Below are 56691 nucleotides of genomic sequence, written 5' to 3'. Positions count from 1 at the left end.
CGAGCACTCCGCTGGCCGTCGCGGTCAGGAAGAGCGCGGCCGCCCAGAAGGCGCTCAGGTCGAGGGCCACGCAGGCGATGACCAGCAGGATCGTCCGCAGCGCCGCCGGCACGACCTTCATCAGGTTGACGCCGCCGATGTCCGCGGCACCGGTGAGGGCGCCGATCGCCAGGTTCGCCAGGATGTGCAGCGGCGCGAGCAGGGCGAGCACCAGGAACTGCTGCCTGTCGACCTCGCCCTGGTCGAAGACGAACAGGCTCAGCACGCCCAGGAGCAGCACGGCGACCAGACCGAGCGGCACGGCGGCCAGCAGGCTGACCCGGGCCGCGTCCCGCCGGGAGAGCCGGCGCTGCCGGACGTGGAAGGTGAGCGCGTCCTGCAGACCGTAGGTGCCCAGCCAGCCGCAGATCACGATCGGCAGGGTGAGCGCGGCGTACAGCCCGCGCCCCTCCGGCCCGAGTTCGCGGGAGAGGAAGGGGCTGACGAGCAGCCCGCTGACCGGGATCAGCAGGTTGGCGGCGGTGGAGGTGACCAGCCGGTTGACGACCATCACCGTGCGGGTTCAGCGCCGGTGGCACCGCGTTCGGCGAGGTAGCCATCGGCGGCGAGCGCCGTGCGGAGGCGCTCCGCGAACCGGTCCTCGGAGAACTCCTGGCCCACCAGCCGCGTCGCCTCGGCGGCCATCGCGTCCAGGGCGGTCGAGGTGGTCGCGAGGAGTTCCGCGGCCATCGCGGTCGGGTCCGCGGCGATCCGGACGGCGGGGCTCGCCGGCACGCCCTCGGCGCCGACAGTCGTGGTGAAGACCGGGACCGCGTGGGCCAGCAGGGTGAGGGTCTTCAGCTTGACGCCGGCGCCGCTCCACAGTGGCACCACACCGGCGCGGGCGTTGGCGAGCGCGCCGCGCAGATCCTCGACGTAACCACGCACCCGTACGCCGGGGTGCTGGTCCAGCTCGGCGCGGACCGGCGCGGTCAGACCCGAGCCGATGAGGGTGAGGGTGTAACCGGACCGGGCCAGCGCCGGCCAGCCCTCGGCCAGGAAGCGCCGCAGGCCGGTCAGGTTCGGCTCGTACGCGAAGCTGCCCAGCCAGGCCAACTCCCGCTCCTGGGGCCGAGGTTGGTGGCCGGACGGGAGCGGGACGCAGCTGGGGAGCACGAAGGTGGCCGCCCGGCCGTGGTGTCGACGCAGCCGCTCGGCCTCGTCGGCGCTGGTCACCGAGACCGTCGCGCAGGATGCCAGCGCCCGCCGCTCGAAGCGGGTCGAGACGGCGGTCAGGTAACGGGCGCGCAGCCGGTACGTGAGGTCGTCCGCCGCCTCGATCTCCTGCCGGACGCTGGCGGCGAGCACGTTCGCCTTGTCCCAGTGCCAGCGCAGCCCGGTCCCGTGGACGTAGGCGCCGGCTGCCTCGCCGAGGGCTATCGCCGCGCCGTCGCGTCGGCGAAGCTCGTCGTGCAGGTCGGCGCTGTAGCGGCTGCGGATCCAGGGCGGCAGACCGGAGGTGAGGGCCTGCGAGTATCGGCCCGCCGGACCCAGACGGTCGTAGCGGAACGGCGTGGCCTCGAAGGTGCGTACCGGCATGGGGTGGAGCATCTGGCGCAACTGCTCCTCCTGGTCGGCGGTGGTGTCCGGGCGGCGGACGACCAGCAGGGTGCAGTCCGGCACCTGAGCCAGCGCCCGCAACATCATCGCCACCCGGACGGGATCGCCCCGGTCGAGCGGGATCGGCAGGTACGACGAGACGACGCTGAGGGTCACCGGTGGCCACCTTCGCAGGGCACGGTCGGTCGGGTCGGGGTCGAGTCGGCAAGCTCCCGCCAGACGGACAGCAACCTGTCGGCCTGCACCGCCGGGGCGAACTCCGATCGGAGCCGGAGCAGCAGCGCCTGCGCGCGCCGCCGAGCCGCGACCGGCTCGGCGACCACCGTCCGGATCGCGGTGGCGAGGGCGACCGGATCGTCCGGGGGGACGAGCCAGCCGCTGTCCGGACCGACGAGTTCGGGGATGCCCGAGACCGCTGTGGTGACCACGGGGACGCCCTGACTTGCCGCCTCCATCAGGAACACCGGGATGCCGTCGAGGTCGCCGTCCGGGGCGGGCCGGCAGGGCAGGGCGGCGACCTGCGCGCCGGCGAGTGCGGCAGTGGCCACCGGATGTGGCACCGCGCCGTGCAGCACCACGCTGTCGGCCAGCCCCGCCGAGTCGACCCGGCGGCGCAGTTCATCCCGCAGTGGACCGTCGCCGTAGATGTCGTACCGGATCGGATGCCCGGCCTGGACGAGCCGGGCCACCGCGTCGATCGTGGTGTCGACCCCCTTCTTCGGGATCAACCGGGCGACGGTGACGATCCTCGTCGGGGCGCCCGGCGTGGGGGTGGGCACGGCCGGTGGGGCGTCCAGGAGCCCGACGTCGAGGCCGGCCCGGACGACCCGGTGGGGAGTCGTCGCGATCGGCACCCCCCGTGCCGCGAGTTGGCCGGCGGTCGCCGCGGAGACGACGAAGAGGTGCCGCAGTCGGGCGATCCGGCGACTCAGCGCCGCCGCGTCCGGGTCGAGCAGGAAGTCGGCGGCGTGCGCGGTCGCCGTCACCGGCCGGTCGAGTCGGCGCCCGACCAGCAGGGCGACAGCGGTGGGCACGTTGACGAAGTGGGCGTGCAGGACGTCCGGGTCGAAGCGCGCGATCTCGTCGGTGAGGGTGGTGGCAGCGCCGCTGGCCAGCAGACCACGAGCCAGTCCCCGCCCTCCGGCAGCCCGCGACGGCAGCCCGAGCAGGCGCAGGTCGGCCGGGAGCCCACCGGGGCGGCGGAGCAGGTGCACGGCGGCCCGACCCGGCTCGGCCCGACGGTTGCCGTCCGGGTTGGCCACGAACACCTCGACCGTCGCCCCGGCCGCCCGCACCGCCTCGATCTCGGCGGGGATGAAGGTCTCGGTGAGCCCGGGTGGGCGGATCTGGACGTACCCGATCCGTAGTGCCTTTGCGCTCACGCGGCGTCCCGCGCTCGGGCCGGCCGGTGGGCGCGGCGGACGGACTCGAAGAAGCCGGCGTGCTGATCGACGCAGTCCGCGTCGGACAGGAGGCCCGGGGTGCGGGCAGCGGCGGTGGCCAGGTCATGCCGTAGCTGCGGCGAGCCCACCAGGTCACGCAGCACGGCGGCGAGCGCGTCGGTGTCTCCGGGCGGGACGAGCATTCCGTTGACCCCGGAGCGGATCCACTCCCCCGGCCCACCGCCCTCGGTGGCCACCACCGGCAGCGCCCGGGCCAGTCCCTGCAACACGGTCTGGCCCAGCGGCTCGGCTCCGAGCGACGAGTGCACCAGGACGTCGATCGAGTCGAGGAAACCGTTGATGTCGTCGACGTGGCCGCGAAAGGTGACCTGGTCGCTGATGCCCAGCGTGGCGGCGAGTTCCCGTAGTTGCGTCTCGTAGGCCTCCTCGCCGAAGAGCGGGGCACCGCAGAGGTACGCGCGCACGTCGGTGCCGCGCAGGCTCGCGGCGAACGCGCGGAGAAAGACGTGCTGGCCCTTCCAGTGCTGGAGCCGGCCGACCATCCCGATGGCCTTGACCTGCGGCCGGAACACGGGGTGCGTACGCCGCTCGGAGATCCCGCTGGGGCTCTGGAGCACCGTGCGCTGGGCCGGGATCCGGGGGCCCGACGGAACGCTGGCGAGGGTGAACCCGGAGTTGGCGATGATCCCGTCGGCGCGCCGCATGGCCAGCCGACGGAACGCGGGCAGACCGATCGGGCCGAGGCTCTCGACGGTCAACGGGCCGCGGAGGTGCACCACGATGGGCCGGCGCCTGGCGCGGTCGGCGAGCGCGCACATGATCGCCGCGGCGGCGGTGTTCGCGTGCACCAGGTCGGCCTGGTGATACAACGGGCTGCGCCGCAGCACCAGGGCGCCGTTGCGCAGCGCGGTCAGGTAGCGGGCCGCCAGCAGGGGCGCCGAACTGCGGGTGCCTCCGGTGGGCAGCGTCGGCAGATCCCGGGCCTGCGCCACCTCCTGCGGGGGGAGTTGGTCGAAGGCGACGCCGGTGGGTGGGCCGTACAGGGACGCCTGCCAGGGGTGCCGCTGACCGAGCAGGCGGGCCAGGGCCAGCTCGGCCCCGCCGGGTTGCGCGGTGTGGGTGACGTGCAGCACCCGCATCGGGTCAGTCACACTCATGATCGACCCACTCGGTCACCCGGCGGGCGAAGGTCTGCGTCGAGAACCGTTCCGCCTGAACGGGCATCCGCGCCTGGTCCAGCTCGTCGAGCCGGCCGATCGCCGCCGCGTGGTCGTGGGGGTCGAGCGAGTCGACCAGGACTCCGGTCTCCGCGTCGACGACCGTTTCCAGCAGACCGCCACGGCGCAGGCCGAGGACCGGGGTGCGGCAGGCCTGCGCCTCGACCGGCACGATGCCGAAGTCCTCGTGGACGGGGAAGAGCAGGGCTCGGGCGCCCCAGTAGAGCTGCCGCAACCGGAAGCGGTCCGGGTGGACCTCGATGGTGACGGGCACGCGCGCCTGGTGTGCCAGGCGTCGCAGTCGGGCCTCCTCGGGCCCGGACCCGGCGAGGACCAGGGGCAGACCGGCCTCCTCGGCGATGGCGATGATCAGGTCGAAGTTCTTGTAGGGCACCCAGCGCCCGACACCCAGCAGGTAGTCGCGCGGTTGTGCCTGGTCGGCGGCCGGGGCCGCGGAGAAGAAGTCCACATCGACCGGAGGGTTGATCACCCAGGCGTCGCGCCCCCAGTGCCGCCGGATCCGGTCACGCACCTCGACGGAGTTGGCCGCGTAACTGTGCACGTGGTGACTGAGCCCCACGTCGAGCGCTCGCATCAGTCGTCGGGGCACGGCAAGCATCGGCCCCGACGCCCGGTCGTCGACACCCGGGTTCCAGAGATAACGGGCGGGAGCGTGGACGTAGCTGAGGTGCCGGGTGCGGTCGGGATTGCCGAGCCGGACCGTGTGCGCGAACGCGTGGCTTGAGGAGATCACCACGTCGAACCGGTCGCGGGTGAGGGTCCGCCAGACCAGCGGCATGAACGGCAGGGCGACCGCCTTGTTGCCCCGCAGCGGTGTCCGGGCCAGCCACGACACCCGCAGCGGCGGCGGGTCGGCGTCGTCGTCACTCCAGAGCGCGAACCGCGCGGCGGTCGGGAAGACCTCGGTGAGCTGCCGGAAGACCTGCTCCGCACCGCCGGTCGCGGTGAACCACTCGTGCACGAGGGCGACCGAACGGCCGGTCGCGACGGGCGGGACCGGACTGCCGGCCTCGACAGGTGGGACCGGACTGCCGGCCTCGACAGGTGGGACCGGACTGCCGGCCTCAACAGGTGGGACCGGACGGGGCCCGGCGGCTTGCCCCGGGATGCCCGGCCAGGTGTCGGTGTCCGCCCCGGCACCCGCGAGCGCGACCGGCGACTGGCCGGGCGGTTGGCACAGGCTGGGTGGAGCCGGCTGATCCATCACCTCGTACCCCCGTAAGAGTGTGGACGATCGGCGATGCGGCCGCCGACGATAGCTAACAGATCGAGCGAAACACTTACCACAGTCGACAGAAGTCAGTAAACGGACATCGGATCACCACCGCGGACAACGATCGTCCATACTCTATGCGGTACGTCCATCAGGGACGTATCGTCGGGGCGCGGCTCGACCCGTCGCCGACGGGCGGAATTCCGGATGATGGTGAAATGCCGCTTCCCGCTGAGGGTTCCACCATGGTGTCGTTATGACCGACGACGTGGCTCTGCTGCTACGCCGAACGGGGTTCGGACCAACCGCCAACGAGCTGGCGGCAGCACGGCGGGCCGGCTACACCGCCACCCTGGCCGCGCTGACCACCCCCACGGGGCCTGACATCGGCGCGACCCGAGCGCCCCTGCCCCCGCTCGGCCCCGACCCGTACGTCGGCACACCCGAGCCGACGCCGGCGCAGCGGGTCGAAGCCGACGGGCGACGTCGAGCACAGGCGAGCAGCCTCACCCAGTGGTGGCTGGACCGGATGACCGTCGCCGACCAGCAGGCCGTGGAGAAGCTGCTCTTCTTCTGGCACGGCCACTGGGCCACCTCGATCGTCAAGGTCAAGAGCCCGCAGCTGATGTTGGCCCAGCACCTCACCCTGCGGGAATCCCGCGACTTTCGGGACATGGCCCACCGGATGATCGTCGATCCAGCCCTGGTCTACTGGCTGGACGGCCAGCTCAACAGCCGAGAAGCCCCCAACGAGAATCTCGCCCGGGAGTTCTTCGAGTTGTTCACCCTCGGCCTCGGGCGGTACACCGAATCCGACGTGCAACAGGCCGGCCTGGCGTTGACCGGTTGGTGGATCGACCTCGCCGGGCAGCGCTCGGTCTTCGACCCTCGACGCCACCACGACGGCGCGTCGAGCATCCTCGGCGTGACCAGGCACTTCACCACCGACAGCCTGGCCGATCTGGTGCTGGACCAGGAGGCCTGCCCCCGGTTCGTGGCCGCCCGGCTCTGGCACCGATACGCCTCCAGCACCCAGCCGATCCCGGAACGCACCAGGGAGCAGATGGCCGCCGCCTTCCCCGAGCCGCTGCCGATGCTGCGGGTGCTGCTGGCCGACGAGACGTTCCCGAGCACCCGTGCCACAATGGTCAAACAGCCGGTCGAGTGGCTGGTCGGCGCGCTGCGGCAACTCGGGTTGCGACCGGCCACCCTCCCGGCGGAGACGGTCACCGGGCTGCTCGACGGGCTCGGCGGTCTCGGGCAACGCCCGTTCGCCCCGCCCAGTGTGGGTGGCTGGCCGGCCGGGGTGGCCTGGCTGACCTCGGCCGCCGCCCGGTTGAAACTGTCCCTGGCCGGCAAGCTCGCCAGCCAGCTCAGCCCGGAGCGGATCACCCCGGAGGAGGTGGCCCACCTGCTCTGCGTGGACACCTGGACCGACCGCACGTACGAGGTGCTGCGCGGCACCACCAACTCCCGACTGATGCTCACCCTCGGGCTGGTCAGCCCGGAATACCAGGTGACCTGAGATGGACCGACTGACCCGACGACGATTCCTGCTCGCCTCCGGTGTGGCCGGCGGCGGCGCCCTCGCCGCCGGAGCCGGCGCGGTCACCCTGTCCCGGCTGCTCGACAGCGCGGACCCGGAACCACGCGTCGCCCGACGTCCGGTGGAGACCGTCGTGCTCGTCACCCTCTACGGCGGTAACGACGGACTGAACACGGTCATCCCGTACGCCGACCCGGCCTACCAGGCCTCCCGGCCCGAGCTGGCGTACCCGGCGGAGCAGGTGCTGCGGTTGGACAACGACCACGGTCTGCACCCGGTAATGCGCGGCCTACAGGGGCTCTGGTCGACCGGTCGGCTCGCCATCGTGCACGGGGTCGGCTACCCGAAACCGGACCGCAGCCACTTCCGGTCGATGGACATCTGGCAGACCGCGGCGCCGAGCGGCCCGGCCGACACCGGCTGGGTGGGGCGCTGGCTGGACGAGACGCAGGCCCCCGTCGAGGCGGCGGTCAGCTTCGAACCGGTCCTGCCGCCACTGCTTGTCGGACGGCGGCGGGTCGGCGCCTGCGTCAGCTACCAGGGGTTGGAGTTGCCCGACTGGGTGGCGCCCGCGATGGTGGCGTCGCTCGGCCGGGTGCAGGCCGGCGAGTCGGCGATGCAGGCGCGGGCCGCCACCGCGTACGCCGATCTGGTCGACATGGGCCGGCTGGTCCAGGCGGCGGTGGCCCCGGCCGCCAGCCCGACCGACGCGACCCCGGTCGCCACCGCGACCGGCACCGGCGGCGGCGGGGCGCTCGGCGCGCAACTGGCCCTGGTCGCCCGCTGCGTCGAGGCCGGGGTACCCACCCGCGTCTACTCGGTGAGCCTCGGTGGCTTCGACACCCACGCCGGCGAACGGGCCGCGCAGGAGGCCCTGCTCGGCCAACTCGACGCGGCGATGACCGGCTTCGTGGACCGAATGGCCGGCAGCGACGCCGGCCGCCGGGTCGCGGTGGTCGTCTACAGCGAATTCGGCAGACGGGTACGCGCCAACGCCTCCGACGGCACCGACCACGGCACCGCCGGACCGGTGCTGGTGGCCGGAGCGCGGGTGGCCGGCGGCTTCCACGGCCAACCACCAAGCCTCACCGACCTCGACCACGGCGACCTGAAGGCGACGACCGACTTCCGCGACGTGTTCGGGGCGGTCCTCGACACGGTGCTCGGGGCGGACCCGGAGCAGTACCTGCTCGGCTACCGAGGCGAACCGCTTCCCCTGTTTCGCGCCGGCTGAGCTGCCGGGTCAGGCTCCGGTACGGATGTGGGACGCCGTGACCTCGGCTGGCTCTGGCCGGCGGTGAGCCCGGCAGGGCCGGTCAGGCCTGGCTGCGCAGCAATTCTCGGATGGCTCTCCAGTAGTTCATGGCCTCCATGCCGGAGTTGGTCCTCAGCTCGTAGACCAACTCTTCGGAAACTTCGGGGCTGCTCGGACTCAGCGCATCGAAAATGGCCGCCTGGCCACGTAACTCGAAGCCGGCCCAGGTGGCCGCGCCCTCGGGAGCAGGAACGCCCAGGAGATCGAATTCCAGTGCGACGCCGAACGCGTGCGCAACGACGAGCTTGAGCCGCTCCCGCTCGTCCATCTCCTCGTCGACAAGTGCCGCGATCGCGTCAAGCGCGGGAAGGACGGCGGTTGCTCCCCGGATCGGGGACGCGGACGCCTGCTGCCGAAACTCGGGCAGGTGGCTCGTCACCGCGCGACGCTGAGATCGGGATCGGCCGTGGCCGCCAAGCTCCCGCCACCGCAGCTCGACGCCCTGCTGAACGTCGAACTGGTCGGTGTTGTAAATGCCCGCAAGGTGTCCGAAGAAGAGGGATACGACGACCGAAACCCTGTTGGCCACGCTGGTCGAGAGGCACAACGACGCAAACTTCGCCGGATTCGTTGATTCGTTCGTGAGGGTCATCTCGAGGCGTCACCATCTAGCCATCGTCGGAGTAATAATCTTGCCCTGCATGGTTTCGATCAGGGGGATGCAGAACTGCTCGCAGAAGGGTCTGCTCGCGATCAGGAGCTGGGGATCGGCGGCAAGGTTGACTGACTCGGTCAGCACTTTACCCTCCGCATGGAGGCGCCCGAGGAGGAGAGGGAACTCCTTCGGCGATGGCAGCCCAGGGTAGGTCCGGAACGCTGCCTGAAGATCGTCCAGCAGGGCAATCTGCTTCCCGCTGATCTCGGAACGGGCACCGACCGCAAAGAGGTCCACCCCCTCTGAGACATACAGACCGGCCGCCGTCTTCTGGTCGAACATTCTCGCCGCCAAGGCATCGACCTTCGCCTGGAGCCTAGCAGGGACGCCGCCCGAACTCCCCAGGTTGTACGGGGCCAGTCCCAATGGGTCGATCTGAGCCAGCGGGTTCGGTACATAGGTGTCCGGGTTGGACGCGGCTTCGAGCCCCAGGGGATCGGTGGAGATGTATCGGGCGACCTCGGGGTCGTAGTACCGATGAAAGTTGTACGAGGCGCCGGTTTCCGGGTCGTGGATCTGGCCGGGAAAGCGCAACGGGCAGTCCGCACCCGCGACACTTACCTGGGTGGGGACTCCCCACACGGTGGTTCGCAGCTGCCAGGCGACCTCGCCGTCCAGGCTCACCAGCTCGGTCGGCATACCGACCAGGTCGGTCACGATCGCGTAGAAGCGGCGGTCCACCTCGGCCTGGTCGGCCAGCGCGTCGGTCTGGCTGATCGGGGTGTACGTGCCGGGGACATATTCCCAGGTGCTGGTCCGATCGGCGGAACCGCCGCGGTGGGTCTGCTCGATCAGCCGCGGACCGTCCCAGGCGAAGGCGACCTGCTCGACCACACCACCGTCGGCGTCGAGCCGCTGCTTGGCGACCCGGCGACCGAGCGCGTCGTACCGGTAGCGCCAACGCGTGCCGTCCGGGACGGTGACCGTGCTCAGCCGGTCCTCGCTGTCCCAGGTGTAGCGCCAGGTCAGCGGCTTGGCCGAACGCTGCTTGAGCTGCCGCAGCACGACCCGCCCGGCGGCGTCGTGCTCATAACGGATGCCCCCGGCCCGCCGGACGCGGGTGCCGGCGTACTCCCGCTCGCCTCGAACATCACCGTCCCCGTCCGAGCCGCCGGGCCAGGTCGCGTCGGCGACGTTGCTGGCGTCGTCATAGGCGTACCGCTCCGTCCACCCGTCGGCCTGCACGCCGGTGACCCTGCCGGCCCGGTCGAGTTCGAGTCGACGCTCACCGCTCAGTTGATCGGTGATGTTGACCAGGCGACCATCGGCCCGATACCGGTAGGCACGGTGGGCGACGAGGTCGGGCACGCCGCCGGCGGGATCACCTGCGCCGGGTGCCGCGGTGAGGATCTGCGACAGCAGCCGGTGGTTGCCGTCCCAGCTCTGGGTCAGCGCGAGGGCGCCCACCGTCCGCCCGGTCTCCCGGCCGGCCGCGTCGTGGGTGAAGCTGATCGCCGCGCCGCCGGTGCGCAGGCCCACCGGCCGGTGGCCCGCGTCGTACTCCCAGGCGCTTTCCACCCCGGAAGGGGTACGTCGGTGTGTCCGCCGGCCGAGCGCATCGTAGGAGGAGGCGACCACCTGACCGTCGCGGACCTCGGCGAGTATCCGGCCCAGCGGGTCCCGGCCGAACTGGAGGTCGGCGTCGGGTGAAGTGGCCTGTAGGAGCTGGCCAGCCGGGTCGTACGCGAAGGTGGTGGTGCCCTCGGCGGTGCGCTTCTCGACGACGTTGCCGAGCGGGTCGCGGACCAGCTCGATCGTCTGCCCCGCACCGTTGGTCCGGGCCACCACCTGGCCGACGGCGTCGTGCGTATAGGTCTGCGTACGGCCGTTGAAGTCGGTCTCGGCGACCAGCCGCCCGGCCGGGTCGTAGTCGTAGCACCAGACGAGCCCCTGGGCGTTGGTGACCGTGGCGAGCCGCAGTTCGGTGTCGTACCCGAAGGTCAACCGCCCGCCGTCCGGCCCGCTACGCGTCACCGGAAGGTCGAAGGGGCCGAACTCGGTCTCTGTTGTCGCCCCGGCCTGGTCGGTGTGGCTGACCAGGTTGCCTTCCGGGTCGTAGGTCCACTCCTCGCTCGCCCCGTCCGGGCTGCGCTGCCAGGCCAGCTGTCCCTCGGCGGTCCAGCCGAGCCGAGTGCTGCCGCCGACCGGGTCGACCACCTCGGTGATCCGACCGGCCCGATCGCGTCGGTAGGTGGTCACCGCTCCGGTGGGCTCGGTGAGCTGGCTGATCAGCCCGGCCGGGTTGGTCGTCACCAGCGAAGAGTTACCGAGCGCGTCGATCACCTCGGTGAGTCGCCCCGCCTCGTCGTAACGATGGCGGGTGACAGCGCCGGTCGGGTTGGTGACCGAGGTCAAGTTGCCGCGTTCGTCGTACTCGCGCCGCCAGACCGCTCCGTCGGCGGCGGTGACGACGACCGGCTGGTGCAGATCGTTGTAGGTGGCGGTCGCCCGCGCCCCGTCCGGGCGGACGAACTCGACCAGATTGCCGTCGTCGTCGTAGGCGTAGCGGCTGGTCCGCCCGAGAGCGTCGGTCTCGGTCAGTTTCCGGTCGTAGCGGTCCCAGGTGAAGGCCGTGACGTTACCCAACGGATCGGTGATCCGTTCGGTCTGGCGCAGCTCGTTGAGCTGGTAGACGGTGGCGTGGCCGAGCGAGTCGACCACCGTGGTGACGCGGGCCTCGGTGTCGTAGCGCAGCAGGCCCGTGAGGTAGCCGTTGGTGCCGGAGGTGGCGACGCAGCGGCCGTCCTCGTCGTAGGTGTAGCGGTACTCGGTGCCGTTACGGTCCGCCCACCGGGTGACCCGTCCGTCGATGTCGTAGTCGAAGCGCAGCGGCGTCCCCGACGAGTTGACGACCTCGGTCAGGTCACCGGACTCGTCGTAGCCGAAGCGGATCAGCTCGGTGTCGGTGTCGTCCCCGGCGAGGTCGAACCCGACGATCCGATTTTCCTCGGTACGCACCCGAACCCGGTAGCCGCCGGAGTGCACCAGCTCGACCGGTGCGCCGCTGTCGTCGTGCCGCACGTCCACCCGCTGACCGTTGCGGTCGGTCAGCGCGACCAGTGGAAGCTGGTTCGCCACGCTGCCGGGAACCGGCCCGAAGTGCCACGTCCAGCCCTGCACCGGATCGGTGACCAGGTGGTTGCCTCCTGCCGGATCCTGCGCCAATGGCCAGCGCGGTCCCTCGGTCGGCAGCCGGTCGGGGCGGCCGTCCGCATCGACCGGATAGATCAGCGTCATCCCGTCGGCGGTGGTGACGTAGACCCCGGTGTCGTCGACCTCGACCCGCTGGTCGAGCGTGGAGGCCCAGGACCGGCCGAACCAGCTCCCCATCCGGTACGACGACAGGTGCGTGCGGGACAGCAGCAGCGGCATCGCCCCGGGCAACTCGACATCGCTCTGGGTGAGCACCATGTCGCCACCGGCGATGTCGATCGGGTCCAGTCGGGCCAGCCGCTTGATCGCCTCGATGCCGTTGGCCCTCGGGTTCGCCAAACCCCAGCGGGCCACCGAGCCCATGTTGCGACCCCGGGCGGCGACCGAGGAGAAGGCCTGCGCGACGCGGGTGCCCTTCAACGCACCGGCCCCGAGCCGGGCCAGTTTGCCGACCCCCGGTAGCAGATTGAGCCCGACGTCGATCAGGATCGTCTTCAGGCTGCCCTTACCGGTGGCGGCGTAGATGGAGAGGTCGATCGCGGAGGCGAGCAGGGCGGTGCCGAGCGCGATCGGCCCCATGATCGGCGCGAGGATCGGGATGAACGACAGCAGACCCGCGACCAGGGAGACGATCTTCAACGCGCCCGACAGCTGCGCCAACAACTCCTGGTTGTCTCGGACGAAGTTGGTGAACTGACCCTTCAGATCCCACCACTTCGGGTTCTCCTTGAACCGCAAACCCTTCGCATCGTTGACCACCCGCACGCAGTCACGCACCGCCGTGGACAACTCACCCCGCAACGCACCCGCCTGCGCCACACACTCGTCCCAGTCCCGCTGCGCCTGCGACAACACCGAACCCGCCGCACCCGCATCCGACCGATACGTATCCGGCGCCGCCGCCGCGGCTTCCTCCGGCGGCCGGTCGGCGACCTCCTGCTCATGACGCTCATCAGCCTGCCTCGCCCGATCAGCCCGCCCCCGGGCGGCCTGCAACGCCGCCCACAAACCCGGCGCACGCTGCGCCAACGGACGCATCCGATCCTGCAACGACGACAACGACCCCGCAAACGTCACCAGCCCGGTCGACACCCTGCCGAACGCATCACCCGTGACCCGCAAATGCCCCGGCATCTGCGCATTCAGGCCCTCCCGGAACAGATCACCCTCCGGACCCACGAACTGCGACGTGTCCAAACCCGTGATCTGCCCCGCAGCCTGCGACGCCGCCGACCCAAAACCCTGCCACCGCGACGCCGACGACCGAACCGCCGACGGATCACCATCCATCTTGAACAGATGCGCCGGAAACTCAGCCATCGCGCCTGGCCGCCCATCGCGGCGACCGAGACGGCCGATCAGAGGCGCGCCGGTTGCCCGCATTGTCGTTGATCAAAGGTCTGGTACTCATCTGAGAGCCCTCCCGTGACTCGACCCTCAGTCATTCGAACATAGAAGCGCAACAACCTGCGAGCACTGCCTCAGTCGCATATCTCGCACAATCTGGACCGCAGCCGGCCTGCACCGGGGTGAGGTGCGCGGTGACCGGGCTGATCGGCAGGCGAGGTGGAGACGACCGCTCGCACGCTCAGGGCCGGTCGGCGAACAGGACGTCGATCGACACTCCCGCTCCCAGCGGCGGTACGGCCGGGTGGTGGTCGCCTACCGGAGGCAACGGCAGCCGCGAACGACAAGCGGCTGGCGAATCCGATGGCCGCGCCTGGTCGACAGCGTGGACAGGGGTGGGGTGAGCAACTGCCGGCACGCTGCGAAGCGACCCTGGATCACACGTAGGGGTCGGGGCTGAACTGGGGACTGCTACTGGGAAAGTCCGGAGGAAAGAACGGGATTTGCAGGGACTTCGTCAGCAGCTCGAAGACCACACTTGGGGTTTCGAGGTGAACGATCGAGAATCTGAGCTGTCGGGCCTCCAATACGAGAGTCGGCCAATCTTCCACCGGCCCCGTCGGGATCCACATGAGGACATCGGCATTATCGGTCCCACCCCACCGCACGAGCTGACTCGGGGCGATGCGAAGGCTCGACAGGTACTCCTCGAGGGGCTCTGGAAGACCGTTACTCAAGAATGATCGGGCCTCCCGGGTGCTCTTCTCGATATTCAGCGCTTCTCGCTCGACACCCTCGCCGTAGATCCACAAGAACTCGTCGAAACAGCCCGCCCCATAGGTCGCAACCATCTGCCGGTGACTGATGGGCAGCTCGACGCCCTCATCGACCGTCGCGCGATGGGATGGCTCCACGGCAGCCGGAGGAGGACACAGGGCGAGAAGGTCCGGCAGCCTACTCACCAGACATCCTATATATTGCGCACCTTTTCATACAGCGACCATCCAAAATCGTCCACGGCTTCGATGATTACATGACTAGGCACGACGCCACCATTTTCGTACACCGGAGTAACGCTCATAACAACGTTATTCTGGCTACTGGTGACGTGCTCGGCTATCCTCTTTTCCACCTCATTGATCGGCCCGTTGTTCAGAGCCTCACTCTGTGTGACTACGTTTCGAATGTCCGTGCCATCTCCGCCAAACCGCCTGCCGATCAAGTGGCCGCGAGAATGACCGCTCGCACCTCCAAGGAAGCCTGCCGGGCGCAACCTACGTGGCGCCTCGCTGCCGATCCTGCCGGCCGCCGCATCAATCAGCGTCTGGGGAGAAACCTGTGCATAGGCAGGGCCCGCCCTACCATTGACGACATTGCTGTAGACGGGGCAGGGCGCAAGACCCAAGGGATCGGTCCACTGCACCGGGTTGGCGACATAACCCTGCGGGTTGAGGCCTCCGCTGATCCCCAGTTTGTCGGTGGAGAGGTATTGAGCCGCCTCGGGGTCGTAGTAGCGGTGGTGGTTGTACGAAGCGCCGGTTTCCGGGTCATGGATCTGCCCGGGGAACCGCAACGGGCAGTCGACTCCGGTGGCGCTGACGTGGGTCGGGATGCCCCAGATGGTGGTCCGCTGCTGCCAGGCGACGTCGCCATCCGGGCTGACCAACTCCATCGGCGTGCCAACCAGGTCGGTCACGATCGCATAGAAGCGACGGTCGACCTCGTCCTGGTCGGCGTGCGCGTCGGTCTGGCTGATCGGGGTGAACGTGCCCGGGGCGTACTCCCAGGTGCTGGTCCGTTCCTCGCCCGCGCCGCGGTGGGTCTGCTCGATCAGACGCGGGCCGTCCCAGGAGAAGTCGACCTGCTCGACCACGCCGTCGTCGGCGTCGAGGCGCTGCTTGGCGACCCGGCGGCCGAGCGCGTCGTACCGGTAGCGCCAGCGGGTGCCATCCGGCGTCGTCACTCCGGTCAGCCGGTCTTCGCTGTTCCAGGTGTAGCGCCAGGTCAAGGGCTTGGTGGAACGCTGCTTGACCTGCCGCAGCGTCACGCGGCCGGCGTCGTCGTGCTCGTACCGCACGTCCCCGGCCCGACGAATCAGGGTGCCGGCGTACTCCCGCTCACCTCCGGCGCTGCCACGTCCGCCGGTGGCGTCGGGCCACTCGGCATCGGCGACGTTGCCGGCCTCGTCGTAGGCGTACCGCTCGGTCCAGTCGGCGGCCTGCACGGCGGTGATCCGGCCGGCCCGGTCCACCTCCAGCCGGCGCTCGCCGGTGAGCTGGTCGGCGATGTCGGTCAGGTAGCCGTCGGCACGGTACCGGTAGGCACGGTGAGCGAGGAGCTCTGGCACGCCCCTCGGACTCCCCGGGCTGGTGACGAGGATCTGGGAGAGCAGCCTGTGGTTGGCGTCCCAACTCTGGGTCAGGGCAAGACCGCCGACCGCCCTGCGGGTCTCCCGGCCGGCGGCATCGTGGGTGAAGCTGACCGTCGCGCCGCCGGTGCGCAGCGCCGCGGGCTGGTGACCGGCGTCGTACTCCCAGGCACTCTCGACCCCCGACGGGGTACGCCGGAGCGTCCGGCGGCCGAGCGCATCGTAGGACGATCTGACCTCTTGACCGTCTCGGATCTCGGCGAGCACCCGACCCAGCGGGTCCCGCTCAAAGCGAAGATCAACCTCGGGTGCGGCGGCGTGCAGCAACCGGCCGACCGGGTCGTACTCGAAGGTGGTGATGCCCTCGGCGGTGCGCTTCTCGACGATGTTGCCCAGCGGATCGCGGATCAACTCGATGCTTCGCCCGGCACCGTTGCTCCGGGTGACGAGTTGGCCGGCGGCATCGTAGGAGTACGTCTGTACGCGGCCGTTGAAGTCGGTCTCGGCGACCAGGCGCCCGGCCGGATCGTAGTCGTAGCGCCAGGTGAGCCCCTGCGGATTCGTGACAGTGGTCAGGCGCAACTCGGTGTCGTAGTCGAAGGTCAACCGGCCCCCGTCCGGCCCGACACGCGCCACCGGCAGGTCGAAGTGGCCGACCTCGAACTCGGTGGTCGCCCCGGCCTGGTCGGTGTACGTGACCAGGTTGCCTTCCGGGTCGTACGTCCACTCCTCGCTCGCCCCGTCCGGGCTCCGCCGCCAGGCGAGCTGCCCCTCGACGGTCCAGCCGAGGTGGGTGACGCCACCGACCGGGTCGATCACCTGGGTAATCTGGCCCGCCATGTCACGGCGATAGGTGGTCACCGCGCCGTTGGGTTCGCTGAGCTGGCTGATCAGCCCGGCCGGATCGGTGGTCACTGCCAGGGTGTTGCCGAGCGCATCGGTCACCTCGGCGAGGTGGCCCGCCTCGTCGTGGCGATAGCGGGTGGAAGCGCCGCTCGGGTCGGTGACCATGGTCAGGTTGCCGCGCTCGTCGTACTCACGTCGCGAGACCGCACCGTCGACACCGGTGACGACCACCGGTTGACGCAGTTCGTCGTAGATGGCGGTCGCCCGCGCGCCGTCCGGGCGGGTGACCTCGACCAGGTTGCCATCGTCATCGTAGGAATAACGAGTCGTCCGCTCCAGGGCGTCGGTCTCGGTCAGCTTCCGATCGAACCGATCCCAGGTGAAGGCCGTGACGTTGCCCAGCGGGTCGCTGATTCGTCGGGTCTGGCCGCGGTCGGTCAGCTCGTAGATGGTCGTGTGGCCCAGTGAGTCACTCACCGCGGTCTGTCGACCAACCGGGTCGTAGTGCAGCCGCGCCGAGAGGAAACCACCCGAGCCAGTCGCGGCCACGCAGCGTCCCTGCTCGTCGTAGGCGTAGTGGTACTCCAGCTCGTTGCGGTCCTGCCAGCGGGCCAACCGGCCGTCGTCGTCATAGCCGAACCGCAGCGGGATCCCCGACGCATTGATGACCTCCGCGAGGTGACCGGCCTCGTCGTAACCGAACCGCACGAGAGTCCGGGCCTCACCGGAGGACTCCGCGTCGAGCAGGCTCAGCGCTGCGACCTGACCGTGCAGGGTGTCGACAGCGATCCGGTACCCACCGCTGTGCCGAACGTCGGTGATCGCCCCGTCGCGCCAGTCCAGGTCGATCCGATGACCGTTGCGGTCGCTGACGGCAACCAGCGGCAGCACCCGAACGGGACGATCCTCGCCCTCGCCTTCCGGCTCTGGGTGGTCCGGCACCGCGTGGAAATGCAGCGCTCGGCCGATCTCCGGCTGGTCGACGCGGTAGCCGTCGGCAGTCGGGGTGAGCGGCCAGCGCGGCCCGGTCTCGGGCATGCTCTGCGCCCCGACACCGGCCGGAGTCGGGTAGGACAGGACCATGCCGTCCTCGGTGACAAAGCAGATGCCCTCGTCGTCGACCTCGACCCGCTGATCAAGCGTCGACGCCCAGGACGGCCCGAACCACCTACCAATCCGGTACGACGACAGGTGGGTGCGCGACAGTAGCAGCGGGAGTAGGCCGGGCAGCTCGACATCGGTCTGGGCGAGCACCACCTCGCCGCTGGCCACGTCGATCGGATCACCCGCGCACCGGCGCAACCCCAGCGGAATGCTCGGACGAGGCATGCTCGGCAACGCCGCCCGCGCCTTGGTCAAACCCTTGGCGAGCGTCGGCAGTCCTTTCTTGGCCAGGGCCAGGACCGGTCTGCCGAGCATCGCGAGCCGACCGATGGGCACGACCGTCAACACCGTATCGATCAACAGACTGGTGAGACTGCCCTTACCCGTCGCCGCATACAGCGACGCGTCGATCAGCAGAGCCGCAGCACCAGCAGCGATCGCGATCGGCCCCATGATCGGGGCGAGAATCGGAATGAAAGCGAGCAGACCCGCGACCAGGGAGACGATCTTCAACGCGCCCGACAGCTGCGCCAACAACTCCTGGTTGTCTCGGACGAAGTTGGTGAACTGACCCTTCAGGTCCCACCACTTCGGGTTCTCCTTGAACCGCAAACCCTTCGCGTCATTGACCACCCGCACGCAATCCCGCACCGCAGTCGACAACTCACCCCGCAACGCACCCGCCTGCGCCACACACTCGTCCCAGTCCCGCTGCGCCTGCGACAACGCCGAACCCGCCGCCCCCGCATCCGACCGATACGCATCCGGCGCCGCCGCCGCGGCTTCCTCCGGCGGCCGGTCGGCGACCTCCCGCTCATGATGCTCATCAGCCTGCCTCGCCCGATCAGCCCGCCCCCGGGCGGCCTGCAACGCCGCCCACAAACCCGGCGCACGCTGCGCCAACGGACGCATCCGATCCTGCAACGACGACAACGACCCCGCAAACACCGTCAACCCCGACGACACCCTGCCGAACGCATCACCAGTCACCCGCAAATGCCCCGGCATCTGCGCATTCAGCCCCTCCCGGAACAGATCCCCCTCCGGACCCACGAACTGCGACGTGTCCAAACCCGTGATCTGCCCCGCCGCCTGCGACGCCGCCGACCCAAAACCCTGCCACCGCGACGCCGACGACCGAACCGCCGACGGATCACCATCCATCCTGAACAGATGCGCCGGAAACTCAGCCATCGCGCCAGGACCTCCCCGTGTCCACGCCAACAAGCTCGTATCCCTCGCAGCACCCGACACGGGACAACCACCCGCTCGGCGCCACGGACCACGACGACGCGTCCGGGTCTCGGTCGAGCCCCGGACGCGGTCGCACGAATGGATCAGCCCTGCAGAGTCCCCCGCACCTGGCCGCGCATCTCCTGCACGGACGTCGTGGTTTGACCCAGGGCACCCTTCACCGAGTCGAGGATCTGCTTCACGGTGTCCGCCGCAGTGTTCCACTGCAACTGGATACCGTTGTAGATCTCCATCTCGTCGCCCTCCCAGTTGGCCTTGACCCGGGTGACGAAGTTGGTCAGATCATCGAGACTTGCCTGGACCCCGTTGGCCACCGAAGCAATGTCGCCCTGCGCCGACCCGGCGGTCGACTCGTCGTAACTGAAGACGTCACCCATGATCCCCGTAACCTTCCCGTCAGCCCCGGAACTTCGCGCTGTCCCAGTTGGCCGACCCCATGGTCGACTGCAACTGGCTGGTCTGCTCCGAGTGGTAGGTGTCGTAGAGCTGCCCCGCCGAACCGACCCGGCTCGTGATGTCGGTCAACGCCTTGTTGAGATCAGCCATCGCCGTGTTCCAGCGCTGCGTCAGCTGGTCCCAACTCTGGAACGCGGAGCCCTTCCACACCGCCGGCAACGGCTCGATCGCGCTGATGAACGACCGCGCCTGGCTGTTGAGCGCGGCGACCGAAGTGTCTAGGTTTGACGAGTGTTGGTTGACCGCATTGTCGGTGATCGAAAACTTCGCACCCATCCGAAGCCCCTCCCGTAGATTCGACCCACAGTCATTCGAACATAGACACGCAACGACCTTTCTGCGCTACCCGAGTCGCATATCTCGCACAATCTGCGCGGCAACGTCGAGAATGATCTCCTGCGTGCCGCCCGCGAGATCGGCCCAGCGCAGCGCATCGGGGGTCCGCAGCGCCGGGTCGAACGGCAGGACGAAAGTCGGGAGGTCGCCGGGCGACTGCTCGACCGCGGCGACGCCGGGCTGCGGGTCCTGGCCGACCAACACCTGGACGCCGACCCGGTCGAGCGGCTCGCGCAGCAGGGGGGCGATCCACGACCGGCAGTCGGCAAGCAACCGGGAGCCGCGCCCGTCGTTGGGGGCCACGAGCACCACCCGGTCGGCCCGGGTCAGCACCGCCGGCACGACCGGATCGTCGGTCAGCGGCGGGGTGTCGACGACACGTACGGGGAACCAACGGCTGAGGGTGGCCGAGACCGTGCCGTACTCGGCTGCCGTCACCGGGGGTTCGACGTCGCCCGGGGGGCCGGCCAACAGCATCGCCCGCTCGGCCAGCGCGAGGCGCTCCCGCAGCCAGCGGTGACCCACCGCCGGCCGGCGACCAGCGGTGGCGCCGCGCAGGCCGAGACCGGCCAGCACCACCTCGGTGGACCCACCGGCCCGGATCGCCAGCCGGGCGTGCAGGCCACCACCGTGGCCGGTGTCCACGGCGAGCACCCTCGTGCCCTGGTGGCGGGCCAGCGCCGAGGTCACCAGCGCCGCGACGGTCGACCGGCCGGTGCCCGAGCCCGGCCCGACCACGGCGATCACTCCCGGCCGGAGCCGGGCGGAGAGAATGTCGTCGCGCTCCCGCTCGACCCGCACCCGTGCGGTGATCCTGGGGTCGAGGGCGCGCACCATCGTCCGGCCGATCTGTCGGTACTCGGTCATCGGGGTCCCCCGGTATAGACGTGAGTTGTTAGCCTTGGTGAGCGATGACGGGGAGGCGGGATGACGTACGTTCAGTATCCTTACGCGACGCTGGTGAGCCTAGGTGGAAATTTGACCACCCTTGCCGACCAGTTGGAGACGGATCATCGCGGGGTGGTCGACTGCGCCGGCCTGACCGATGATCATGCCGATATTCAGGGTGCGATCTCCGATTTTCGGGACGAATGGAAGACCAGCCTGCTCGAGTTGATGAACAACATCGGCGAGTGGGGCGGGCTCTCCAGTGCGATCGGCAAGATGGTCGCCGACTTCGACACCCAGACCGCCGCCGCGCTGCGCCCCACCGAATCGTAGGGGGTGCCGCATGAGCGACGTCTCCATGCTTGATCCGCTGCCCGCCCACGATCTGAAGCTCAACCCCCATGCCCCGCACCCGGACTTCCCGTGGTTCATCGGGGTCCCCTCAGACTGGGCGCTGCTCGACACCAATCCGGAGTCCTGGCAGCGCAGCGCCGCCCGGATGGTCGACGACCGGTTCTTCGGTCAACGGCTGCGCGCCGCCGAGCGCCGGGAGGTGCTCCAGTTCGTGGAGCAGCTCGTCGCCGACTGCCAACGCGCCGGCGCGTCGCTGAGCCTGGTGCAGCTGGGGCGGATGTCCACGGGTGCGGTCGGCAGCGCCGGGCTGCACCTGGGCTGGTTCAACTCGGCGCCCCAGCCGGCCGGCCTCGCCCTGGTCCGGCAGACGCTGCCGCGCACCGGCACGACGGAGGAGGTCGAGACTCCGACCGGGCCGGGAGTGCTGCACCGCGACGTCGCGTCCACGGTGCCGCCGGGCGGCCTGACCCGGGTCCGTTCGATGGTGTTGCAGCTGTTCCTGCCACTTCCCGGCACCACCTGGACGGCCCTGCTCAGTGCCGCGACACCGCACCCCGAGATGGAGCAGGTGCTCGCCGACGTGATCGTGGCGGTGGCCCAGAGCATCAAGCCCGCCGACCCGGACGACGTAGCGGCCGCCAACGAGGCCAACCGGGCCGACCAGGCCGAGCGCACCGACCAGGCCGAGCGGGCAAACGACGATGGCTGACCGCCGGTCGGTCGCGACCATCACCGACGACCGGGCTGGGCTCGGCCGTGGCTGACGGCCGGGACCGGGTGGTGGTCGAGGCGCACGCGCTGCGTACTGCCACGGCCAAGGCCGCGCTCCTGCACGGGTCCCGGCGCGGCCCACGTGATCTGCGCCGTCCCTACGCGACGGTGATCGCGAGCCTGGTCGTCGGCGCACTGCTGCTGATCGCCGTCTGGGCGATCACAAGTATCGGTGGCCTCCTTGCCCAGCAGCGCCAGAAGCGAGGGATGGCCCCGCCCGCCGCCACGCAGCCGGCGTCGGACGCGCCACGTTCCTTCCTCGTACGATCGGCAGGACCGGCGGACCGGTCCGGGCCGACCACGACGATCGTGCCCCGCACCGCGCTGATCGGCTGATCAGCGGATGCGGTCGGCCCTCGGCTCAGCGGGCCGCCCAGTCGAAGCCCCCGAAGACCGCGATCACCAGCGGTGCGAGGCTGACCACCGCGAGTACCTCGGCCAGGTCGAGGAGCTGCCGCAGTCGGGCCGCGCCGACGTCGTCCAGCCGGGGACGGCCGGCCCAGAGCACCGCACCCACCACCACCAGGACACCGACCACTGCCAACCAGGCACGCACCGCCTCGTCGGCATCGGTGAGGCGGACGGCACCGAGCACCGCGACGGTGGCCGCCGTCACCGGTGGGACGAGCATGGGCAGCACCTGACCGAAGCGGGTGAAGACCCGCGCTCGCAGCGCGAACACCAGGCCCAGCACCGCGCCGAGCACCACGCCGACGCCGGCCGGCCCGGTCAACAGCACGACGCAGGCGGCGGTGGCGGCCAGCGCGACGCCGACCAGGGCACCGGACAGCACGCTCTGGCCTCGGCGGACCGCCGCCGCGACCAGGTGCCGGCCGACCCACTGGCTCTCCTCCTGCCGGCGCAGCAGATCGACGAGGCGGGCCGAGCTGAGCGCGAGCTGCGGCGCCAGACCCACCGCGAAGACGACCACGACAGATCCCACGGCCGCCGCCTGCTGCGGGTCGAGCCCGGCAACGAGCAGCGTGGTGCCGAGCCCGCCGAGCACAGTCACCGCGAGCCCGCCGGCGGCAACGCCGTACCAACGCTCACCGGCCAGGACGAACAGGGCGGCGCCGAGACCCGCGCCGAGGGCGCCGGCGGTGAACCAGGCCGGCTCGGGCCAACCGGCCGCTCGGGCCACCGCGAAGCCGGCGACCAGCCAGGCCGGCGCGGCAGCGGTGCTCAGGAGCGTGCCTCCGGGCGCGCCCAGCAGACGCCCGGCCAGCACCGTCAGGGCGGCCACCGCGAACAGCATGGCCGGGGCCGCGGCCACCGGCACCGGCATGGTGGTGAGCGCGTACGTGAGGATCAGCACCACGACACCGGCCAGTGCCGCGCTGCCCGTCATCCGGGCGGTGTCGCGCCATTCGCTGCCGTCACCGTCCAGGGTGGTCTGCACCTCGTCCACCACGTCGTCGACGAACGGCGGCAGGGGCGCCTGCTCGGGCGGGGTCAGGTAGAGCGTCTCGGCGTCGATGATGCCGGCCTCGTCCAGGGAGCGACGTGGGTCCAACCCACCGGCGGCCACCGTGGACAGTCTCCAACGCCCGGCGGCCTCGGGCGTGAGCGAGAGCAGCTCGCACACCTGCGGCACGAACTCCAGCACCGGCCGGGCCGCCGGCAGGCTGATGTCGAGGCTTCGTCCGCCGGCTACCACTGTCACTCGGGTGAATCGGGTTGCCATGACCCTCCGTCCCCGCACGGTCGGCCCAGTGTGCCGACCGGTACTACTGTAGGCAGTCGGAGCACTACCGGTAACCCGGCCGAGGCACTGATCGGTTCGGCCCGGAGGGGGTCGCGATGACGCAGCGGGTGATTCACCGACCGGCCCGGGTCCCACCAACGGAGCCGGAGCCGACCGCGCTCGACGTGGTCTCACCACCGGCGGTGCCCGACGGCGGCGGTGGGTTCGCGGGCGTCATGCAGGTCTTCCTCCCGATCATGGGCGGGGCCGGCATGTTGCTCATGATGATGGCCAACCAAAACCCGATCATGATGATCGCCGGGCTCGGCATGCTCGTCGCCACGGTGTTCGGCGGGATCGCCGCGTACGTCACCCAGCGCACCGGCGCGGCCCGCCGTTTCGCCCGACAACGGCAGCGGTACCTGGAGTACATCGACCGGATCCGCGACCAGATCCGGGCGGACGCCGTCACCCAGCGGGCCGCGGCCCAGCACCGACACCCCGCACCGGAGGTGCTGCCGGACCTGCTCCGTGACCCGCACCGCCGGTGGGAGCGACGGCTGGCCGACCCGGACTTCCTGGTGCTGCGGGTCGGGCACGGTCAGGATCGCCTCTGGCGCCGGGTCACCCTCCAGGCCGACGAGAACAACCCGCTTGTCGATCTGGACCCGGTCACCCTGGCCGCCGCCCGGCTGGTCGTGGACCGGGACCGACTGCTCGACGGCATGCCGGTCGCGGTGCCGGTCACCGGTGTGGTCTCGGTGGTCGGCAGCCCGGCCGCCACCCGCAACCTGGTGCGGGTGCTGGTGGCGCAGCTCGCCACCCTGCACGCTCCCGACGACGTGCGCCTCGCGTGGCTGCTCGGCGGCACCGCCGGGCCGGAGTTCGACTGGCTGAAGTGGCTTCCGCACTGCCTGCACCCGAGCGAGTACGACGGCCCGGCCCCGCAGCGGCTGGTGGCCGCGGAGCCGATGGCGCTGGCGTCGCTGCTCACCGCGGAGCTGTCCCGGCGCGTCGGTGAGGTCGCCCGGGCCCGGCGACTGGGCGATCCGCAGCACCGGTTCCGGGGCAGCCGGTTGGTCGTCGTGGTCGACCAGATCTCCGCCGGGCGAGCCGACCCGCTCGGTCACCTCGAAGCCGGTCTCGCCCCCGACGACCTGGGCATGGCGGTGGTGGTGCTCGTCGACGACCGGCAGCACGAGCCGTCCCACGTGGACGTCCGGGTGGTTTGCGAGGGCGACCAGGTCACCGTTCAGGATCTGCGCAAGGTCAAGGACACTCGGGCCCAGGTGATCCTGGCCGAGCGTGAGCGGTTGCGCGGCGCACCCGCCGGCACTGTCGACAAGCTCGACCTGGCGGAGATGGAGATGCTGGCCCGGCGGGTCTCGCCGCTGCGGCTGGTGGCCGACCTGGTGGAGGACGCGCCGCTGGAGTCGACAGTCGACCTGCGTGGGCTGCTCGGCATCGTGGACGAGGCGAGCTACGACGTGCGGTCGCTGTGGGCGCCCCGGATGCTCTCGGACTTCCTCACGGTGCCGTTCGGGGTGGGCACGGACGGCAACCCGGTGCACCTGGACATCAAGGAGGCCGCGTTGGGCGGCATGGGCCCACACGGGCTCTGCGTCGGCGCGACCGGCTCCGGCAAGTCCGAGGTCCTGCGGACGCTGGTGCTCACCCTGGCGATGACCCACCCGCCCGAGCGGCTCAGCCTGGTGCTTGTCGACTACAAGGGCGGCGCGACCTTCGCCGGGTTGGAACATCTGCCGCACACCTCGGCGATGATCTCGAACCTGTCCGACGACTCCGGCCTGGTGGACAGGCTGCACGACGCGATCCAGGGGGAGATGAAGCGCCGCCAGCAGATCCTGCTCGACGCCGGGCAACTGGCCAACATCACCGAGTACAACAGGCGGCGGGACGCGGGCCGGCCGTTGCCGCCGCTGCCCAACCTGATGGTGATCATCGACGAGTTCAGCGAGCTGCTGACCGCCAAACCGGACTTCATCGAGCTGTTCATCGCGATCGGCCGGATCGGCCGGTCGATCGGCATCCACCAGATGCTCGCCTCGCAGCGGTTGGAGGAGGGCCGACTGCGCGGGTTGGAGTCGTTCCTGTCGTACCGGCTGGGGTTGCGCACCTTCAACGAGCAGGAGAGCCGCACCGTGCTGGGGGTGCCCGACGCGTACCGGCTGCCGCCGCTGCCCGGATCGGGCTACCTGAAGGTCGACACCACGGTCTTCGAGCGGTTCAAGGCGGCGTACGTGTCCGGCACGTACCGGCCGCCGGCCGGCGAGGAGGTGGTGGACGCCGCACCCGACCCGACGGTCTTCCTGATGTACAACGTGGCCCGGCACCTGCCGAAGCCGTTGACGACCGAGGAGTCGGCGGAGGCCGACGAGAGCGTCTCGGCGCCGAGCACCCTGGACGTCGTGGTCGACCGGTTGCGCGAGCACGGGCGGCAGGCGCACCGGATCTGGCTGCCGCCGCTGCCGGCCGCGCTGCCGCTGGACTCCGTCGTCGGCCCGCTGGAGACCGATCCGGCGTACGGCCTGGTGGCCCCGGTGGAGCGGCGCGGGCGGCTGCGGATTCCGCTCGGCCTGCTCGATCGGCCCACCGAGCAGACACAGGAACCGTTCGTGCTGGACATCTCCGGCGCGGGTGGGCACGTCTGTGTGCTCGGCGCGCCGCAGACCGGTAAGTCGACGTTGCTGCGCAGCCTGGTGGCCGGTGCCGCGCTGACCCACACGCCGCAGGACATCGCGTTCTACTGCGTCGATGTCGGCGGTGGTGCGCTGAACGCGCTGGCCGGGCTGCCGCACGTCGGTGGGGTGGCCGGTCGGCTGGACCCGGACCGGATTCGCCGGACGGTGACCGAGGTCAGCATGCTGATGACCGAACGGGAGGAGCTTTTCGCCGCACACGGCATCGACTCGATCGACACGATGCGGCGGATGCACCGGGAGGGCCGGCTGCCCGAGCTGGCCGCCGCCGACGTCGTGCTGGTGATCGACAACTATCCGGTGCTGAAGACGGAGTTCGAGGATCTCGCCGATCTCGTCCAGGACATCGGCTCCCGAGGGCTCGGGTATGCCGTACACCTGGTGTTGACCGCCGGTCGGTGGTCGGACCTGCGGATGCAGCTCCAGGCGGTGATCGGCTCGAAGATCGAGTTCCGGTTGAACGACCCGCTGGACTCGACGATCAAGCGGCAGGCCGCCGAGAACCTGCGCGCCGACACCCCGGGCCGCTGCCTGACCCAGGACGCGCTGACCGCGCACATCGCGCTGCCCCGCATCGACGGCAGCGACGACGTGACCACCCTGCCGAAAGGGCTCGACGATCTGGTGTCCCGGGTGGCGACGGCCTGGACCGGCCCGTCGGCGCCGGCCATCCGGATGCTACCCACCATGATCGGGTACGGGGAGGTAGCCACCGGGCTGCCCGCCGACGGGCGGGTCCGGCTCGGGCTCGACGAGGCGGAGCTGCGACCCACGATGCTCGACCTGTTCGGCACCGACCCGCACCTGCTCGTCTTCGGCGACTCGGCAAGCGGCAAGACGTCGTTGCTCCGCCTGCTGGTCCGGGACCTGACCGCGCAGTTCACCGACGAGCAGTTGGTCTTCGCGGTCATCGACCTGCGGCGCACCATGTTGGACGCGGTGCCCGAGGCGTATCTCGGCGCGTACGCCGGCACCGCCAAAGCCGCCCAGGGGCTGGTGCAGAATCTCGCCACCGTATTCCACGATCGGCTGCCCCCGGACACTTTGACCGTCGATCAGCTCCGGAGTCGGTCCTGGTGGAAGGGACCGGAGATCGTGGTGCTCTGCGACGACTACGACCTGCTGCCCACCGGCGGCGCCGGCCCGTTGGGCCCGTTCCTGGAGTTCCTGCCGCAGTCGAAGGACCTCGGCTTCCACCTGGTGCTGACCCGGCGCAGCGGCGGCGCGGGCCGGGCCGTCCACGAGCCGGTGCCGCAGCGGATGAAGGAGGTCGGCTGCGCCGGGCTGCTGCTCTCCGGCGAGCGGCAGGAGGGCCAACTCTGGCCGCAGGCCCACCTCTCCGTGCAACCCCCCGGCCGGGGGCGGCTGGTGCGTCGGGGCCGTCGCACCACCCTCGTGCAGTTGGCGTACGTCGAGTAGAACGCGGCGAGCGGTCGTCCCGCCCGGGCCGGCTCCGCCGCCGTCGTCCCCGATCAGCAACAGGTCCGGTGCGTAGTCCGGGATCTCGTACGTGCGGTTGCGTTCGGCGATCTCGTCCGGACCGCAGTCCCACGCATCCCCGAACCGCGGGCAGGGCGACGGCGCACGTGGTAGGCGTAGGTCAGGGCGAGCACTATCGGACCCCAGAGCCCTATCGGGCTGATGCACACCATGGCCAGCGCCTGCCACCAGCCGTTCTCGTACGCCACGCCGTCGGACACACCGACCCAGGTGAGCGCCATCCAGACCGACACCGTGGTCAGGAGCAGCCCTCCGAGCACGGCAGGGACAACCGTCGCCATGGACGGCACACGTCTGCCACCAATGACCGGGATCCAGGTCGGGACCACCTCGCCCCAGCCGCACACCAGACCGATGCTGAGCAGCGCCAGCAACTCGGTGAGCACACTGAGTCCGATGACATACGGGACAGCGATCCACAACGGAGACACGGGTGCGTCGTCGAGCTGACCCATGTCGAAGTGAAAGGCGAACGGCAACCTCCACAGGCATGAGGGGAGCAGCAGCCAGGGGAGCGCGTAGGCGGTACGGAGCGCCCACCGTGGGACGGGTTGTTCGGTGTCGCTGCTGGCCGGGGCCGCATGCCATAACGTGATCGCCATATGCCAAATTCTTTACCGGCGTCGACGACAGATGATCCCCGGTGAGGACCAACCACCTCCCCCGCGCGAGCTAGGGTGCGGCGCCGGCCGAGCGGCAGGAGGGCCGACCAGGACGCGGCGCGTGGCCATCCCCGCCCGGGCCGGAACCCGGGGCGGGGAACGGGTCAGCGCAGGTGGAACCGTTCGTCGACCGCGAGGGCCGCCAACTGCCGCACGGAGAACGGCAACTCCTTCAACGACGGCCGGGTCTCGTCGAGCTTCGCGCCCTGCGCCACGTAGACCACCACGCCGTCCGGGTGCCGGTACGCCGACCACTGGTCGAGCCGGTCGTCGTTGCCCGGTCGGACCACCACGCCGACCTGCGCCGCTCCGACCGTTTCGAGCTGGCATTCGCCCTGCATGCCCCAGAAGTCGCGGGTCAGGGCGCACGGCTCGGTCGGCAACTGGTTGCCGGCATCGTGGACCTCGACGATCACCCGCCCGGTACCGATGCCTCGAGCCACGGCGACCGAGGTCAGGTAACTCCACCTGTCGACGCCGTTCACCTTCTCCTCGAACTGCGCCTGCTGGGTCCGCAACGTCCGCTGGTCGGCGGGCTGGTCGGCCGGATCCTCCGGCGAGGTGTAGCCGGCGGGCACGACGGCGACGACTTCGTTGAGCAGTTGGACCCCCCGGTCGTACTGGGATCCGGCCCGTGCCGTCCGGTCCTCCTGCGGTTGACCGTCGGGGCCGGTCGGCCACGGCTCCTTGGTGTCCCCCGTCGCGTCCAGAGACACCAGTGGCCCTTGGCCCGCCGGTTGGTAGACGAGGTCGTCCGGAGTGGTGACGACCGCGAAGCCGGTGACGGCCAGCACGACGGCCGCTGACCCGAGCGACGTCCACAACGCGCGGCGGCGGAAATGTGCCCGCCGCGCCGCGCTGAGCGTGGCTCCCGTACTCAATGCTGGTGGCGGGGTGGTTCTCGCCATCTCGCCGCGCAACGCGTCGCGCAGTTCTTGTCCGTTCATCGCTTCCCCATCTCGATCCCGCTGTAGGTGGGTGCCAGGAGGCCACGCAGGGTGTCGAGCCCGCGTGCGGCCTGGCTCTTCACCGTCCCTGGAGAGCACTCCAGCAGCGCGGCGACGTCCTCGATGGATTGGTCCTCCCAGTAGCGGAGGACCAGCACGGCCCGTTGGCGCGGTGCGACGCGGGCCAGGGCCTCAAGCAGCACCAGCCGGCTCTCCGGCGAGTCCGGAACGGCCGCCTGCTCGGCGTCCTCGCTCCCCACCCGTTCACGCCGCCACCAGCCGCGACGCCGCTCGTCGAGGAACGTCCGGATCAGGATCTGGCGGACGTAGCTGTCGAGCACCTCGTGCCGCGAGATCCGGTGCCAGACCCGGTAGAGCTTGACGAACGTGGTCTGCACCAGGTCTTCCGCACGGTGCCAGTCGCCGCACAGCAGGTACGCCGTGGCACGCATGGCAGCGGCCCGTGCCGCGAAGTACTCGGCGAACGCCTCGTCGCGATCGCTCATTCAGGCCTCCGATCCCCATTTCGAGTTAGTCACGCGGGGTCCGGCCCGGGAGGTTGCTTCAGAATTCGCCTACGTCTCGAAGGGATCAACGCCGAACGGCGTCCGGAGGCGACAAACCAGCCGCGTCCACCGCGAGCAGCGAGCCCTTGCCGGGTCGAGACAGACCAGACGGGTCGAGCGCTCGTGCACCAGGACGCCGTCGGGTGTGCTCGCCGTCGCGGTCGGGTCGGCCCGCTGGTGCAGTGCGCGACGCCAGAGGGTTTCGAAGATCACGCAACCTATCCCGCTTCGGCCGCGGGCAGCGCTGTCGACGCAGCGAAGTCGCGGCGCTTCAACTTCGCCCGCCGGCCGTCGGGATGGTGCCAGACGATCCCCTCGTACCGCGGGTGCGCCAACAGCCAGTCACGCAGACCGTCCAGGTCCCGTGGCACGTCGAACCGCTCGGCATCGGCGTGGGGCACGAGCTCGTGGCCCCGTACACCCTCGGGGTTGCCGTTGATCTTCGGGCCGATCAGTTCGTAGGTGCCCGGAGATCGCCGTTCCGGCGCGGCGGCCAGGGCCTCGGCGTGGTACCTGGCGTACGGCGACTGCTCGACCGGCTCCCAGCCCATGGTCTTGCCCGTCGCGTCGTCGGTCATCACCGGGCGGTAGCCCGGTGGCTGCGTCCGGCCCGCCCGCACCTCGCGCCGGGCCCACCACACGCCGTCCTCGTCGAGCAGCAGGCAGGTGCCGTCGTACTTTCGCGTCGACGTCCCCTCTCCGTCGAGGACCCACTGGCAGGTGGGGTTGACCTCGGACAGGACGTGCTTGCGGTCGTCGGGGTTCCGTAGAAAAAGGGTGGGAATCTTCTTCACCCGAGCATCGTCCCATCGGCCCGAAACGATTTATCGCAGGAACTGGGGTCCTGGACGCGAGACGGACCAGCCGCGCACGGATGAACCGTGGCCAGCGGGGTATGCGGCGGCCCTGTCTGGTGGAGGAGACGACCAGCCTCGCGGCGTGCCGCGAGGCTGACGCCCGGGCGGGCGGCGCTCGCCGGCCGCCTGGGCGTTTCCCCGAGCTCAGTTCGAGGAGATCCAGTTCCAGGCCGAGACGACCCACTCGGTCTGCTGCAGCCACGCCACGCCCAGTCCGACGAGGAACACCGCCGTCGCCAGGTGGGCGCCCCGGGCGCTGCGCCGCACCCGGCCAAGCTGCCGCTCCCACACCACCCGGCCGACCAGCCGGGACAGCGCGAACAGGCCGACCGCCACCAGCATGCTGAGCACCAGCACCAGCACCGGGCCACTCAGGTCACCCTGGCCGGAGAGCGCCCAGATCCCCCAGCACACGAACGCGAAGAGCCCGGCCGCCGCGCTCCACTCGCCGCCGCGCCGCAACTGCGCCATCCGCCAGCTCAGCGGCCGACGCGGGGCCTGCTCGCCGGGCCAGCCGGTGCCGGTCGGCTCCTGCTCGACCACTCCGAACGGCTCGGTCCGCGGGCTGCGCCGCTGACCCACCGGAGCTACGCCCCGGCGGAATCCGTCGCGCTGCGGCGGCACCCCGACGCCGGCCTGCGGTGGCACCTCCACGGTCCGCTCCGCCCACGGCTGCGTCTGGTCTGCCATCTCGTCCTCCCCCTGACCGACGGCATCACCGCCGCCTGAATCCGAGGGTAACCAGCCGGCAAACAGGTCGCCGACCCCGCCCGAGACGTGGACCGGCACGACAGTGCCGAATCGCCCGCCGGGCAGGGTACGGTCGGCTGATGGCTGACCCCGACCGACGACGGCGACGGCTGCGCCACCACCCCGATGCCGAGCCGGCCGCTCGGAGCACCGACACCCCGACGGCCAGCACCACAGGCGTGCACGACGGTGACGATCCGCCCCCGCGCCGCCGGAACTCCGGCGGCGACGAGCGCGACGGCGAGCGAGGGCTGCGCGGGTTGGTCGGTTCCGGTTCGTCCCAGGTGGGGCTCAGTGCCGCGCTACGGGCCCGGGACGCGGCCCGACCCACCGACGACGACCTCGCCGAGGCGGAGGCCCGGGTGGTTGTCGTCCGACGCAACTGGGTGCCCCGCGAGGAGTTGCCCCGCTCGCCGCGCTGACCCCACCGGTCAGGGCAGCTCGGGCAGCTCCCGGGTCTTCTCGTACTCGGCCACCTGGTCGATCCGTCGGGCATGCCGCTCGTTGCCGGAGAACGGCGTGTTGAGGAATGCCTCGACGATGCCCGTGGCGTCGTCGAGCGTGTGCTGACGGGCACCGATCGCGACCACGTTCGCGTCGTTGTGCTGACGGGCCAGTTGGGCGGTCTCCACGCTCCAGGCCAGCGCGGCACGGACACCGGCGACCTTGTTCGCGGCGATCTGCTCACCGTTGCCGGACCCGCCGATCACCACACCGAGACCCGTCTCGTCGGCCACCACCTGATCGCCGGTGTGCAGGCAGAACGTCGGATAGTCGTCGTCCGGGTCGTAGCTGTGCGGACCGACGTCGACCACGTCGTACCCCTGTTTGGCCAGGTGGTTGGCCAGGTGCACCTTCAACTCGAAACCGGCGTGATCGGATCCCAGGTAGACGCGCATACCGCGCAGTCTCTCAGGCCGCGCTCTCCGACGCCGCGCGGGCGGCGTCGGAGAGCCGGGTTCGTCACACGGTCGGGTGCGGGACCGCTCAGTGCGGCAGCTCAGCGACGACCAGACCGCCGCGCGCCTTCGGGGTGAACCAGGTGCTCTTGCGGGGCATCTTCTCCCGGGCCAGGTTCACCGCGACGAAGTCCGCCACGGTCACCGGCGCGATCAGGATCGCCAGCTCGGCCCGGCCGGCGTCGACCTCACCGGTGAGCCAGCTCGCCGGGTAGTCACCGCCGACGTAGGTGATCCGCTTGTCGCCCGGGTCCAGACCGAGCGCGTCGCGCAGCAGCAGCCGCTCGACAAGAGCGTGGTCCAGGTTTTCCAGGTCGCCGGCGGCCGTGGCGGGCAGGCGCACCGCGTACCCCTGGTCGCCGACACGGAGGTGCACGGTGCCGCCGGCCGCCGGGACCTCGACCGGGCCGTCGATCGGCGCGACCTCGGCGCCCGCCGCGCGCAGCCGGTCGAGCAGCTCGGCAGGCGTGGTGGTCAGCTCACTGACCAGCCGGTTGTAGGGCTGGATGGCCACCGACGCGGGCGTGGTGACCACGGCCAGGAAGCGCGGCAGCCCGCCGGTCTGCGCGGCCAGGCTGCGGTGGTTACCGTCGGCGACGACCAGCTCACCACCGCCGGCGAGAGCGGTGAGCGTGGCCTGCTCCGGGCCGGGGCCGAGCAGCCAGATGGCATGTGTGCGGCCCGCCTGGTCGGCGTCCGTCGCGGCGGGCGCGCCGGCCGTCTCGGTCGCCGCCGCGAGCGCGGCGTGCAGCTCGTCGCCGCGCCCGGTCTGCAGCAGGAGTACGGGTGAGAGCAGGTGACCGAGCGCCTCGGCCAGGGCCACCCGCTCGCGCACCTTGGCGATGAAGACGTCCTCGTTGCGGATGACCAGGCCCGGCTCGTCGGCCCGGGTGGAGATCTGGTCGGTGTCGACCATCGCGAACAGCCCGTACGCCGACTCCTCGCCGGGCGCGCTGATCCGGTAGAGGACCACCACCTCCTCGGCGGGCGTGTAGCTGCCGTCGGCCTTCGCCTCGGCGAGGCGGGCCACCGCGTCCGGCAGCGCGTCGAGGAACGACGTGCCCAGGCTCCGCGGGGCGCGATGCGGCATCTCGATGCCGAGAGCACTGTGCGGGTTCGCCTCGATGATCGCGGTGATCTCCGCGTCGTCGGCGAACTCGTCGTAGTTTTGCGCGCCGGTGCCACCAGTGGTGACCCACGCCCGGGAGATCGGATGCACGACCGTCATGCCCACTGACGGTACCGGCGGCGGTGTCGCCGCCGACGGGGACCCGTGTGGGGTCCACCAGATGAAAGTGCCGAGCCGGTCAGCTGGCCCGGTCGGACGCGCCCCGGCGGTGCCTGCCCGCCGCCGGTCCGGCGTTGCCGCGGCGGCCGGTCGCGGCCGGCCCGGTGTTCACGGCACGGCGGGGTGACGCGGGCGGCCCCGGCACCGGACGCTCGGGCGGCGGGGACGGGACGGGACGCGGGCTCAGCGGCGGCGTCGGCACCGGACGCGGCGCGGCGGGCGCCGGCGGGGGCGGCGCGGGTTCGGCCGGCGCGGCGGCCGACGGCGGGACCGGAGCCGACGCCACGGCGGCGGCCGGTACGGGCTCGATCGCCGCGACGACCGGCGGCGCGGGATCGGCGAGCAGCGGCGCCGCGGGCACGACCGGGGTCAGCCGGGAGGTCACCGGGACCCGGGCCACGCCGACCACGATGGGCGGGGCGAGCAGATCCACCACGTGGGCGGGAAGGTCGGGGCGGACCGCCGGCCAGCGGGAGTCGTCGACCGACCAGTAGGCCGCGCCGGGAGTCTCGATCACCCCCGGACGGGTCAGTTGATCGTCACCGGACGCACGGTGCTTGGCCATCGGGAAAGCCTCCACGAACTGCGGGGTGCGGCCCTGCGGGTCGCTGCGGCGGACATGCAGGCCAACGACGCGGCAGTCCCCCGGTGACGGGGCAGGCACCGCCGACCCACGACACGCCGAGCGAACGCGCGGTGCCGTGGGTCGGGTGGGCTGCCCTGCCAACGCCGGGCGTCGACAGGGCAACCCCTCCGCGTCTCAGTCGAAGATCGGACCCTGCTCACGGGTGCGCTTGAGCTCGTAGAAGCCCGGGGTGCCGGCGACCAGCAGCACGCCGTCCCAGAGTCGACCGGCGGCCTCCCCCTTCGGAGCCGGGGTGATCACCGGACCGAAGAACGCGACCGGGCTGCCGTCCGGGCCGGGCGCGTGGACGACCGGGGTGCCGACGTCCTGCCCGACCGGACGCATGCCGGCCTCGTGGCTGGCCCGCAGCGCCTCGTCGTAGTCGGTGCTCTCGGCGGCCGCCGCCAGCGCCGGGTCCAGGCCGGCGTCGGTCAACGCGGCGACGTAGAGCTCGTGGCCCCGCACCTCCTTGCCGAGGTGGATCCGGGTGCCGAGCGCGGTGTAGAGCGGACGCAGGGCGTCGTTGCCGTACCGCTGCTCGGCGGCGATGCAGACCCGCACCGGCCCCCAGGCCGTCTTCAGGAACTCCTTGTAGTCCTCGGACAGCTCGTCCCGGCCGTCGTTGAGCACGGACAGGCTCATCACGTGGAACCGGATGTCCACATCCCGGATCTGCTCGACCTCCAGCAGCCAGCGGGAGGTGATCCACGCCCACGGGCAGGACGGGTCGAACCACATGTCGGCGGTGACACGCTCGGTCACGGTGAGATCCCTTCGCAACGGGTGGCGCCGACAGGTCGGCGTCTCAGGAGAATCTTCACCCCGCGGCGCATCGCCCGGCACCCGGATGAGAGCGTGACCTCGGCCACCGCGGGCTGCCCGTACATGGAAGACTCGGATCGGGCCAGCCGTCACGAGCGGTAGGCGAACGGACGCCGCCGGGCGTACGGCGAGATGTGGGATGGAGACAACAGTGCCGGGAGTGCGCAACCTGACGCAGGTCGAGGCGACCGAGCGGGCCCGCCTGCTCAACGTGACGGGGTATGACATCAGTCTGGACCTGTCCAGCGCCGTGCTGGCGGCCGACGGCCGCACGTTCCGGTCAACGACCGAGGTCCGGTTCCGCTGCTCCGAACCGGGCGCGAGCACCTTCATCGAGTTGGCCGCCGAATCGGTGCGGTCCGCGACGCTCAACGGCACTCCCGTCGACCTCTCCGACTGGTCCGCCGAGAAGGGCCTGACCCTGTCCGGGTTGGACGGCGACAACGTCCTGGTGGTCGACGCCGACTTCGGTTACTCCAACAGCGGTCAGGGTCTGCACCGGACGGTCGACCCGGTGGACGGCGAGACCTACCTCTACAGCCAGTTCGAGACGGCCGACGCGCAGCGGGTGTTCGCCTGCTTCGACCAGCCCGACCTGAAGAGCGTCTACACCTGGCACGCCACCGTTCCGGCGCACTGGCGGGCGGTGTCCAACATGCCGGTGCAGCGGGAGGAGCCCGCGGGTGAGGGGCTCAAGACGCTGCACTTCACCGAGTCGCCCCGGATGAGCACCTACATCACGGCGATGTGCGCCGGGCCGTACCACGAGGTGCGCGACACCCACGACGGCATCGACCTCGGGGCGTTCTGCCGGGCCTCGATGGCCCAGTACCTGGACTCCGACGACCTGTTCCTGATCACCAAGCAGGGCTTCGACTTCTTCCACGAGAAGTTCGGCGTGCGCTACCCGCTGCCGAAGTACGACCAGCTCTGGGTGCCCGACTTCAACGCCGGCGCGATGGAGAATTTCGGCTGTGTGACGCACGCCGAGTCGCACTACCTGTTCCGCTCGCAGGTCACCGACTTCGAGTACGAGCAGCGGGCCAACACGATCCTGCACGAGCTGGCCCACATGTGGTTCGGCGACCTGGTCACCATGCGCTGGTGGAACGACCTGTGGCTGAACGAGTCGTTCGCCGAGTGGGCCAGCCACTGGTGCAACACGAACGCCACCCGGTTCACCGAGGCGTGGACGACGTTCCTGTCCATCCGGAAGAACTGGGGCTACCGGCAGGACCAGCTCTCCTCCACCCACCCGGTCTACACCGAGATGCCGGACATGGAGGCCGTCGAGGTCAACTTCGACGGCATCACCTACGCCAAGGGCGCGAGCGTGCTCAAGCAGCTCGTCGCTTACGTGGGCGAGGAGCCGTTCGTGGCCGGGCTGCGGGCCTACTTCGGCAAGCACGCCTGGGGCAACGCCACCTTCGACGACCTGCTCAGCGAGCTGGAGGTCGCGTCCGGCCGGGAGCTGCGCAAGTTCGCCGCGCAGTGGTTGGAGACCGCGCAGGTCAACACGCTGCGCCCGGAGGTGACGATCGGCACGGACGGCACCTACGAGCAGGTGGCGGTCCGGCAGGAGGCGCCGACCGCGTACCCGACGCTGCGGACGCACCGCATCGGCGTGGGCCTGTACGACCTGACCGACGGGCGGCTGGTGCGCCGGGAACGGCACGAGGTGGACGTGACCGGCGAGCGGACCGACCTCGCCGAGCTGCGCGGTGTCCGGGCCGCCGACGTGCTGCTGCTCAACGACGACGACCTGAGCTACACCAAGCTGCGCCTCGACGACCGGTCGATGGCCACGGTGGTGCAGCACATCGGGGGCTTCGAGTCGTCGCTGGCGCGGGCGCTCTGCTGGACCGCGGCATGGGACATGATCCGTGACGCCGAGCTGTCGGCCCGCGACTACGTGGCGCTGGCGCTGACCGGGCTGCCCGCGGAGACCGACATCAACCTGGTCACCGCGACCCTGCGACAGGCGACCACCGCGATCACCCTCTACGCCGACCCGGCCTGGGCGCCGACCGGTTGGGCCGAGCTGGCCCGTACCGCCCGGGACGCGCTCGCCGCCGCCGAGCCCGGCAGCGGGTTCCAGCTGGCCTGGGCTCGTGCGTTCACCTCGGCGGCCCGCTCCGACGAGGACCTGGCCACGCTGCGCGGGTGGCTGGACGGGGTCGGTACGCCGGCCGGGCTGACCGTGGACACCGAGCTGCGCTGGTCGGTCCTCTCCGCGCTGGTGGCCAACGGGGCCGCCGGTGCCGCCGAGATCGAGGCGGAGCTGGCCGGTGACCGCACCGCCAGCGGCGAACGGGAGGCGGCGTACGCGCACGCGCTGGTGCCGACGGCAGAGAACAAGGAGGCGGTCTGGGCGCTGCTGACCGGTCCGGACTCCCTGCCCAACTGGCGCCACCGGGCGCTCCTGCAGGGCCTCGCCCACCCGGCGCAGGTGGACCTGATCGCGCCCTACCGGGAGCGGTACTTCACGGCCGTCGGCCAGGTGTGGGCCACCCGGGACAGCGAGCCCGCGCAGGAGTTCGCGCAGCTGGCGTACCCGATCTACCTGGTGGAGGACGACACGGTGGCGGCCACCGACGCGTGGCTGGCCGGCGACGGGCATCCCGGCCCGCTGCGCCGGCTGGTCGCCGAGGGCCGCGACGGTGTGGTGCGGGCGCTCAAGGCCCGCACGAAGGACGCCCAGAGCGCCTGAGCAGCGTTGTCCGGTGCCCGGGGCCGGCGTGGGTGAGAGCCCGCGCCGGCCCCGGACGTTATCGTGACTAGAGGAGGTGGACGTGATGGCACAGCCGACCTACGAGTGGCGGCCCCCTGCGCGCGAGTGGCGCGAGCAGGACCTGTTCAACCTTCCCGAGGACGGGAACCGCTACGAGATCATCGACGGGAGTCTGCACGTGACCCCACCACCGGGTTTCGGCCACCAGGAACTGGCGGATGAGCTACGAGCAGCCCTGCGAGCAGCTACGCCGACCGGGTGGCGGGTTATTCGGGAGGTGGGCCTCCGCGCTGCCGGAAGTAATCTCATCCCTGATGTCGTGGTGCTGAAGCCGACGGCCCCCGCGGACGGCACCTGGATCGAAGCAGCGGATGTGGCACTTGTCGTCGAGGTGGAATCACCAAGCAGCCGCCGGCATGACCGGTTCACCAAACCAGCGCTGTACGCCGAGGTCGGCATTCCCGCCTACTGGCGTGTCGAGCGCGGCGACTTCGGCCCCGTGATATATCGCTACGAGCTGGTTAAGGGCGTTCACTACAACCTGCTCGGCACGGTCGGCCCAGACGACGCGGTGCAGATCGACGAGCCTTGGCCGATGCGCCTGGATCCCTCCGTCTGGCCCCGGTAAACCACGAAAGGCCCGGCCCGCTGAACGCGGACCGGGCTTCGTCGTGTGTGGGTCAGCCCTTGCCGGCGTGGCTGGCGAGCTGGTCGAGGCCGTTGATGATGCCGCCGGCCAGGTCCCCGCCGCTGAACGCGCCCGCCATGGAGAGCGCGGCCAGTTTGGCGTACGTGTCGGGGACGCGCTTGCGCGCGTAGCGGCCGGTGATGATCTCCAACTGGCGCTGGTTGGGCGACACCGCGATCAGCACCGACCGGTCGGGGTCGGCGAGCTGGCGGTGCAGCCGCTGGGCGTGCTCCCGAATCGGCTCGTCGAGGCCGCCGACGAAGACCGAGAAGACCAGGCCGGTGCCCCGGTCGGCCAGGCGCAGCGCCTCGTCGATGCGCAGCAGCTGGCGGGTCGAGAACGGCCCGTCCAGCACCTCGGGCGGATTTTCCGACCTGGTCTGCTTCTCACCAACGGTCACTTGCGCCTCCGGTTCCACCGGCCGGCGCGTCGACGCTGGCCTGCTCAAGCTTGTGGCTGGTCAGCGCGGGCGCCTGCGCCCCCGCCGTCAGCGCGGTGCCGGCCGAGTCGGCCAGCTGCTCCGGACGGCCCAGGAACCAGACCGGAGTGAAGTCGAAGGGCCGGCCCGGCCGGTAGCGCTTGGCGCCACCGCCACCGCCGGTGGCACCCCCACGGCTGCCGGCGTACGACAGGCCGGCGATGACCAGCACCGCGGCCAACGGGATGCCGACAAAGACCAGCAACGTCTCGGTAACAGACAATCCCAACGCCCCCAGGCGGAAGAAGGACGACCTCGAACAACCGGGTCGGATGGACGATCATGTTGTCGACCGCCCGACTCCGTCACCATTCACGTTAGCGGAGTCGACGGCCCGCCAGATTGCGGGGTGCCGATCCCATCCGTCACTGGAGTTCTCCAGTTGCGCAGCGGTAGCGACGAGCCGCGCGTCGTCGCCGTACCGGCCGGTGAGCAGCACCCCGACGGGCAGGCCGTCGGTCGTTGCGCCCACCGGCAGGGAGACGGAGGGATCGCCGGTGACGTTGAAGATGGCGCAGTACGGCGAGAATCGGCGTTGTCTGTCGAAGTCGGCTGCCGGGTCACCATCGGCGCTGAACCAGCCGACGGGTGCCTGCGGGGCGGCGAGGGTGGGACAGAGCAGCAGGTCGCAGCCGGCGGTGCGACGGGCGCCGAGCCGGACCTGCGCCTGCAGCTCACCGAGGGTGGCGGCCAGGGTGCCGGCGGAGATCTCGGCGCCGCGGGCCCGCAGCAACCGGGTCAGTGGCAGCAGCTCCGCCTCCCGCTGCGGCGGCACCGGGGTGAGCGCCAGCACGTACCAGAGGATCTCGAACAGTGGCCACGCCGCGGGCCCGAGCGGCGGCGCCACCTCGACCACCTCGTGGCCGGCCGCGGTGAGCAGCGCGGTGGCCCGGTCCACGGCGGCCACGCAGTCGGGGTGCACCGGCTCGTCGGCGAGCATCGGCGTGGTGAACCGGCCGATCCGCAGCGGGCCGGGAGCGGCACGGCGCGCAGCGGCCAGGTAGCCGCCCGGCGGCGCGGTTGGCGGCAGGTAGGGCTCGCCGGGGACCGGCACGGCCATGACGTCGAGCAGCGCGGCGACGTCGGTGACGGTCCGCCCGAGCGGGCCGCTGGTGGGCAGGCCGAACGCGCCGGAGCCGAGCGGCCCGCCGGAGACGAGGCCACGGCTGGGTTTGTAGCCGACGAGGCCGCAGAGCGACGCCGGGATGCGCAGTGAGCCGCCGCCGTCGGACCCCTGGGCGACCGGAACCAGCCCGGCCGCGACCGCCGCCGCCGCGCCGCCGCTGGACCCGCCCGCGGTGTACGCCAGTTGCCACGGATTGCGGGCCGGCGGCGCGACCCGGCCTTCCGAGTAGAGCGAGCAGCCCAACTCGGAGGTGGTGGTCTTGCCGAGGCTGACCAGGCCGGCGGCCTTGATGAACCGGACCACGTCGGCGTCGACCGGCGGGACGAAGTCGATGAAGGCGGCCGACCCGAATGTGGTGCGGACCCCGGCGGTGAGCGTCAGGTCCTTGATCGCGGTCGGTACGCCGTGCAGCGGGCCTCGGGCCTCGACCGGCGCGGCGTCGGCTGCGCGAGCGGCTTCCCGGGCGAGATCGGGCGTGACCGTGACGAACGCGCCCACGGTGTCACCGAGCGCTTCCACCCGGCGCAGGTAGTGCTCGACCAGGTCGACGCTGGACAGCTCGCCACGGGCTATCGCCGCGGCCTGCTCCAACGCGGTCAGGTCGTGCGGCTCGGCCATCCCCTCATCCTGCCCGCTCAAGCCAGCGGTGGCCCCCCGACACGGCGTCGACGGGTCACATCAGGGTTCCTGCCGGGGCCACCCACTCGCTGCGCGGCCCGCCGACGTCGCTGATGAGATCGTAGTCGCGGTCGTAGTGCAGGACGGTCGCCGAGTACTCCGCAGCGGTGGCAGCGACAAGGACGTCGACCGGACTGGCGGCGCGGTGGTGGCCACGTGCGGTCAGCGCCAGTTGCAGATCCCGCGCCCTGGTCGCCACGGCCGGAGTGCTCGGAAGATCGATCATCACCTCCGCACGACGTGCACGTATCGTCATGGCGTCCCGAAAGTCGCGGGCACTCCGCCCGTCCTCGAGGTCGAGTGGCACGCAGGTCGCCGCGAGTCCTTCCGCGAGGATCGTCGTGATTCGCTTGCCTGCGATCGGCTGACGGAGGCGACTCCAGGCTGACGTGTCGATGAGGTACAGCCCGGCCGGTGGAGTCACGCCGCGTCCTGCTCGCCGCGCGGGATCTTGTCGTCCTCGAGCAGACCAGTCCAGTCCCGGTCAATCGACATAAGCTCTCGGATGGCCTCCATCCGCTCGCTGCGCTCCGCGACGAGCCGCAGCGCGGCATGGATCGTGTCCTTCTTGCTCTTGGTGCCGAGCTCGAGACGGGCCCGGTCGAGCAGTTCATCGTCAAGATCGATGACGGTCTTCATGCGCAGAGTATATCCGTGAAGACAGTCTTTATATACCCGACTCCCCGAGGAAGCGCAGCGCGTTGCGGGAGAGCAGCTTGTCGCGCTGGGCGTCGGTGAGGAAGTCGGCGTCGCGGACCACCGCGCCGGCCGGGCGTTCGCCCAACGGGTACGGGTAGTCGCTGCCGACCAGCACCCGGTCCTCCCCCATCGTGTCGACGAGGAGCCGCAGCGCGGGCGGCGCGAAGACCACCGAGTCGACGCTGAACCTGTCGACGTAGCTGCTCGGCGGGGCCGCGGACGCGCCACGGACCAGGTCGCCCCGGCGGTGCCAGGCGTTGTCGGCGCGGCCGAGCCAGAACGGGAAGCTGCCGCCGCCGTGCGCGAAGCAGATCCGCAACGAGTCGGGCACCCGGTCGAAGACACCGCCCAGGATCATCGCCAGCACCGACAGGTGCGTCTCGGCGGGCATCCCGGTGAGCCACCGGGCCATCCAGCGGTCCAGGCGGGGACCGCCCGGCATGTCCCACGGGTGGACGAACACGGGTGCGCCCACCTCGGCGCAGTGCTGCAGGAAGGTGACCACGCCCGCGTCGTCCAGGTCCCGGTCGCCGACATGGTTGCCGATCTCCACGCCCACGTGCCCGGCGGCCAGGCTGCGATCCAGCTCGGCGCACGCGGCGTCCGGGTCCTGGAGGGGCACCTGGCAGAACGGCACCAGTCGGCCGCCACCGGCCGCGGTGACCTCCAGGGTCAGGTCGTTGAAGATCCGGGCGACCTTCACCGCCTGGTCGGCCGGCCGGTCGTAGCTGAAGAAGACAGGCGTCGGCGAGACCACCTGCACGTCCACGCCGTCGTCGTCCATGTCGGCCAGCCGGCGCGCCCCGTCCCAGCACTCGGCGCCGACCGGGCGGAACTCCGTCTCCCCCACCATGATCATGGCGGCGCGCTCGGAGTCGACGCGCAACCAGGGCCAACCGGACCCACCGCACGCCGCGCCGAGGTCCGGCCACCCCTTCGGTACGACGTGCGTGTGCACGTCGACCACGCCTGCGGGCATCAGCCCCTACCCGGGTGCAGGGTGCCGCAGTTGGCGCAGGTACGGGCGGCCTCGTCGGCGTAGAACGCCTGGAACACCGGCGGCAGGTCGGCCGCGATGTCGCGGACCTGCAACTCCACCTCGTACACCTGGTGGCCGCACCCGGGGCAGTACCACTGGAAGGTCTCCAGGGTGCCCTCCTCGCGAACCCGCTCCACGACCATGCCGATCGAGCCGGCCTCCGGCCGCTGCGGCGAGTGCGGGGTGTTGCGCGGCAACATCCACATCTGACCCTCGCGCACGTGCACCGTACGCGGCCCCTCCGGGGTCATCAGGTTGATGTGCATGTTGCCCTTGACCTGGTAGAAGAACTCCTCGTACGGGTCCACGTGGAAGTCGGTGCGCTGGTTGGGCCCGCCCACCACCATCACGATGAAGTCGTCCCCGCCGGGAAACATCTCCCGGTTGCCCACCGGCGGCTTCAACAGGTGCTGGTTGTCCGCGATCCATCCCGGAAAGCTGAACGGCTCGGCGATCTCACTCACGACTGACCTCCAGAGGGAAGAAGGGCCACGGCCTGGATTTCGATGAGCAGGTGCGGGTGCGGCAACTGGTGCACGGCCACCGTGGTGCGGGTCGGGCCGGACGCGTCGAAGAACTCCGCCCACACCTCGTTGTAGCCACCGAAGTCGTTCATGTTGACCAGGTACGACGTGACCTGGACGAGGTCGCCGAGGTCCGCACCGACCGACCGCAGCAGATCGCCGATGTTCTCGATCACCGCCCGCGTCTGCACCCGGATGTCGAGGTTCGTGGTGCCGAGTTCGTCCACCGACACACCGGCGAAGCTGTTGTCCGGCCGCCGCGACGACGTACCGGAGACGAAGACGAACCCACCCGCGACCTTGACGTGCGGAAAAGCCCCCCGCGGCACGGCCTTGCCCGGGACCACCCGAGCACCAGAGGCACTCATGACCCACCCCCATCCGGCACGGCGACGCCGACCCCAACCAGGTCAGGGGTTCCGGGCAGCCCGACCGGCGCAGGTATCAAGCCTGACTGCCCGGAGCCGGTCGGGCTGCCCGGAACCCCCACCGCCGCGCTCACGACGCAGCCCGCAGCGAGGCCGTGCCGAGCTTTTCGACCACGGCACGGACATGAGCGCCGGGACGCAACGGCACAGCGGCGGTGGCGGCACCGGCCAGGAAGACCCAGCCGGACTCCAGCCGTACCCCGTGCCGACCCGCCAACCGGATGCCCTCGTCGAGGGCTCGACGCGGATCGCCGAGGATCGCCGCCGTCGAACCGACCTGCGTCACCCGACCGTCGACCTCCAGCAGCACGCCCAGGTTGTCCAGGCCGTCGGGCACCGGCGACCACGGCCCGATCACGAACGCGGCGGCCGAGGTGTTGTCGGCGATCACGTCCGGCAGTGCGAAGCGGAAGTCCGCGTACCGGGAGTCGATCAGCTCGATGGCCGGCGCGACGGCGCGGACGGCCGTGGCGAAGTCGCCGACCGGCTCGCCCGGCTCGGGCAGGCGGTCCAGCAGGAACGCCACCTCCGGCTCCACCCGGGGGTGGATGTACGCGGACGGGTCCACGGCACCGCCGTCGGGCACCCGCATCGCGTTGGTGAGCCGTCCCCAGATCACCTCGTCCACCCCGACCTGGGCCATCTTCGCCCTGCTGGTCAGCCCCATCTTCAGCCCGACCAGCCGCTCACCGGCGTCGAGCCGGCGCTGCAGCAGCGCGGCCTGCACGGCGTACGCGGCATCCACGTCGAGGCCGGTCTCGGCGGCGAGCTGCGGGATCGCGGTGGCCGTGGCCGCCGCCACGCCGAGCTTCTCGGCGATCCCCGCGATGTCTGGTCCGATCATGAGGGCTCCTTGCCGGCCAGGTCGAGTGCGACGTCCACGATCATGTCCTCCTGGCCGCCGACCATCCGGCGCCGGCCCAGCTCGACCAGGATCGAGCGGACGTCCACGCCGTACTTCGCCGACGCCCGCTCGGCGTGCCGCAGGAAGCTGGAGTAGACGCCCGCGTACCCCAGGGAGAGCGTTTCCCGGTCCACCTGGACCGGCCGGTCCTGCAACGGGCGGACGATGTCGTCGGCGGCGTCCATCAGCGCGAACACGTCGCAGCCGTGCTTCCAGCCGTGCAGCTCGGCGACCGCCACGAAGACCTCCAGGGGCGCGTTGCCGGCACCCGCGCCCATGCCGGCCAGGGAGGCGTCGACGCGGACGGTCCGGCCGTGGGGCGCGTCCGGTCCGACCGGCGCGGACCCGGTGACGCGGCCGTGTTCGACGGCGAGCACGCTGTTTGCCACCCCGAGCGACAGGTTGTGGTGCGCGTGGATGCCGATCTGCGTCTCCGGGGCGAGGACCTGCCGGTACGCGTCGACCCGCTGCGCCACGTCGGACATCAGCAGCCGACCGCCGGAGTCGGTGACGTAGACGCAGTGCGCCCCGTACGACTCCATGAGCTTGGCCTGCCCGGCGAGCCCGGCCGCATCGTTCATGTGCGACATCATCAGGAACCCGGCCACGTCCATGCCGTTCTCCCGGGCCCAGGAGATGTGCTGGGCGGAGATGTCCGCCTCGGTGCAGTGGGTGGCGATGCGCACGCTCGTCACCCCGAGCGCCTTCGCCGCCTTCAGGTCGGCGATGGTGCCGATGCCCGGCAACAGCAGGGTGGTGAGCTTCGCCGTGGTCAGGACCTCGGCGGCCGCGGAGATCCACTCGGCGTCGCTGGCCGCGCCGTGACCGTAGTTGACGCTGGAACCGGCCAGCCCGTCGCCGTGCGCCACCTCGATGGCGGCCACGCCTGCGGCGTCCAGCGCGGCGGCGATGGTGCGGACCTGATCGACCGTGTACTGGTGGGCGATGGCGTGCATGCCGTCGCGCAGCGTCACGTCCTGAATGTAGAGATCGGTCATGGCGCGGCCACCTCCGAAGCACGCAGGGCCACCAGCCGCTCCGCGGTACGCAGCGCGGCCGAGGTCATGATGTCCAGGTTCCCGGCGTACGCGGGCAGGTAGTGCCCGGCGCCGGAGACCTCCAGGAAGACCGACACCTGCAACGCGGTGAGCCGCCGACCGAGCGTCGGCAGGTACGCCTCGACCCGGTCGAACTGCACGTCCTGCTTGAGCCGGTAGCCCGGGACGTACTCCTGCACCGTCGCCACCATGTCCGCCACCGAGGCGGCGATGGCGTCGGTGTCGGCGTCGGCGTCGGCGTCCGGGCAGAGGCAGTAGACGGTGTCGCGCATCAGCAGCGGCGGGTCGGCCGGGTTCAACACGATGATCGCCTTGCCCCGTTCGGCCCCACCGACCACCTCGATGGCCCGCGCCGTGGTCTCGGTGAACTCGTCGATGTTGGCTCGGGTGCCGGGACCCGCCGACCTCGACGCGATCGAGGCGACGATCTCCCCGTACGCCACCGGGGTGACCCGGCGGACGGCGGCGACGATCGGCACGGTGGCCTGCCCGCCGCAGGTCACCATGTTGACGTTCGATTGGTGCAGGTGCTCGTCGAGGTTTACCGGCGGCACCACGTACGGGCCGAGCGCGGCCGGGGTCAGGTCGACAACCGTGCGGCCGTGTGCGCGCAGCACCTCGTCGTGGCGCCGGTGCGCCCCGGCCGAGGTGGCGTCGAAGACCAGCTCGACGTCGGCGAACTCGGGCATCGCCACGAGCCCGTCCACGCCGTCGGCGGTGGTGGCCACGCCGAGCCGGCGGGCGCGGGCCAGACCGTCGGAGGCCGGGTCGATGCCGGCCATCGCCACCATGCGCAGGCTGTCACTGAGCCGGAGAACTTTGATCATCAGGTCGGTGCCGATGTTTCCGGAACCGAGCACCGCCACGTCAGTGGTCACTGGTTACCCCCTTGCTGAAGCAGGTGCGCACCGAGCCGAGCCCGGAGATCCGGGCCTCGTACGCGGCTCCCGGGGTGACCGGCACCATCGGGCCGAGCGCCCCGGAGAGCACCACGTCCCCGGCGCGCAGCGGGTCACCGGCACGGGCGAGGGTGCCGGCCAGCCAGTGCAGGGCGTGCAGCGGGTTGCCCAGGCAGGCCGCGCCCGCGCCCACCGACACGGGTTCGCCGGCGTGCTCCAGCACCATCCCGCACAGCCGCAGGTCGACGTCGGCCAGTCGGCGGGGTGTGGTGCCGAGCACGAATAGCCCACTCGAGGCGTTGTCCGCGACGGTGTCCACGATGGAGATGTCCCAGCCGGCGATCCGCGAGTCGACGATCTCGATGGCCGGTAGCAGGTGGTCGACCGCGCGGATCAGGTCGACGGTGGTGAGCTGCGGGTCCGGGAGATCCTTGTCGAGCACGAACGCGATCTCCGCCTCGACCCGGGGTTGCAGCAGCCGGCCGATGGGCACCTCGACCCCGTCGCCGACAGCCATCGCGTCGGTGAGCATGCCGAAGTCCGGCTGGTACACCCCGAAGGTTTCCTGCACCGCCCGGGAGGTCAGCCCGATCTTCGCGCCGACCCGACGTTCGCCGCGGCCCTGCCGGGCCCGCGCCTGGAGTTGCTGCACCCGGTACGCGGACTCGACGTCGCCCTCCGGCAGCAGTCGCCCACGCAGCGGCGGGCACGGCTTGCCGGTGCTGCGGGCGTCGGCCAGCTCCCGGTTGGCGGCCTCGATGTCAGCTTCCATGCCCGCTCCCTCGCCACGGCTCACGACAGGTCCACGCAGACGTTCGTCAACTCGGAGTAGAAGTTCAACGAGTGCACGCCACCCTCCCGGCCGATGCCGGACGCCTTCACCCCGCCGAACGGGGTACGCAGATCACGCAGGAACCAGGTGTTGACCCAGACGATGCCCGCGTCGAGCCGGGCGCCGGCCCGGTGCGCGACCCCCACGTCCCGGGTCCAGACGGTGGCGGCGAGGCCGTACTCGGTGCCGTTCGCCAGGGCGTACGCCTCGTCCTCGGTGTCGAACGGCGCGACGTGCACCACCGGGCCGAAGATCTCCTCCCGGTTGGTGCGGGCGTCCGGGCCGAGCCCGGTGAGCACCGTCGGCTGCACGTACGACCCGCCGTCGCGGGCGTCGCCGAAGGTGGGCGTGCCACCACCGGTGAGCACCTCGGCGCCCTCGGAGCGGGCCAGCTCGTACGCGCCGAGGACCTTCGCCCGGTGCTGGTGGGAGATCAGCGGCATGGTGGCGGTGACCTCGTCGGTCGGCCAGCCGTACGCCAGTTCACCGGCCCGCTTCGCCAGCCGGGCGGTGAACTCCTCGAAGACCGGGCGCTGCACGTAGAGGCGTTCGGTACAGAGGCACACCTGCCCGCCGTTGGTGAAGCTGGACCGCACCGAGCCGGCCACCGCGGCGTCCAGGTCGGCGTCGGCGAAGACCAGGCCGGCGTTCTTGCCGCCCAGCTCGAAGCTGACCGCCTTCACCCCGTCGGCGGCGGCCCGCATGATCGCGCCGCCGGTGGCCGACTCGCCGGTGAAGGTGATCGCGTCCACGCCCGGGTGGCGGGTGAGGTGCTCGCCGGCCGAGTCGGGCCCGAACCCGTGCACCAGGTTGAACACCCCGGCCGGTACGCCCGCGGCGGCCATCACCTCGGCGAGCACCGTCGCCGAGGCGGGTGTCTCCTCGCTGGGCTTGACCACGACGGCGTTGCCGCAGGCCAGCGCCGGGGCGACCTTCCAGGTGAGCAGCAGCAGCGGCAGGTTCCACGGCACGATGACCGCGACCACGCCGACCGGTTTGCGCAGCGCGTAGTTGAGCGCCCGGCCGCCGGTCGGGGTGACGGTGGTGAACGACTCGGTGGGCGCGGTCGCCACGATCTCCGCGAAAGCCCGGAAGTTCGCCGCGCCGCGCGGGATGTCCAGGGTGCGGGCCTGGGCGATGGACTTGCCGGTGTCGGCTACCTCGGCGGTGACCAGATCGTCGAAGCGGCGCTCCAACTCGTCGGCGACCCGGCGCAGCACCTCGGCGCGTTCGCGCTCGCCCATCCGGCCCCACGGCCCGCGCAGCGCCGCCCGCGCGGCGGCCACCGCGTCGTCCACGGTGGACTCCGACGCCTCGACCACCTCGAAGACCTGCTCCCCGGTCACCGGGCTGGCCTTGGCGAACGTCGGACCGCCGTCGACGAACTCGCCGCCGACGAAGTTGCGCAACCGCTGCGGCTTGGCCGGCGCGTGACCGGCCATCAGCCGGGGATCCCAGTTGGCGGTCATCCGCGCCTCCCTCGACCGAGTGTCGCGCCGACCAGCAGCAGTGCGGCCCCGCCGACAACCGCGCCGAGCACCCGATGCTGCCGGCGCACCCGGCGGCGTACCTCCGCGTACGGGGTGGTGGAGAAGGACACCAGCTCGTACTGCGAAACGTACCGGCCGGGCAGGGCGCGTTCCAGAGCGTGCTCGATCCTGCGGCGGAGCTGGAAGACCGGGGAGGCGACCTTGTCCCGCATCTCCACGAAGTTGGTGAGCGCCATCGCGGCGATGGCCTCGGCGTTCTCCTGGCGGCGTCGCTGAAACAGCGGCAGCGCCGCCAACCAGTCGTCGGCGCACTCGTCCAGGCAGCGGTCCAACTCGACCACGTCCTCGAACGCGCAGTTGGCGCCCTGACCGTAGAACGGCACGATCGCGTGCGCCGCGTCGCCGAGCAGCCCGACCTTGCCGAAGACCTGCCACGGGGCGCAGCGGACCGTGCCGAGCACACCCACCGGGTTGTGCTGGTAGTCGTCGACCAGGTCCGGCGCCAACGGGATGACGTCCGGGTAGTGCCTGGCGAAGTGCTCTTCGATCGCCGCCGGGCTGTCCAGTGCCGCGAAGCTCCCGGCGCCCTCGTTGGGCCAGAACAGCGTGCAGGTGAAGGAGCGGTCCGGGTTGGGCAGCGCGATCATCATCGAGGTGCCGCGCGGCCAGATGTGCAGCGCGTCCGGATCGAGCGCGAAGTCCCCACCCAGCGGCGGAATCGTCAACTCCTTGTAGCCGTAGTCGAGGAAGTCCACGCTCTCGTGCAGCAACCCGTACGCGAGCAGTTGTCCGCGTACCGCGGAGCCGGCGCCGTCGGCGCCCAGCACGACCGACGCCTTGGCGGTGACCGTCCCCTGCGGGGTTTCGAAGTTCAGGGTTCCGTCGGTCGGGTCGAGCCCGACCAGCCGGTGGTCGAAGACGACCCGCACTCCGGGCAGCGCGGCGGCCTCGTCCAGCAGGGCGTTGTTCAGCGCACCCCGGCTGATCGAGTTGATCGCCCGGTCGCCGGCCGCGCTGTACGACTGGAACTGCTGCTCGCCCTCGACCGGGTGGATCATCCGGCCACGCATCGGCAGCGCGTCGGTCAGCACCTGCTCGGCCAGCCCGATCCGGCGCAGCGCGTCCAACCCGCGTTCGGAGAGCGCCAGGTTGATCGAGCGACCGCGCTCGGCCGTGCCGACCCGCGGGTCCGATCGGCGCTCGTAGAGGGCCACCGGGTAGCCGCGCCGGGCCAGGAAGCAGGCGGCCAGGCAGCCGGCCAGCCCGGCGCCGATGACCGCGATCTCGTCGCGCCGCGCGGTCATGCTGAGCCGCCTTTCGTTCCCGACTGCGGGGCTCGCAACACCGGCTCACTCCTCGCGCTCACAGAGGTCGCCCCCACCGTCGCCGCCAGCGCGGCGGCGGCCCGCCAACAGTCGTGGTACGTGGAGTAGAGCGGCACCGGGGCGAACCGGACGACGTCCGGCTCCCGGGCGTCGGCGATGACGCCGTGTTCGTACCGCAGGCGTTTGGTCAGCTCGGCGGCGCTGCCGGCGCCGATGCGGACCGAGAGTTGGCAGCCCCGCCGGGCCGGGTCGCGCGGGGTGATCACGCGCAGCGGCCGGTCGGCGACGACCTCGTCGAGCAGCGTCTCCAGCCAGCCGGTGAGGCGCTGGCTGCGGGCGCGCAGCGCGCTCATCCCGACCGTGTCGAACAGTTCCAGCGAGGTACGCACCGGGCCCATCGCGAAGATCGGCGGGTTGGAGATCTGCCAGGCCTCCACCGTCGCGGGCGGCCGGGACACCGGGGTCATCTCGAACCGGGTGGCCGCCGCGGTGCTCCACCAACCCTCGAAGCGAGGCAGGTTCTCGTCGCCGAGGTGCCGCTCGTGCACGAAGACGCCCGCCAGCGCGCCCGGGCCCGAGTTCAGGTACTTGTAGGAGCACCACGCGGCGAAGTCGACGTCCCAGTCGTGCAGGGCCAGCGGCACGTTGCCGACCGCGTGGGCCAGGTCCCAGCCGACCACCGCCCCGGCCGCCCGGCCGGCAGCCGTGATCGCGGGGATGTCCACCAACTCGCCGGTCAGGTAGTTGACCCCGCCGAGCAGCACCAGCGCCACCCGGTCACCCTCGGCGGCCAGGTAGTCGGTCACGTCCTCGGCGCGCAGGGCGTCCTCGCCGTCGCGCGGGCGCAACCGGACCACCGTCTCGTCCGGGTCCAGGCCGTGGAACCGGGCCTGGCTGCGCACCGCGTAGCTGTCCGACGGGAAGGCGGCGTCCTCGATGACGATGCGGGTGCGGACGCCGGCCGGGCGGTAGAAACTCACCATCAGCAGGTGCAGGTTGACCGTGAGCGAGTTCATCACCACGGTCTCCGCGGGTCGGCCGCCGACCAGTCGGGCGGCCGGCGCGGTCAACAACTCGTGGTACGGCAGCCAGGGCCGTTGTGCCTCCAGGTGCCCCTCGACGCCGAGCCGCCCCCAGGCGTCCAGGTCGGCCAGGAGTTCGTCGCGGGTGGCCCGGGGTTGCAGGCCGAGCGAGTTGCCGGCCAGGTACGCCGACTCGCTGTGGTCGCCGCCATCGGCCGGCGGCACGTGGAACAGGTGCCGGTGGCCGGGGTCGGCCTCGTCGAGGCGGTGCGCCTGCGCTTCGCCAGCGGCGAAGCCCAGCAGCTCAGCTTCTGGGGTCGTCATTGCTTCTTCTCGCTCTCCGGTCACATCGCGGTACGGGCCGACCACAGCTCCGGGAAGACCACCCGGGACATGCTGCGCTGCAACCACGCCAGTCCGGCGGAGCCGCCGCTGCCGACCTTGGCGCCCATCGTCCGCTGCACCGCCTTGACGTGGTTCCAGCGCCAGTCGCCGAACTCCTCGGCGACAGCGCTCAGCGCCTCGCCGAGCAGCCGCAGGTGGTTGTCCGGGCCGTGGTCGTCGTAGATCCGTACCCAGGCCGCCTCGACCGACGGCTGCGGGTCGTGTTCGATGGCCACGTCCCGGTCGAGCAGGTCGGCGGGAAGGTCGAAGCCACGTCGGGCGAGCAGCGCGACCACGTCGTCCCAGAGGCTCGGGGTGGCCAGCGCGTCGCTCAGCGCGGCGTGCACCTCGGCCTGCCGGCGGAACGGACGGATCAGCGTCGGGTCGCGCAGCCCGAGCAGGAACTCCAACTGCCGGTACATCGCCGACTGGAAGCCGGAAGCCTCGCCGAGCAGGTTGCGGAACCTGTTGAAGTCGGCCGGGCTCATCCAGCGCAGGCCCTGCCAGGCGGCGTTGAGCCCCTCCAGGTGCAGCTTGGCCCGGCCCAGCGGGGCCAGCGCCTCCCAGACCTGGTCGGCGCGGATCAGCCGCTGCGTCTCCCGCAACTCGTGGCAGGTCAGCCCGAAGTACAGCTCCATGATCTGACTGACCATCAGGAAGGACATCTCGCCCGGGTCGCTGCTGAGCGGGTGCTGCATCTTGTGCAGGGCGCTGGCCTGCACGTACGCGTCGTACGGCACCATGTCGGCGAACTCCAGGGTCGGCTCGCCACCGGTGCGCGCCGCCTGCGCGGCACGCTGTCCGGGGGTCACCGGCTGCACCGTGGCACGGCGGTTCGGCGCCCGCCGCTCCGTCTGATCCACCATCTCTTCTCCCTCCCCCGGACTAGCCGACGTCATGATCTCGCGGTCGGATCGGCCTGCGGAATGCCGAATCAACGGCTCTCACCGCCTTCTCCTGGCAAACCGAAGGCAACTAGGCGAAGTTGGTTCACGAAAGTAAGGTCTGAGCGTGGACGACATGGACTGGGCGCTGCTGCGCGAGTTGCAGGCCGACGCCCGGCTCTCCTTCAGCGAGTTGTCCCGGCGGGTGCACCTGTCCCCGCCGGCCGTCGCGGAGCGGGTTCGCCGCCTGGAGGAGGCCGGGGTCGTCACCGGCTACCACGCCCACGTCGACCTGACCCGAGCCGGCCGCACCGTGGTCGCGCTGATCCGGATGTCCTGCTACGGCGCACGCTGCATCCTGCACGACCCGGCGGTGGCCGACTGGCCGGAGATCCTGGAGATCCACCGGATCACCGGCGACGCGTGCAGCATGCTCAAGGTGGCCGCCGGCTCGATCGGCGACTTCGAGGCGGTCATCGACCGGCTCGCCCCGTACGGCCAGCCGTCGAGCACGATGGTCCTCTCCTCCCCGCTCGACTGGCGACCGATCACTCCCCTCACCTCCCCCCGCCACGGCTGACCCGGGTTTGGCCCCGAGCCAGCGGGAAAGCAGCGGCGTGCCCAGGGGACGCCCTTCCTTCCGTCCGGAGTGCCGCGTGTAGCGCGGAGGCGAAATGAGGGGCGGAGGTTCCGGCGGTCGTCGCCGGTTGGGGGGAAATCATGCAGGGAATCCGCACGATCAACCGCGCGCTCTCGTCCGCACTGACGCTTGTTGCGCTGGTCGGGGCGTTCGTCCTGATGTCGGTCGCACCGGCGCGCGCCGGCGAGAACGTCTTCGTCGAGGTGATGCCGAACAGCGCCCAGGCCGGCAGCCGGGTCAGCATCAAGGCGGGCTGCGACAACGCCAACAACAATCGCCAGTCCACCGTGCACTCCGACGCGTTTCCACACGTGATGCTCAAACCGGACAAGGGCTTCCTGACCGGGCAGGCCACAATTCCGAGGGACAAGCCGGCGGGCGACTACCCGGTCGAACTGCGCTGCGAGAACGGCCAGACGGCCTCGACCACGCTCACCGTGCTGAACATGGCCTCCCCCAGCAAGGGACCGGCGACCGGGGGCGGCGGGACGGCCGGCGGCCGTGGCACCGGCTCGTTGCTGGTGCTCGGCGGCGTGGCGCTTGTCGCCACCGCCGTCGCGCTCGGAATGGCCGGCGGCCGACGTCGGACCGGAGCCGGCTCCTGAGCCGGATGACTCATGACCCGCAGATCCGCGCGTTCGCGGCCGGACCGCCGCGCCCGCTTCCGGGCCGGCCGGCTGCTGCGCGCCTCCGGCCGGCTGGTGGCCCGTGCCTCCGGCCGGCTTGGTCGGGTCGCCGGGCAGGCCGGGTCGGCAAGTGTCGCCACCCCGGATCCGGTCGCCGCCCCGCTGTCGCCGCGCCGCCCGGCCGGAGCGCGGTCGTTCCGACCCCGATTCGGCACGGGACCGGGGCTGCCGGTGCTGGCCATCGCCGCGGTGATGGTGCTGATCGTCGTGATGCTCGGCGTGGAGCAGGTGACCGGGATGAGCCTGCTACCGGACCGGCTCAGCGCCGGGTTTCGACCGCCGCCGAAGAAGTTCCCGGTGCTGCCGGCCAGCCGCCCGACAAGCCTCGCCATCGAGAAGATCGACCTGCGGGCGCCCGTGCACGACGTGGGCATCGCCCCGGACGGCACCATCGCCGTGCCGGACGCGGCGCGCGCCCAGGAGGCCGGCTGGTACGACCAGGGGCCGACCCCCGGCCAGTACGGCCCGGCGGTGATCGTCGGGCACGTCGACACCACGAGCGGGCCGGCGGTCTTCCACCAACTCCGGGAACTGCGCGACGGCGACCAGATCGAGGTCACCCGCACCGACCGTAACGTGGCGGTCTTCGAGGTGAACTCGGTGGAGAAGTTCGACAAGGGCCGGCTGCCGGTGGACGAGGTGTACGGCGACTTCAGCCACCCGAGCCTTCGACTGATCACCTGCGGCGGCCAGTGGGTCGGCGGCGAGACCGGCTACTCCGACAACGTGGTGGTGTTCGCGTCCCTGGTCAAGGCCCGTTCAGGGTGAGGGCGGGCAGACCGGAACCGTGGGTTAGTTCTGGCCTGGGCTTGCCACGGGCAACCCAGCGGCCTTGGCGCAGTCGAGCAGCCGCCGGTCGTAACTGACGAATGCGATGAGCGCCGTTCCGGACTCGTTTGTCAGAACCTGGGCCGTGGCAAGGTGTATGGCGTCGAGACTGCGTAGCGCCGGCTCCGCGAAGGCCGCTGCGGTGGCGCGGACGGTGCCATCGATCTCCAACCGAAAGAGCCGTCCGACAGCCGCCGGCACGCCGATCAACGCTTGCGGCGCTGACCGGCGCAACGCCCTGGGCACCTCAACCTCGACGAGAGCGGAGGAGACCAGCGGGACGTCGCCCTGCGCGTTGAGCCAGGAGACGAGGTCGGCGCTGCACGCCTCCTGCCGAACCAACTTCACGACGGCGGCGGAGTCGAGATAGATCACCAGCGCTCCTCGTCTCGCATCTCGGCGAGAGTGGCAGCCACGTCCACGTCCCCGGCACCGAGGTTTGGCGGAAGCGGGACCGGGCCGCTCCCGGTCGGCGCGACGGCCCGCCCCGCCACCACCAGCTTGGCCAGCACAGATCTGTCGTCATTGACCGGGACCAGTCGGGCGATCGGATGCCCGCGATCGGTGATCTCGACCGTCTCGCCGCCACTCACCCGAGCCAGCACCTGACTCGTGTTCTGGTTCAGCTCCCGGACCCCGATACGCTCCATGAACCCAGTGTAGAACCAAATGTTCTACACTGCGCGAACCTGCTCGTCACCTATTGAGAAAGTGGTGGCCGGTGGGTTGGCGTGAAGGTGGACCGGCGTCCAGGTAGTCGGCGAGCCGGGCGGCCCCGGTGAGCATCGCTCGGCCGCGCTCGGTGAGCCGTTCCCGCCACCGGCTCAGCGACGCGGCGAGCGGTTCGGCGCCGCCCGCCCCGCGTACCTGACGCAGCACGCCGGCGATGTGGTCGAGCCGGTACCCACCGCGGCGTAACAGGTGGGCCAGCTCGGCGTCGCGGACGTCGTCCGGGAGGTAGGCCCGGTAGTGGGTCGCCGGGTCGCGTGCCGGCCGCAGCACCCCGGCCCGCTCCCACTTGCGCAACGTGGCGGGCCGGACACCGAGGCGGTGAGCCAGCACGCTGACGGACACGGCTTTCCGGGTCTGCGGTTGTGGCCGCGTCGCGGTGAGCGTCGCCACCGCCGTCTCGACCGCGTCCAGGGTCTCCCGGTCGCGCTGGAGCAGGGCATGACAGTCATCGACGATGCGCAATGCCGCGTCGATCTCACCGCGATTGACGGCCCGCATGATCTCGCCGCTGGCCGCGTAGCCGTGGCCCGCGATCAACGCGACATAGGCACTCAACGCCTTGGCGTGCACCTCGGTGAACCGGCGGTAGCCGTTCGGTGTGCGTGGGGCCGGCGGCAGGACGCCGTCTCGTTCGTAGTTGCGCACGGCCTGCGCGGAGAGCCCGTGGGCACGTGCGAGGTCGATCGGGCGGCGTACCCCGGTGTTTGAGGGTTGTGTGGCTGTCACCCGTGCTCCGTCGCTGCTGAGTCTCAACCGCTGGTTCAACGATACGGTTTATGGAATGCCAGCTCTTCTCGACCTGCTCGCGGTATCCCCGGACCTGCTCGCGCTCGGCGAGCCGACGCACGGCGAGTCCGCCTTCCTCCAACTCCGCAACGACGCCTTCCTGTCGCTGGCGGAGCACGGCTACCTGTCGATCGCGGTGGAGAGCGACCGCGCGGCCGGGCTGATCGCCAACGAGTTCGTGCAGGGTGACGCCGACGTGCCGCTCGACCGGGCGCTCGCCGAAGGGTTCAGCCACGGGTTCGGCGCCGCCCCGGCCAACCGCGACCTGCTGCTGCGGATGCGCGAATGGAACGCGGGACGCCCGCCCGCCGAACGCCTGACGTTCCACGGCTTCGACGCCCCGTTGGAGCTGGCCAGCGCCCCGAGCCCGCGCCTTCACCTCACCCGGGTGTGTGACTTCCTCGACCTCGACCGGTCCGCCGAGATCGACGACCTGGTCGGTGACGAGGCGCGGTGGACCGACACGGCCGCGATCTGGGAGCCGGGTCGGTCGGTGGGGCGCTCGGCCGACGCCCGCGCACTGCGGGTGCTCGCCGACGACCTCGTCACCGAGTTGTACCTGCGGGCGCCCTGGAAGGCCGACGGCTGGGCGGCGGCGCTCGTG

The 56691-nt window shown here is 71.0% G+C and carries 53 protein-coding genes and 1 pseudogene (2 of these 54 running past the window's edge); 13 read left to right on the top strand and 41 right to left on the bottom strand.

The features are described 5' to 3' along the window. The 5 genes in view from ACLQ29_RS06550 to ACLQ29_RS06530 are tightly spaced (each overlapping or abutting the next) and all read right to left on the bottom strand, a layout consistent with a single transcriptional unit that may run on beyond the window. Positions 1-550, bottom strand: partial view of an oligosaccharide flippase family protein gene (locus ACLQ29_RS06550; protein ID WP_425770739.1) — the 5' portion only. Its footprint begins 818 nt before the window's first position; only the first 550 of its 1368 coding nucleotides appear in the window; its start codon is at positions 548-550; the stop codon falls past the left edge of the window. Then, the gene (locus ACLQ29_RS06545; RefSeq protein WP_425770738.1) at positions 550-1755 is read right to left on the bottom strand and encodes a glycosyltransferase; all 1206 of its coding nucleotides are present in this window, start codon (positions 1753-1755) and stop codon (positions 550-552) included. Before ACLQ29_RS06545 ends, ACLQ29_RS06550 begins: the two co-directional genes overlap by 1 nt. Next, entirely contained in the window at positions 1752-2981 is a 1230-nt protein-coding gene (locus ACLQ29_RS06540; RefSeq protein WP_425770737.1) for a glycosyltransferase family 4 protein, read from the bottom strand. Before ACLQ29_RS06540 ends, ACLQ29_RS06545 begins: the two co-directional genes overlap by 4 nt. Continuing rightward, positions 2978-4159, bottom strand: coding sequence for a glycosyltransferase family 4 protein (locus ACLQ29_RS06535; RefSeq protein WP_425770736.1), 1182 nt, complete (start codon positions 4157-4159; stop codon positions 2978-2980). Before ACLQ29_RS06535 ends, ACLQ29_RS06540 begins: the two co-directional genes overlap by 4 nt. Then, the gene (locus tag ACLQ29_RS06530; RefSeq protein ID WP_425770735.1) at positions 4146-5444 is read right to left on the bottom strand and encodes a glycosyltransferase; all 1299 of its coding nucleotides are present in this window, start codon (positions 5442-5444) and stop codon (positions 4146-4148) included. The genes ACLQ29_RS06535 and ACLQ29_RS06530 overlap by 14 nt, the downstream gene beginning before the upstream one ends. Before the next feature lie 265 nt (positions 5445-5709). Between ACLQ29_RS06530 and ACLQ29_RS06525 the strand changes: the two genes are divergently transcribed. Both ACLQ29_RS06525 and ACLQ29_RS06520 read left to right on the top strand, forming a co-directional pair. Further along, complete coding sequence (locus tag ACLQ29_RS06525) at positions 5710-6978, top strand: DUF1800 domain-containing protein (protein WP_425770734.1); 1269 nt, start codon at positions 5710-5712, stop codon at positions 6976-6978. Between the two features lies 1 nt (position 6979). Then, positions 6980-8233 carry a DUF1501 domain-containing protein gene (locus ACLQ29_RS06520; RefSeq protein ID WP_425770733.1) on the top strand — a complete coding sequence of 418 codons (1254 nt, stop codon included), beginning with the start codon at positions 6980-6982 and terminating at the stop codon, positions 8231-8233. A gap of 82 nt (positions 8234-8315) precedes the next feature. On the opposite strand, the gene ACLQ29_RS06515 is transcribed toward ACLQ29_RS06520, so the two are convergent. The 7 genes from ACLQ29_RS06515 to ACLQ29_RS06485 form a co-directional block, all read right to left on the bottom strand. After that, positions 8316-8906 carry a hypothetical protein gene (locus tag ACLQ29_RS06515; RefSeq protein WP_425770732.1) on the bottom strand — a complete coding sequence of 197 codons (591 nt, stop codon included), beginning with the start codon at positions 8904-8906 and terminating at the stop codon, positions 8316-8318. Positions 8907-8915: 9 nt separating this feature from the next. Beyond that, positions 8916-13412 (bottom strand): DUF6531 domain-containing protein, encoded by a 4497-nt coding sequence (locus tag ACLQ29_RS06510; protein WP_425770784.1) that lies wholly within the window; start codon positions 13410-13412, stop codon positions 8916-8918. Positions 13413-13906: 494 nt separating this feature from the next. Continuing rightward, positions 13907-14431, bottom strand: a complete 525-nt coding sequence (locus ACLQ29_RS06505) for a hypothetical protein (RefSeq protein ID WP_425770731.1) — start codon at positions 14429-14431, stop codon at positions 13907-13909. 8 nt (positions 14432-14439) lie between these two features. Beyond that, a complete protein-coding gene (locus ACLQ29_RS06500) occupies positions 14440-18951 on the bottom strand; it encodes a DUF6531 domain-containing protein (RefSeq protein ID WP_425770783.1) in 4512 nt (1503 codons plus the stop codon). 173 nt (positions 18952-19124) lie between these two features. Then, the gene (locus ACLQ29_RS06495) at positions 19125-19418 is read right to left on the bottom strand and encodes a WXG100 family type VII secretion target (RefSeq protein WP_393373663.1); all 294 of its coding nucleotides are present in this window, start codon (positions 19416-19418) and stop codon (positions 19125-19127) included. A 19-nt stretch (positions 19419-19437) separates the two neighbouring features. Next, a complete protein-coding gene (locus ACLQ29_RS06490) occupies positions 19438-19773 on the bottom strand; it encodes a WXG100 family type VII secretion target (protein ID WP_357080014.1) in 336 nt (111 codons plus the stop codon). Between the two features lie 66 nt (positions 19774-19839). Next, entirely contained in the window at positions 19840-20700 is an 861-nt protein-coding gene (locus ACLQ29_RS06485) for a hypothetical protein (RefSeq protein ID WP_425770730.1), read from the bottom strand. 60 nt (positions 20701-20760) lie between these two features. Between ACLQ29_RS06485 and ACLQ29_RS06480 the strand changes: the two genes are divergently transcribed. Genes ACLQ29_RS06480 through ACLQ29_RS06470 form a run of 3 tightly spaced genes read left to right on the top strand, consistent with a single transcriptional unit; the run spans position 20761 to position 22182 of the window. Then, positions 20761-21054 carry a hypothetical protein gene (locus tag ACLQ29_RS06480; protein WP_425770729.1) on the top strand — a complete coding sequence of 98 codons (294 nt, stop codon included), beginning with the start codon at positions 20761-20763 and terminating at the stop codon, positions 21052-21054. Between the two features lie 10 nt (positions 21055-21064). Continuing rightward, complete coding sequence (locus ACLQ29_RS06475; protein WP_425770728.1) at positions 21065-21784, top strand: hypothetical protein; 720 nt, start codon at positions 21065-21067, stop codon at positions 21782-21784. 47 nt (positions 21785-21831) lie between these two features. After that, positions 21832-22182: a hypothetical protein gene (locus tag ACLQ29_RS06470; protein WP_425770727.1), complete on the top strand. Its 351-nt coding sequence runs from the start codon at positions 21832-21834 to the stop codon at positions 22180-22182. A 25-nt stretch (positions 22183-22207) separates the two neighbouring features. On the opposite strand, the gene eccD is transcribed toward ACLQ29_RS06470, so the two are convergent. Then, positions 22208-23530 carry a type VII secretion integral membrane protein EccD gene (gene eccD / locus ACLQ29_RS06465; protein ID WP_425770726.1) on the bottom strand — a complete coding sequence of 441 codons (1323 nt, stop codon included), beginning with the start codon at positions 23528-23530 and terminating at the stop codon, positions 22208-22210. A 116-nt stretch (positions 23531-23646) separates the two neighbouring features. On the opposite strand from eccD, the gene eccCa reads away from it, so the two are divergent. Further along, positions 23647-27669 carry a type VII secretion protein EccCa gene (gene eccCa / locus ACLQ29_RS06460; RefSeq protein ID WP_425770725.1) on the top strand — a complete coding sequence of 1341 codons (4023 nt, stop codon included), beginning with the start codon at positions 23647-23649 and terminating at the stop codon, positions 27667-27669. Between the two features lie 53 nt (positions 27670-27722). Here eccCa and ACLQ29_RS06455 read toward each other — a convergent pair whose 3' ends face one another. The 5 genes from ACLQ29_RS06455 to ACLQ29_RS06435 all read right to left on the bottom strand — a co-directional run bounded on the left by ACLQ29_RS06455 (position 27723) and on the right by ACLQ29_RS06435 (position 31472). Beyond that, the gene (locus ACLQ29_RS06455) at positions 27723-28352 is read right to left on the bottom strand and encodes a hypothetical protein (RefSeq protein ID WP_425770723.1); all 630 of its coding nucleotides are present in this window, start codon (positions 28350-28352) and stop codon (positions 27723-27725) included. A 164-nt stretch (positions 28353-28516) separates the two neighbouring features. Continuing rightward, positions 28517-29359: a hypothetical protein gene (locus tag ACLQ29_RS06450; RefSeq protein ID WP_425770721.1), complete on the bottom strand. Its 843-nt coding sequence runs from the start codon at positions 29357-29359 to the stop codon at positions 28517-28519. After that, positions 29356-29865, bottom strand: coding sequence for a SigE family RNA polymerase sigma factor (locus ACLQ29_RS06445; RefSeq protein ID WP_425770719.1), 510 nt, complete (start codon positions 29863-29865; stop codon positions 29356-29358). Before ACLQ29_RS06445 ends, ACLQ29_RS06450 begins: the two co-directional genes overlap by 4 nt. Positions 29866-30143: 278 nt before the next feature. Beyond that, positions 30144-30719, bottom strand: a complete 576-nt coding sequence (locus tag ACLQ29_RS06440) for a DUF5565 family protein (RefSeq protein WP_425770718.1) — start codon at positions 30717-30719, stop codon at positions 30144-30146. Between the two features lie 207 nt (positions 30720-30926). Further along, a complete protein-coding gene (locus ACLQ29_RS06435) occupies positions 30927-31472 on the bottom strand; it encodes a hypothetical protein (protein ID WP_425770716.1) in 546 nt (181 codons plus the stop codon). 140 nt (positions 31473-31612) lie between these two features. On the opposite strand from ACLQ29_RS06435, the gene ACLQ29_RS06430 reads away from it, so the two are divergent. Next, the gene (locus ACLQ29_RS06430) at positions 31613-31954 is read left to right on the top strand and encodes a hypothetical protein (protein WP_425770714.1); all 342 of its coding nucleotides are present in this window, start codon (positions 31613-31615) and stop codon (positions 31952-31954) included. Positions 31955-31963: 9 nt separating this feature from the next. Here ACLQ29_RS06430 and ACLQ29_RS06425 read toward each other — a convergent pair whose 3' ends face one another. The 4 genes from ACLQ29_RS06425 to ACLQ29_RS06410 all read right to left on the bottom strand — a co-directional run bounded on the left by ACLQ29_RS06425 (position 31964) and on the right by ACLQ29_RS06410 (position 35166). Further along, positions 31964-32431 (bottom strand): ribose-5-phosphate isomerase, encoded by a 468-nt coding sequence (locus tag ACLQ29_RS06425; RefSeq protein ID WP_393373694.1) that lies wholly within the window; start codon positions 32429-32431, stop codon positions 31964-31966. A gap of 88 nt (positions 32432-32519) precedes the next feature. Next, on the bottom strand, positions 32520-33719 hold the full coding sequence (locus ACLQ29_RS06420; RefSeq protein WP_425770711.1) for a DUF1015 family protein: 1200 nt from the start codon (positions 33717-33719) through the stop codon (positions 32520-32522). A 79-nt stretch (positions 33720-33798) separates the two neighbouring features. Continuing rightward, complete coding sequence (locus ACLQ29_RS06415) at positions 33799-34344, bottom strand: hypothetical protein (protein ID WP_425770709.1); 546 nt, start codon at positions 34342-34344, stop codon at positions 33799-33801. Positions 34345-34539: 195 nt separating this feature from the next. Continuing rightward, positions 34540-35166 carry a disulfide bond formation protein DsbA gene (locus tag ACLQ29_RS06410; protein WP_425770707.1) on the bottom strand — a complete coding sequence of 209 codons (627 nt, stop codon included), beginning with the start codon at positions 35164-35166 and terminating at the stop codon, positions 34540-34542. Positions 35167-35386: 220 nt separating this feature from the next. Between ACLQ29_RS06410 and pepN the strand changes: the two genes are divergently transcribed. Next, the gene (gene pepN / locus ACLQ29_RS06405) at positions 35387-37936 is read left to right on the top strand and encodes an aminopeptidase N (RefSeq protein ID WP_425770705.1); all 2550 of its coding nucleotides are present in this window, start codon (positions 35387-35389) and stop codon (positions 37934-37936) included. An 85-nt stretch (positions 37937-38021) separates the two neighbouring features. Further along, positions 38022-38585 carry a Uma2 family endonuclease gene (locus ACLQ29_RS06400; RefSeq protein WP_425770703.1) on the top strand — a complete coding sequence of 188 codons (564 nt, stop codon included), beginning with the start codon at positions 38022-38024 and terminating at the stop codon, positions 38583-38585. A 52-nt stretch (positions 38586-38637) separates the two neighbouring features. Here ACLQ29_RS06400 and ACLQ29_RS06395 read toward each other — a convergent pair whose 3' ends face one another. The 16 genes and pseudogenes from ACLQ29_RS06395 to ACLQ29_RS06320 form a co-directional block, all read right to left on the bottom strand. Beyond that, positions 38638-39045: a DUF5130 family protein gene (locus ACLQ29_RS06395; RefSeq protein ID WP_425770701.1), complete on the bottom strand. Its 408-nt coding sequence runs from the start codon at positions 39043-39045 to the stop codon at positions 38638-38640. Continuing rightward, complete coding sequence (locus ACLQ29_RS06390; protein ID WP_355032334.1) at positions 39032-39328, bottom strand: aa3-type cytochrome oxidase subunit CtaJ; 297 nt, start codon at positions 39326-39328, stop codon at positions 39032-39034. The genes ACLQ29_RS06395 and ACLQ29_RS06390 overlap by 14 nt, the downstream gene beginning before the upstream one ends. A gap of 75 nt (positions 39329-39403) precedes the next feature. After that, positions 39404-40867 (bottom strand): amidase, encoded by a 1464-nt coding sequence (locus ACLQ29_RS06385; RefSeq protein WP_425770699.1) that lies wholly within the window; start codon positions 40865-40867, stop codon positions 39404-39406. A 55-nt stretch (positions 40868-40922) separates the two neighbouring features. Continuing rightward, the gene (locus ACLQ29_RS06380; RefSeq protein ID WP_425770697.1) at positions 40923-41351 is read right to left on the bottom strand and encodes a PIN domain-containing protein; all 429 of its coding nucleotides are present in this window, start codon (positions 41349-41351) and stop codon (positions 40923-40925) included. Continuing rightward, positions 41348-41566 carry a type II toxin-antitoxin system VapB family antitoxin gene (locus ACLQ29_RS06375; RefSeq protein WP_425770695.1) on the bottom strand — a complete coding sequence of 73 codons (219 nt, stop codon included), beginning with the start codon at positions 41564-41566 and terminating at the stop codon, positions 41348-41350. The genes ACLQ29_RS06380 and ACLQ29_RS06375 overlap by 4 nt, the downstream gene beginning before the upstream one ends. Positions 41567-41594: 28 nt before the next feature. Then, positions 41595-42605: an amidohydrolase family protein gene (locus ACLQ29_RS06370; RefSeq protein WP_425770693.1), complete on the bottom strand. Its 1011-nt coding sequence runs from the start codon at positions 42603-42605 to the stop codon at positions 41595-41597. After that, complete coding sequence (locus ACLQ29_RS06365; protein ID WP_425770691.1) at positions 42605-43129, bottom strand: 3-hydroxyanthranilate 3,4-dioxygenase; 525 nt, start codon at positions 43127-43129, stop codon at positions 42605-42607. The genes ACLQ29_RS06370 and ACLQ29_RS06365 overlap by 1 nt, the downstream gene beginning before the upstream one ends. After that, positions 43126-43557, bottom strand: a complete 432-nt coding sequence (locus ACLQ29_RS06360; protein ID WP_393373718.1) for a RidA family protein — start codon at positions 43555-43557, stop codon at positions 43126-43128. Before ACLQ29_RS06360 ends, ACLQ29_RS06365 begins: the two co-directional genes overlap by 4 nt. Positions 43558-43687: 130 nt before the next feature. After that, on the bottom strand, positions 43688-44461 hold the full coding sequence (locus ACLQ29_RS06355; RefSeq protein WP_425770689.1) for a 2-keto-4-pentenoate hydratase: 774 nt from the start codon (positions 44459-44461) through the stop codon (positions 43688-43690). Then, complete coding sequence (gene dmpG, locus ACLQ29_RS06350; RefSeq protein WP_425770687.1) at positions 44458-45519, bottom strand: 4-hydroxy-2-oxovalerate aldolase; 1062 nt, start codon at positions 45517-45519, stop codon at positions 44458-44460. The genes ACLQ29_RS06355 and dmpG overlap by 4 nt, the downstream gene beginning before the upstream one ends. After that, entirely contained in the window at positions 45516-46457 is a 942-nt protein-coding gene (locus tag ACLQ29_RS06345) for an acetaldehyde dehydrogenase (acetylating) (RefSeq protein WP_425770685.1), read from the bottom strand. Before ACLQ29_RS06345 ends, dmpG begins: the two co-directional genes overlap by 4 nt. Continuing rightward, positions 46447-47250: a 2-keto-4-pentenoate hydratase gene (locus ACLQ29_RS06340; RefSeq protein WP_425770683.1), complete on the bottom strand. Its 804-nt coding sequence runs from the start codon at positions 47248-47250 to the stop codon at positions 46447-46449. The genes ACLQ29_RS06345 and ACLQ29_RS06340 overlap by 11 nt, the downstream gene beginning before the upstream one ends. 20 nt (positions 47251-47270) lie before the next feature. Continuing rightward, on the bottom strand, positions 47271-48752 hold the full coding sequence (locus ACLQ29_RS06335) for a 2-hydroxymuconic semialdehyde dehydrogenase (protein ID WP_425770782.1): 1482 nt from the start codon (positions 48750-48752) through the stop codon (positions 47271-47273). Between the two features lie 23 nt (positions 48753-48775). Then, positions 48776-50104, bottom strand: coding sequence for an FAD-dependent oxidoreductase (locus ACLQ29_RS06330; protein WP_425770681.1), 1329 nt, complete (start codon positions 50102-50104; stop codon positions 48776-48778). A gap of 74 nt (positions 50105-50178) precedes the next feature. Next, positions 50179-51471 (bottom strand): annotated as a pseudogene (gene kynU / locus ACLQ29_RS06325) (kynureninase); the annotation flags it as partial. 20 nt (positions 51472-51491) lie between these two features. Beyond that, positions 51492-52394, bottom strand: a complete 903-nt coding sequence (locus tag ACLQ29_RS06320) for a tryptophan 2,3-dioxygenase (protein ID WP_425770781.1) — start codon at positions 52392-52394, stop codon at positions 51492-51494. A 148-nt stretch (positions 52395-52542) separates the two neighbouring features. Between ACLQ29_RS06320 and ACLQ29_RS06315 the strand changes: the two genes are divergently transcribed. From ACLQ29_RS06315 to ACLQ29_RS06305, 3 genes are all read left to right on the top strand, one after another. Beyond that, positions 52543-52995: an Lrp/AsnC family transcriptional regulator gene (locus tag ACLQ29_RS06315; RefSeq protein ID WP_425770679.1), complete on the top strand. Its 453-nt coding sequence runs from the start codon at positions 52543-52545 to the stop codon at positions 52993-52995. 140 nt (positions 52996-53135) lie between these two features. After that, positions 53136-53660: a hypothetical protein gene (locus ACLQ29_RS06310; RefSeq protein ID WP_393373738.1), complete on the top strand. Its 525-nt coding sequence runs from the start codon at positions 53136-53138 to the stop codon at positions 53658-53660. A gap of 75 nt (positions 53661-53735) precedes the next feature. Further along, entirely contained in the window at positions 53736-54509 is a 774-nt protein-coding gene (locus tag ACLQ29_RS06305) for a class F sortase (protein ID WP_425770780.1), read from the top strand. A gap of 24 nt (positions 54510-54533) precedes the next feature. Here ACLQ29_RS06305 and ACLQ29_RS06300 read toward each other — a convergent pair whose 3' ends face one another. The 3 genes from ACLQ29_RS06300 to ACLQ29_RS06290 are packed head-to-tail and all read right to left on the bottom strand — an operon-like array spanning position 54534 to position 56027. Continuing rightward, positions 54534-54944 carry a type II toxin-antitoxin system VapC family toxin gene (locus ACLQ29_RS06300; protein ID WP_393373741.1) on the bottom strand — a complete coding sequence of 137 codons (411 nt, stop codon included), beginning with the start codon at positions 54942-54944 and terminating at the stop codon, positions 54534-54536. Continuing rightward, complete coding sequence (locus ACLQ29_RS06295) at positions 54941-55219, bottom strand: type II toxin-antitoxin system Phd/YefM family antitoxin (protein WP_425770676.1); 279 nt, start codon at positions 55217-55219, stop codon at positions 54941-54943. Before ACLQ29_RS06295 ends, ACLQ29_RS06300 begins: the two co-directional genes overlap by 4 nt. Before the next feature lie 46 nt (positions 55220-55265). Next, positions 55266-56027 (bottom strand): MerR family transcriptional regulator, encoded by a 762-nt coding sequence (locus ACLQ29_RS06290; RefSeq protein WP_425770674.1) that lies wholly within the window; start codon positions 56025-56027, stop codon positions 55266-55268. Positions 56028-56082: 55 nt separating this feature from the next. Here ACLQ29_RS06290 and ACLQ29_RS06285 point away from each other — a divergent pair, with 55 nt between their 5' ends. After that, positions 56083-56691, top strand: partial view of a DUF6194 family protein gene (locus ACLQ29_RS06285; protein WP_425770670.1) — the 5' portion only. The gene runs 981 nt beyond the window's last position; the window shows 609 of its 1590 coding nt (coding positions 1-609); its start codon is at positions 56083-56085; its stop codon lies beyond the right edge, outside the window.

Origin of the sequence: Micromonospora sp. DT228 (assembly GCF_049841595.1) — a bacterium.
Classification (GTDB): Bacteria; Actinomycetota; Actinomycetes; order Mycobacteriales; family Micromonosporaceae; genus Micromonospora.
The sequence above is the reverse complement of the archived record's forward strand: the minus strand, read 5'-3'. Positions and strand labels throughout refer to the sequence as shown.

Bases quoted from the DNA above. Each gene is read 5' to 3' on its own strand.
- ACLQ29_RS06535 (WP_425770736.1), bottom strand. From the start codon at position 4,159: ATGAGTGTGACTGACCCGATGCGGGTGCTGCACGTCACCCACACCGCG.
- ACLQ29_RS06530 (WP_425770735.1), bottom strand. From the start codon at position 5,444: ATGGATCAGCCGGCTCCACCCAGCCTGTGCCAACCGCCCGGCCAGTCG.
- ACLQ29_RS06525 (WP_425770734.1), top strand. From the start codon at position 5,710: ATGACCGACGACGTGGCTCTGCTGCTACGCCGAACGGGGTTCGGACCA.
- ACLQ29_RS06520 (WP_425770733.1), top strand. From the start codon at position 6,980: ATGGACCGACTGACCCGACGACGATTCCTGCTCGCCTCCGGTGTGGCC.
- ACLQ29_RS06515 (WP_425770732.1), bottom strand. From the start codon at position 8,906: ATGACCCTCACGAACGAATCAACGAATCCGGCGAAGTTTGCGTCGTTG.
- ACLQ29_RS06510 (WP_425770784.1), bottom strand. From the start codon at position 13,412: ATGGATGGTGATCCGTCGGCGGTTCGGTCGTCGGCGTCGCGGTGGCAG.
- ACLQ29_RS06500 (WP_425770783.1), bottom strand. From the start codon at position 18,951: ATGGATGGTGATCCGTCGGCGGTTCGGTCGTCGGCGTCGCGGTGGCAG.
- ACLQ29_RS06495 (WP_393373663.1), bottom strand. From the start codon at position 19,418: ATGGGTGACGTCTTCAGTTACGACGAGTCGACCGCCGGGTCGGCGCAG.
- ACLQ29_RS06490 (WP_357080014.1), bottom strand. From the start codon at position 19,773: ATGGGTGCGAAGTTTTCGATCACCGACAATGCGGTCAACCAACACTCG.
- ACLQ29_RS06485 (WP_425770730.1), bottom strand. From the start codon at position 20,700: ATGACCGAGTACCGACAGATCGGCCGGACGATGGTGCGCGCCCTCGAC.
- ACLQ29_RS06480 (WP_425770729.1), top strand. From the start codon at position 20,761: ATGACGTACGTTCAGTATCCTTACGCGACGCTGGTGAGCCTAGGTGGA.
- ACLQ29_RS06475 (WP_425770728.1), top strand. From the start codon at position 21,065: ATGAGCGACGTCTCCATGCTTGATCCGCTGCCCGCCCACGATCTGAAG.
- eccD (WP_425770726.1), bottom strand. From the start codon at position 23,530: ATGGCAACCCGATTCACCCGAGTGACAGTGGTAGCCGGCGGACGAAGC.
- eccCa (WP_425770725.1), top strand. From the start codon at position 23,647: ATGACGCAGCGGGTGATTCACCGACCGGCCCGGGTCCCACCAACGGAG.
- ACLQ29_RS06455 (WP_425770723.1), bottom strand. From the start codon at position 28,352: ATGGCGATCACGTTATGGCATGCGGCCCCGGCCAGCAGCGACACCGAA.
- ACLQ29_RS06450 (WP_425770721.1), bottom strand. From the start codon at position 29,359: ATGAACGGACAAGAACTGCGCGACGCGTTGCGCGGCGAGATGGCGAGA.
- ACLQ29_RS06445 (WP_425770719.1), bottom strand. From the start codon at position 29,865: ATGAGCGATCGCGACGAGGCGTTCGCCGAGTACTTCGCGGCACGGGCC.
- ACLQ29_RS06435 (WP_425770716.1), bottom strand. From the start codon at position 31,472: ATGGCAGACCAGACGCAGCCGTGGGCGGAGCGGACCGTGGAGGTGCCA.
- ACLQ29_RS06430 (WP_425770714.1), top strand. From the start codon at position 31,613: ATGGCTGACCCCGACCGACGACGGCGACGGCTGCGCCACCACCCCGAT.
- ACLQ29_RS06425 (WP_393373694.1), bottom strand. From the start codon at position 32,431: ATGCGCGTCTACCTGGGATCCGATCACGCCGGTTTCGAGTTGAAGGTG.
- ACLQ29_RS06420 (WP_425770711.1), bottom strand. From the start codon at position 33,719: ATGACGGTCGTGCATCCGATCTCCCGGGCGTGGGTCACCACTGGTGGC.
- ACLQ29_RS06415 (WP_425770709.1), bottom strand. From the start codon at position 34,344: ATGGCCAAGCACCGTGCGTCCGGTGACGATCAACTGACCCGTCCGGGG.
- ACLQ29_RS06400 (WP_425770703.1), top strand. From the start codon at position 38,022: ATGGCACAGCCGACCTACGAGTGGCGGCCCCCTGCGCGCGAGTGGCGC.
- ACLQ29_RS06385 (WP_425770699.1), bottom strand. From the start codon at position 40,867: ATGGCCGAGCCGCACGACCTGACCGCGTTGGAGCAGGCCGCGGCGATA.
- ACLQ29_RS06375 (WP_425770695.1), bottom strand. From the start codon at position 41,566: ATGAAGACCGTCATCGATCTTGACGATGAACTGCTCGACCGGGCCCGT.
- ACLQ29_RS06370 (WP_425770693.1), bottom strand. From the start codon at position 42,605: ATGCCCGCAGGCGTGGTCGACGTGCACACGCACGTCGTACCGAAGGGG.
- ACLQ29_RS06360 (WP_393373718.1), bottom strand. From the start codon at position 43,557: ATGAGTGCCTCTGGTGCTCGGGTGGTCCCGGGCAAGGCCGTGCCGCGG.
- ACLQ29_RS06355 (WP_425770689.1), bottom strand. From the start codon at position 44,461: ATGATCGGACCAGACATCGCGGGGATCGCCGAGAAGCTCGGCGTGGCG.
- dmpG (WP_425770687.1), bottom strand. From the start codon at position 45,519: ATGACCGATCTCTACATTCAGGACGTGACGCTGCGCGACGGCATGCAC.
- ACLQ29_RS06340 (WP_425770683.1), bottom strand. From the start codon at position 47,250: ATGGAAGCTGACATCGAGGCCGCCAACCGGGAGCTGGCCGACGCCCGC.
- ACLQ29_RS06335 (WP_425770782.1), bottom strand. From the start codon at position 48,752: ATGGCCGGTCACGCGCCGGCCAAGCCGCAGCGGTTGCGCAACTTCGTC.
- ACLQ29_RS06330 (WP_425770681.1), bottom strand. From the start codon at position 50,104: ATGACCGCGCGGCGCGACGAGATCGCGGTCATCGGCGCCGGGCTGGCC.
- ACLQ29_RS06310 (WP_393373738.1), top strand. From the start codon at position 53,136: ATGCAGGGAATCCGCACGATCAACCGCGCGCTCTCGTCCGCACTGACG.
- ACLQ29_RS06295 (WP_425770676.1), bottom strand. From the start codon at position 55,219: ATGGAGCGTATCGGGGTCCGGGAGCTGAACCAGAACACGAGTCAGGTG.